The sequence below is a fragment of the Streptomyces sp. NPDC002643 genome (assembly GCF_053592555.1).
Genome location: NZ_JBSFVY010000004.1, coordinates 400771 through 458441 on the forward strand (window position 1 = coordinate 400771; position 57671 = coordinate 458441).

Genomic DNA, 57671 nt, shown 5'->3' on the forward strand with positions numbered 1-57671 from the left:
CGGCTGAGTACTTCCAGCGGCTCCACGTCGAGGTCGGGGCGCTCCCGACGCCACGCTGCGACCAGCCGATCGACCTCGTCCTCCATACGATCAGTGTAGTGGTTGTGTCGATGTGAAGTCTCTTGATATCGAGGGTATTGGGTGCGAATCTCTTGACGTCGAGATAAGTGCCGAGGAGGGTGGATGACATGACGACTCCGCATGGCTCTCCCGCCTCCCCTGTCTGGGACGCCGCCCAGTACCTCCGGCACGCCGGCCACCGCGCCCGCCCCTTCGCCGACCTCCTCGCCCGCGTCCCCGAACTCCTCTCGCCCGCACCCCGCATCGCCGACCTCGGCTGCGGCCCCGGCAACGTCACCCGCCTCCTCGCCGACCGCTGGCCCACCGCCCACATCACCGGCTACGACAACTCGCCCGAGATGCTCGCCAAGGCCCACGCGGAGCATGAGGGGCCGACGGGCGGGGGCGGCCGTCTCGTTTTCGCGCACGCCGACGTGGGGGCATGGGAGCCTGCGGAGACCGGGGAGGGTGAAGGGGGCGACGGAGGCGGGGCGGCGTACGACCTGATCGTCAGCAACGCCACCCTCCAGTGGGTGCCCGGACATGTGGAACGGTTCCCGGTGTGGGTGAACGGGCTGGTCGGCGGCGGCGTCCTGGCCTTTCAGGTGCCGGGGAACTTCGACTCGCCCAGCCATCTCCTCATGCGCGAACTCGCCGAGTCACGGAGGTGGAGGGACCGGCTCGGCGGTGTCCTCCGGCACGACGACGCCGTACGCACACCGGTCGACTACCTCGGCGCGCTCGCCGACCTCGGCTGCGAGGTCGACGCCTGGGAGACGACGTACGCGCATCTCCTCCAGGGCGAGGACCCGGTACTCGACTGGGTGAAGGGGACGGGGCTGCGCCCGATCCTCACCGAGTTGGGCGCGGACGCCGAGCCGTTCGTCGCCGAGTACCGCGAGGCGCTGCGCACGGCCTATCCGGCAACCGCCCATGGCACCCCGTTCCCGTTCCGCCGCATCTTCGTCGTCGCGCGCAAGCCGTAGTCGCCGTCGCGGCCACGGTGGGAGCCGCAGCCGCAGCCGCAGCCTGAGTCTGGCGCAGAGCCTGCCTCCCCCATGATGATGTTGTGCAGATTATCGACCGTCGATAGATCAGCGCCTACCTTTGGCGTCGTGTGCCCCGTACGCTTGTCCGCTGTGGAGGACGAGAGCCTGGACATCGGTGTCGTGGAGTCGCCGCAGTTGCGGCCGCAGTCGCTCGTGCTGGCGTTCTTCGGGAACCATGTGCTGGACCGCGGCGAGGGCGATCTCGGGGTCTACTCGGGGAGCATCATCGATGTGCTCGGCAGGGTCGGCACCGGTGAGCAGGCCGTACGGTCCACGCTGACCCGGATGGTGAACCGGGGGCTGCTGCGGCGGCAGCGCGAGGGGCGCAGGATGTTCTTCGGGCTCACCCCGCACGCCGGGGACATCCTGCGCGACGGCGGACAGCGGATCTGGCGCGACGGCGCCGTCAACGAGAACTGGGACGGCACCTGGACCCTCCTCGGCTTCTCCCTCCCCGAGTCCTGGCAGCGGCAACGCCATGATCTGCGCTCCCGGCTCACCTGGTCCGGCTTCGGCGCGCTCTACAGCGGGCTCTGGATAGCGCCGGGGCGGGTCGACGTACGGGAGATCGTCTCGGAGCTGGGTCTCGACGCGCATGTGAAGGTGTTCCACGCGCGGGCCGACGAGTTCACGGACATCGGGCTGATGATCCGCGAGAGCTGGGACCTCGACGCCCTCGCCGCCCGGTACACCGCCTTCGACCAGCGGTGGAACGCCGCCGGCCTCGACTCCGCCGACCCGATGGCCACCCGGCTGCGACTGGTCGCCGAGTGGCTGCGCGTCATCCGCACCGACCCCCGGCTGCCGGTACGGCATCTGCCCGAGCGGTGGCCCGCGCGCCGGGCCCAGGAGACGTTCCGTCGAATCGCCGAGGGGACCGCCGGTCCGGCGGGACGGATGGCGGCGGAGGTGTTGGAGACCACACCGCTGCGTTCCGCGCCGACCGCGCCCACTGTATTGACTACTCCCGCCTAGCAGGCAAATCCCTTGATGAAAAAGGGAGTTGGCTTAAACGGAGTGTAATACTCCGATTCTGGTGCCCTCTTCTACCCCCAACTCCGGTCTTCTAACGCACACGTGGCTGATATTGTTCTTTGGCTCTCCTTTGAGCGAGCTATATCCTCGGTTCACTTTTTGTTTGACTTCGACCAGCGGTACGGGGAAATCGGGGAGTTTGCCTGCGACCAGGGGGAATTCCGGCCGACCCGTCCGTGGGTCCGCTGGCGTTGTCGCCCCCTGCCCAGGGCCGGGCCCCAGGGGGAAACACACGTGAAAATAGTCTTTCTGATCAACAACGCCTACGGCATAGGCGGCACCATCCGCGCGACGACGAGCCTGTCGGCCGCGTTCGCCGACCGGCACGACGTCGAGGTGGTCAGCGTCCACCGGGTCCGCGACGAACCGGCGTTGCCGTTCGACCCGCGCGTGGCACTCACCTCGCTCATCGACATGCGCAAGGACCACCCCGGCTACGAGGGCGACAACGAACTCACCAAGCTGCCGCCGACGATGTTCCGGGACACCGGAGCCGTCAACTCCAAGACCCTGCCGTACACGGCCCTCCAGGACGAACGCATCGGCGACTTCCTCGCCCGCACCGACGCCGACGTGGTCATCGCCACCCGCCCCGACCTCAACGGCTATCTCGCCCGCGACGGCCGCGGCCGCTATCTCCGCGTCGGTCAGGAACACCTCAGCCTCGACCAGCACAAGGACCTGCTGCGCGAGCACCAGAACAAGGCCGTCGCCGGACTCGACGCCTTCGTCACCGTCTCCGAGGCCGATGCCGCCCAGTACCGGGCCGCCCTCCCCGACGTCAGCACCACCATTGTCTGCATACCCAACGGCGTCCACGACCCCGCCGTCGAGAAGTCCACCCTCGACTCCAAGGTCATCGTCGCCGCCGGCCGGCTCATCCCGATCAAGCGGTACGACCGACTCCTCGACGCCTTCGCCAAGATCGCCGCCGAACACCCCGACTGGACCCTCAGGCTCTACGGGCGCGGCCCCGAGAAGGCGAATCTGCGGGAGCACATCGACCGGCTCGGGCTGCACGACCGCGCGTTCCTCATGGGAGCGGTCTCACGGATCGAGACGGAGTGGGCCAAGGGCGCCGTCGCGGCCGTCTCCTCCGACATGGAGTCCTTCGGCATGACCATCGTCGAGGCCATGCACTGCGGTGTCCCGGTCGTCGCCACCGACTGCCCGCACGGCCCCGGAGAGATCATCGCCGACGGTGAGGACGGGCTGCTCGTACCGCTCGACGGGGACGGAACGGTCGACGCCTACGCCGACGCGCTCAACCGGCTCGTCTCCGACAGCGAGCTGCGGGCGCGGCTCGGCGCGGGCGCCCTGAAGAAGGCCGAGACCTACGCCCCCGACGCCATCGCCCGCCGCTACGAGGCCCTCTTCGAGCAACTCTCCGGGGCCCGGCGCTCCCGCGGCCGCCGCTGGGATCTCTCGGCCCTTCTCGCCAGGTTCGGCCGCAAGCGCCCCGAGGCCGCGCCGGCCGCCGGCGCCGGGGAGAGCGTCCCCGCCCCCACGGCCCACGCTCGCGCGACCGCCGACGGTGGCGTGACCGTCCTCCTCGACCCGGCCGAACTGCCCGCCGGGCCCCTCGACTTCATCGCCCGTATGCGCCGCGACCCCGCCAAGCGCGAGGTCCGCGTACGGGTACTGCCGAGCGGCGACGCCCCCGGCGGCATGGCCCACGCCACCCTCCACCGCGCCGACCACACCCTCGCCGAGGGCCGCTGGGACTGCTATGTCGCGCCGCGCGGCACCAACAAGCGGGTCCGGCTGACCGCGCGGCTCGTGGAACAGGCCGCGCTTGTCGGGCGTGCGCCCGATGCCGACCGGCGGGGTGTCGCCGCGTGGATTCCGTACCCCACCAACGACGGCTTCCTCGCGCTACGCACCTGGCTGCGACCGGCGCACGCCGAGGCCCACACCATCGAGACGGGCGCCGGGACGGTGACGGTCACCGCGCGGCTGTATGGGGACGTGCGGCTGGGGGAGGCCGCTGTGGTGCGGGTGGTGTCGCGGGAGGATACGGCGTACGACTTCTCCGTGGCCGCCTGGGGGGTGGGGGAGCGGGGGTTCCGGTTCACCGTTCCCTACAAGGAGGTCATGGACCGGCGGAGCGGCGAGCACGATCTGTGGGATCTGCGGTTGGTGCCGGCGCCGGGGGCGGAGGACCTGCCGGTCGGGCGGATCGGGGGCGATGTGGTCGAGCGGAAGAGGACGGATCATGTGCCCGCGCAGGTGTTTGAGCACTTTGAGCGGGGGCGGACTCGGGTGAAGCCGTATTTCACTGTGGGCAATGAGCTGGCGCTCAGCGCTCGGGATGAGGGTGAGGTTGGCTGAAGGGCCCACTCGCCGTAGGGGGGTGGGTGCGTGGGCGGCCGCGGGTCCGTCGTGGCCGTTCGCGCAGTTCCCCGCGCCCCTGAAGATTCGGGCCTCCGGCCCTCAAAACCGGCCTGCGGGCCGATGAAAAGCCGGGCGCAGCCCGTGCTTTTCAGGGGCGCGGGGCTGTGTCAATATGCGGCTCCGCCGCGTGGGCGCGAACAACCCCCACCCACCCGCACCCGCCAAACCACCCGCACCCCCGAGCCATTAGGCACCCCCAAGGCCGAGCGGCTAGCTCTTCCGGTGGCCGATAAGCCTCGGCTTCTGTTCCATCCCGTCCAACCCATGCCACGCCAGGTTCACCAGATGCGCCGCCACCTCCGCCTTCTTCGGGCGGCGGACGTCCAGCCACCACTGGCCGGTGAGGGCGACCATGCCGACCAGGGCCTGGGCGTACAGCGGCGCCAGCTTGGGGTCGAAGCCCCGGCTCTTGAATTCGCGGCCCAGGATGTCCTCCACCTGGGTGGCGATGTCGGAGATCAGCGACGCGAAGGAACCCGTCGACTGCGGGATCGGGGAGTCCCGGACCAGGATGCGGAAACCGTCCGTGTACTCCTCGATGTAGTCGAGGAGGGCGAACGCCGCCTGTTCGCACAGCTCACGCGGGTGGCCGGCGGTCAGGGAACTGGTCACCATGTCCAGCAGCCGCCGCATCTCGCGGTCCACCACCACCGCGTACAGGCCCTCCTTGCCGCCGAAGTGCTCGTAGACGACGGGCTTGGAGACACCGGCCTTGGCCGCGATCTCCTCCACGCTCGTCGCCTCGAACCCCTTCGCCGCGAAGAGCGTGCGACCGATCTCCAGCAGCTGTGCCCGCCGCTCCGCGCCCGTCATCCGGGTGCGCCGCGTACGCCGCTGCTTCTCGTTGCTCGGGGTGCTGCTGGAGTCGGTCGCCACGCCGTCAATCATGCCGCCTCGGCCGATGCCTTCCGGTGCCGGGAGCCGTCCTCACCCGTGTTGCGCCTGGAATCGATACGCGAGCGTGACGGCCAGCGCACGTCGTACGCCCAGCCCAGCTGTTCGAACCAGCGGATCAGACGGGCCGAGGAGTCCAGCTGGCCGCGCTCCACGCCGTGCCGCGCCGACGTCGGGTCGGCGTGGTGGAGGTTGTGCCAGGACTCGCCGCAGGACAGGACCGCCAGCCACCACACGTTCCCCGAGCGGTCGCGGGACTTGAAGGGGCGCTTGCCGACGGCGTGACAGATCGAGTTGATCGACCAGGTGACATGGTGCAACAGCGCCACCCGTACGAGGGAACCCCAGAAGAAGGCCGTGAACGCGCCCCACCACGACATCGTCACCAGACCGCCGATCAGCGGAGGCAGCGCGAGGGAGAGCACCGTCCACAGGACGAACTGGCGGGAGATCCGCCGCAGCGTCCCGTCCTTGATCAGATCCGGCGCGTACTTGTCCTGCGGCGTCTGCTCCTCGTCGAACATCCAGCCGATGTGCGCCCACCACAGGCCCTTCATCAGCGCCGGGAGGGACTCGCCGAACCGCCACGGGGAGTGCGGATCGCCCTCGGCGTCGGAGAACTTGTGGTGCTTGCGATGGTCGGCCACCCAGCGGACCAGCGGTCCCTCCACGGCCATCGAACCCGCGATCGCCAGCGCGATCTTCAACGGGCGCTTGGCCTTGAACGAGCCATGGGTGAAGTGACGATGGAAACCGATCGTGATGCCGTGGCAGCCCAGGTAGTAGAAGAACACCAGCAGGCCCAGATCCAGCCAGCTCACCCCCCAGCCCCAGGCCAGCGGGACCGCGGCGAGCAGCGCCAGGAACGGGACGACGATGAACAGCAACAGCGCGATCTGCTCGATCGAACGCTTCTTCTCGCCGCCCAGCGTCGCCGAGCCGGTGGAGGAGTCGGTGTCGTCACCCGGAGAACCCGGGGCATCTGGCGCCTTCTGGGCGTCGTCGATCACATCGGAACTTGTGCTCATGGGGCGTCCCCTGTGGGGTCGAGGGTGCGGAGAAGGGAGTGGGGGGAGGTTCCGGTCGGTACCAGGACGAGCCGGGTACCCGTACCAGGATGAGCCGGGTACCTGTCGGCAGTCCCTACGGTTCCGTAACCTACGGCATCGTAAGTATGGCAGCGCGGTGGCGGGCGGCAAGAGCGCACGACCTGCGCGCCCGGATGGACATACCGCACATGTGTCGCAACCACACGCCCGCCTCCACGTCCGGCCCGCCGCACCCGCTCGGCGGCCCCTGGCGAAGCGACCTGGCACTGGGTGCCGCCGAAACCGCACCTAGCGGGCTGGGCGTGCCACGGGCCACCTATCCTTGGAGGCGGTCGGACAGCGCGGTCCGCTCCCACCCGTTCCCCCACCCGGGTCCCCTCCAGCTGAGCTTCCACACTGCAAGGAGCCGCACCTGTGAGCAGTGCCGACGACCAGACCACCACGGTCAGCAGCGAGCTGCGCGCCGACATCCGGCGCCTCGGCGACCTGCTGGGCGAAGCCCTCGTACGACAGGAGGGCCCCGAACTCCTGGCCCTGGTCGAGCGCGTCCGCCGCCTGACCCGCGAGGACGGAGAGGCCGCCGCCGAACTGCTGCGCGGCACCGAACTGGAGACCGCCGCCAAGCTCGTACGCGCCTTCTCCACCTACTTCCACCTGGCCAACGTCACCGAGCAGGTCCACCGGGGCCGCGAGCTGCGCGCCCGCCGCGCCGCCGAGGGCGGACTCCTCGCCCGTACCGCCGACCGCCTCAAGGACGCCGACCCCGAACACCTGCGCGAGACGGTCAGGAACCTCAACGTACGGCCCGTCTTCACCGCGCACCCCACCGAGGCCGCGCGCCGGTCGGTCCTCAACAAGCTCCGGCGCATCGCCGCGCTCCTGGAGACCCCGGTCATCGAGTCCGACCGCCGCCGCTACGACATCCGCCTCGCCGAGAACATCGACCTGGTGTGGCAGACGGACGAGCTGCGCGTCGTACGGCCGGAGCCCGCCGACGAGGCCCGCAACGCCATCTACTACCTGGACGAGCTGCACGCGAACGCCGTCGGTGACGTCCTGGAGGACCTGACCGCCGAGCTGGAGCGGGTCGGCGTGACCCTCCCGGACGACACCCGCCCCCTCACCTTCGGCACCTGGATCGGCGGCGACCGCGACGGCAACCCCAATGTCACCCCCCAGGTGACCTGGGACGTCCTCATCCTCCAGCACGAGCACGGCATCAACGACGCCCTCGAACTCATCGACGAGCTGCGCGGCTTCCTCTCCAACTCCATCCGCTACACGGGTGCGACGGAAGAGCTGCTGTCCTCGCTCCAGGCCGACATCGACGCCCTCCCCGAGATCAGCCCCCGCTACAAGCGCCTCAACGCCGAAGAGCCCTACCGCCTCAAGGCCACCTGCGTCCGGCAGAAGCTGGAGAACACCAAGCAGCGCCTCGCCAAGGGCACCCCGCACGAGCCCGGACGGGACTACCTGGGTACCGCCGAGCTGCTTCGCGACCTCACGCTGATCCAGACCTCCCTGCGCGAACACCGCGGCGGCCTCTTCGCCGAGGGCCGGATGAACCGTACGATCCGCACCCTCGCCGCCTTCGGCCTCCAGCTCGCCACCATGGACGTCCGCGAACACGCCGACGCCCACCACCACACCCTCGGTCAGCTCTTCGACCGCCTCGGCGAGGAGTCCTGGCGTTACGAGGACATGCCCCGCGAGTACCGCCACAAGCTCCTCGCGAAGGAGCTGAGGTCCCGCCGCCCGCTCGGCCCCACTCCCGCCCCGCTGGACGCAGCCGGGGCCAAGACCCTCGGCGTGTTCGAGACCGTCAAGAGGGCGCTGGCCGTCTTCGGACCCGAGGTCATCGAGTCGTACATCATCTCGATGTGCCAGGGCGCCGACGACGTCTTCGCCGCCACCGTCCTCGCCCGCGAGGCCGGCCTCATCGACCTCCACGCCGGCTGGGCCAAGATCGGCATCGTGCCCCTGCTGGAGACCACCGACGAGCTGAAGGCCGCCGACACGATCCTGGAGGACATGCTCGCCGACCCGTCGTACCGCCGACTGGTCGCGCTGCGCGGAGACGTCCAGGAGGTCATGCTCGGCTACTCCGACTCGTCCAAGTTCGGCGGCATCACCACCAGCCAGTGGGAGATCCACCGCGCGCAGCGGCGCCTGCGTGACGTGGCGCACCGGTACGGAGTGCGGCTGAGGCTGTTCCACGGCCGGGGCGGCACCGTCGGCCGGGGCGGCGGCCCCTCCCACGACGCCATCCTCGCCCAGCCCTGGGGCACCCTGGAGGGCGAGATCAAGGTCACCGAGCAGGGTGAGGTCATCTCCGACAAGTACCTCGTCCCGTCGCTGGCCCGCGAGAACCTGGAGCTGACGGTGGCGGCGACGTTGCAGGCCTCCGCCCTGCACACCGCGCCCCGCCAGTCCGTCGAGGCCCTCGCCCGCTGGGACGCCGCCATGGATGTCGTCAGCGACGCCGCCGAGGCCGCCTACCGCCGTCTCGTCGAGGACCCCGACCTCCCCGCGTACTTCTTCGCCTCCACCCCCGTCGACCAGCTCGCCGACCTGCACCTGGGATCGCGGCCCTCGCGCCGCCCCGACTCCGGCGCCGGACTCGACGGCCTGCGCGCCATCCCCTGGGTCTTCGGCTGGACCCAGTCACGCCAGATCGTGCCCGGCTGGTACGGCGTCGGCTCCGGCCTCAAGGCACTGCGCGAAGCCGGCCTCGACACCGTCCTGGACGAGATGCACGAGCAGTGGCACTTCTTCCGCAACTTCCTCTCCAACGTCGAGATGACGCTGGCCAAGACGGACCTCAGGATCGCCGGCCACTACGTCGACACCCTCGTCCCCGACCACCTCAAGCACGTGTTCGACGCCATCAAGGCCGAACACGAGCTGACCGTCCGTGAGGTACTCCGCATCACCGGAGAGGACAAGCTGCTCGACGCCAACCCCGTCCTCCAGCAGACCTTCTCCATCCGCGATGCCTACCTCGACCCCATCAGCTACCTCCAGGTAGCCCTGCTCAAGCGCCAGCGCGACGCGGCAGCCGCCGGGGAGGACGCCGACCCGCTGCTGTCCCGGGCGCTCCTGCTGACGGTGAACGGCGTGGCGGCCGGCCTCCGCAACACCGGCTGACCCCCCTTCCACACAGCGGTGCCCCCACGGTCGTACGACCATGGGGGCACCGTTCGTCTGTGGTGGGCCGTCCGCGGTGGGCCCTGGACGTCCTCGACGCGGGCCGGGGCTCAGAGGGCCACCCAGGCCGCCGTGACGAGGGCGAGCCCGGCACCGCCCAGCACCCATGCCGAGCGGGTCATCCGCAGACCGCCCGCCACGACCACCGAGGCCAGCAGCAGGGCACCGCCGAGCGGCACCCAGGCGTACAACATGCCCGCCGGCCCGGTCCGTACGACCTCACTGCTCCCCGGCTTCACGACCACCGTGTACGTCTTGCCCGTCTCCACCGCCACGGACTTCTCGATGGTGACCTTCTCCCGAGCGGTGGACCCCGTCGACACCGGCTCGTACGGCCCCGAGCAGACCTCGTCGTCGCACCGCGAGACGGTCATCGTCCCCTGCTCGCGCCCCTTGCTGAGCATCACATGCTGGGCCGAGGGCCACGAACCCCACACCCCGGCGATCAGAATCAGCAGCGCGACCAGCCCCATCGACCCCAGCCGCCCGTACCGCAGCGCGGTCGACGCGCCGCCGCCGTCCGAGCGCGGACGGCGCCGCGAACGAGAAGCGGTGGCTTTGGTGTCAGGCATGGCGGGGATCATTGGCCATGGCACACCGGTCGGTCAACCCTCAGGAGTTGTACGTCCCCTGAGCACGCTCCAACCCCTCGATGACCAGGCATTCCACGGCATCCGCTGCCCGATCCACGAAGTAGTCCAGCTCCTTGCGCTCGGCCGAGGAGAAGTCCTTGAGGACGAAGTCCGCGACCGGCATACGACCAGGTGGGCGCCCGATTCCGAAGCGCACACGGTGGTAGTCGGGGCCCATCGCCTTGGTCATCGACTTCAGCCCGTTGTGACCGTTGTCACCACCACCGAGCTTCAGTCGCAGCGTCCCGTAATCGATGTCCAGCTCGTCATGGATGGCCACGATTTGGGCGACGGGGACCTTGTAGAAGTCCCGCAGGGCGTTCACCGGCCCACCCGACAGATTCATGAACGACATCGGCTTGGCGAGAATCACCCGCCGGCTCAGCGGCCCCGGAGGCCCGATCCGCCCCTCCACCACCTGAGCCTGAGCCTTCCCCGCCCGCTTGAACCTCCCCCCGATCCGCTCGGCCAACAGATCCACCACCATGAACCCGACGTTGTGCCGGTTCGCCGCATACTCCGGCCCGGGATTACCGAGTCCGGCGATGAGCCAAGGGTCATTGGCAGGGGTGGTCACGTCCATGTCTCCTTACGCGGCAGCCGCCGTTCCCAGGAGGGAACGGCGGCTGACAGTCTCGCCTACAGCTGAGGCTCAGGCCTCCGCGGCCTCTTCGCCCTCGCCGGCCTCCTCGGACGGCTCCTCCGCCTGCGCGGCCAGAACCTGGAGAACCACCGCGTCCTCCTCGACCGCCAGGGTGACACCCTTGGGCAGCGTGATGTCCTTCGCGAGCACGGACGCACCCGCCTCCAGACCCTCGACGGAGACCGTCACGGCCTCGGGGATGTGCGTGGCCTCGGCCTCGACCGGCAGCGCGTTCAGCACGTGCTCCAGCAGGTTCCCACCCGCCGCCAGCTCACCCTCGGTGTGCACCGGGATCTCGACCGTGACCTTCTCGCCACGCTTGACCAGCAGCAGGTCGACGTGCTCCAGGAAGCCCTTGATCGCGTCACGCTGCACGGCCTTCGGGATCGCCAGCTCGCTCTTCTTGCCGTCGATGTCCAGCGCGATCAGAACGTTCGGCGTACGCAGCGCCATCTGCAGGTCGTGACCCGGCAGCGACAGGTGCAGCGGGTCCGAACCGTGCCCGTACAGCACGACCGGAACCTGGTTGTTACGACGGATACGGCGCGCGGCACCCTTGCCGAACTCGGTGCGCGTCTCGGCGGCGAGCTTCACCTCGGACATGACGATCACTCCTCGTAGAGGTAGATACGGACGGGTCACCCGGCCACGAACGGCCTGCTACGAAGAGCGCGTCGATAACGGACCGCCACACCTGCCACACAACAGGTACGGCCTCCCTCGCCGAGCAACTTCGGAAGTCTACTCGGCGAGGGAGGCCACACCCAAAACGATCTCCACAGGGCCACAGAGGAACCCCAGGCGGTTCTACTGCTCGTCGAACAGGCTCGTCACCGAACCGTCCTGGAACACCTCGCGCACCGCGTTCGCGATCGTCGGCGCGATCGACAGCACCTTGATCTTGTCCAGGTCCTGCCCCAGCTCGTTCGGCGTCGGCAGTGTGTTCGTGAACACGAACTCACTCACCCGCGAGTTCTTCAGCCGATCCGCCGCCGGACCGGACAGCACACCGTGTGTCGCCGTCACGATCACGTCCTCCGCGCCGTGCGCGAACAACGCGTCCGCGGCGGCGCAGATCGTGCCACCCGTGTCGATCATGTCGTCGACCAGGACACAGATCCGGCCCTCGACCTCACCCACGACCTCGTGGACGGTCACCTGGTTCGCCACGTCCTTGTCACGCCGCTTGTGCACGATGGCCAGCGGCGCCCCGAGACGGTCGCACCAACGGTCCGCCACCCGCACCCGGCCCGCGTCCGGAGAGACCACCGTCAGCTTCGCCCGGTCCACCTTCTCGCCCACGTAGTCCGCCAGCAGCGGCAACGCGAACAGGTGATCCACCGGACCGTCGAAGAAGCCCTGGATCTGGTCCGTGTGCAGATCCACCGCCAGAATCCGGTCCGCACCCGCCGTCTTCATCAGATCAGCGACCAGACGCGCAGAAATCGGTTCACGTCCGCGGTGCTTCTTGTCCTGCCGCGCGTAACCGTAGAACGGCACGATCACGGTGATGGAACGGGCCGACGCGCGCTTCAGCGCATCGATCATGATCAACTGCTCCATGATCCACTGATTGATCGGAGCCGTGTGGCTCTGGATCACAAAGCAGTCCGCACCACGGGCCGACTCCTCGTAGCGCACATAGATCTCGCCATTGGCGAAGTCGAAGGCCCTCGTCGGGACGACCCCGACACCCAGCTGCTGGGCGACCTCCTCGGCAAGCTCGGGGTGGGCGCGGCCGGAGAAGAACATCAATTTCTTCTCGCCGGTCGTGTTGATCCCGGTCACAGCACTGTCTCCTCAGAGGTTTCTCAGCCGGGCGGACAACAGCCGCTCAGCTGGGGTGCGGGTGTGCACTTATCACGGTACGACGTCCTTGGCGCACCTGTTTCCGGTCAGCTTTCGCTCTCGCCTTGCCGAGAGGCCGCCTCGGCCGCCTTCGCCGACGCGCTCCCCGGACGCTTACGGGCCACCCAGCCCTCGATATTCCGCTGCTGACCACGGGCCACGGCCAGCGAACCGGGCGGCACATCCTTCGTGATCACCGACCCGGCGGCCGTGTACGCGCCGTCCCCGACCGTGACAGGCGCCACAAACATGTTGTCCGAGCCGGTCTTGCAGTGCGACCCGACGGTGGTGTGGTGCTTGTTCTCCCCGTCGTAGTTCACAAAGACACTCGCCGCGCCGATGTTCGAGTACTCCCCGATCGTCGCGTCACCCACATAGGAGAGATGCGGGACCTTGGTCCCCTCACCGATGTTCGCGTTCTTGGTCTCGACATACGTCCCGATCTTCGACTTCAGCCCCAGCCGTGTACCGGGACGCAGATACGCGTACGGCCCGACGTTCGCCTGCGCCCCGATCTCCGCACCGTCGGCCACCGTGTTGTCGACCCGGGCCCCGGCCCCGACGCTCGTGTCCTTCAGCCGACTGTTCGGCCCGACCTCCGCGCCCTCGCCGAGATGCGTGGACCCGAGGAGCTGCGTACCCGGCTGGACGACGGCGTCCTGCTCGAAGGTGACGGTCACGTCGACCCAGGTGGTGGCGGGATCGACGACTGTGACGCCCGCCAGCATGGCCTCGGTCAGCAGCCGGTCGTTGAGAATCCGCCGTGCCTCCGCGAGCTGTACGCGGTTGTTGATCCCGGCGATCTCATGGTGGTCACCCGCGACCGACGCCCCGACCCGATGCCCGGCCTCGCGCAGAATCCCGAGCACGTCGGTCAGGTACTCCTCGCCCTGGCTGTTGTCCGTCCTGACCTTCCCCAGCGCGTCCGCGAGCAGCCGGCCGTCGAACGCGAACACCCCCGAGTTGATCTCGCGGATCGCCCGCTGCGACTCGGAGGCGTCCTTGTGCTCCACGATCGCCGTCACCGCGCCGGAGGCCCCGTCCCGCACGATCCGGCCGTAACCGGTGGCGTCCGGGACCTCGGCCGTCAGCACGGTCACCGCGTTGCCGTCGGTGGAGTGGGTGGCGGCCAGGGCCCGGAGAGCGGCGCCGGTCAGCAGCGGGGTGTCGCCGCACACGACCACGACGGTGCCGTCGACGACGCCGCCCAGCGCCTCCAGGCCCATCCGTACGGCGTGCCCCGTGCCGTTCTGCTCCGCCTGGACGGCCGTACGGACGCCGGGGTCGATCTCGGCGAGGTGCTCGGCGACCTTCTCGCGGGCGTGTCCCACGACGACGACCAGGTTCTCCGGGTCCAACTCCCGCGAGGCGGCGAGGACGTGGCCCACGAGGGAGCGGCCACAGATGCTGTGCAGGACCTTCGGTGTGGCCGACTTCATACGGGTGCCCTCACCCGCTGCGAGTACGACGACGGCTGCCGGGCGGGTTGCGCTCACGGGGATGCCCTTCGGCTGTGGATGGCTGGGGTGTGGACATCCGCAGGATACCGGGGCGTCGTGAGGGGGAAATGTGAGCGGGCCCTGACCCGTCTGTCTTGGTCAGGACCCGAACCGATGTCGTGTGTGCTGTGGGCTCCCGGAGAAGGATTCGAACCCTCATTCAACGGACCAAAACCGTTTGTCCTGCCCTTAGACGATCCGGGATGGCTTGCGCGCCATGTCCGATTCTGGTGATCGGCTTCGCGCGCGGACTCCACTATGCCGTACCAGGACCCCTCGATGCGACGGTACAAGTCGGCACCCCCCTGGGACTTTGATCACCAGGCGGCCTCGACAGGACTCGCCCACCGCCTGCTCGGCCGCTTCGTCCGGCACGGGAAACTCGCCGGAAAAGCGGGGGCGCTCGAACGTAGGCTTGGGCTATGACCACGACGGGGGAAGACCGCACCCAGGCCGGGACGGAGGGCCGGGCGGGCCCCTGGTGGTGGGAGCGGTGGCGGGGGGCTCTGCTCGACGGGGGGCTGGCGTCTGTGTCGGCGGTCGAGTGTGCGATTCAGGGGGAGATCTTCGCGGGGAGCGCCGGGTTGCCGGTGGGGGTGGGGGTCGTTTTCGGGGCCGCCGCCGGGTCCGTGTTGCTGGTGCGGCGGATGTGGCCCGTTGCCGTGGTGTTGGTGTTCGTCGCTGTCGCGCCCGCTCAGATGGGGTATCTGATGGGGCTCGTCGGGCTGTACACGTTGGCGGCCTCGGAGGCGCCGCGGCGGATCATCGGGGCGCTGTCGGGGATGGCGTTCTGCGGGGTCTTCATCGTGTGGTTCGTGCAGACGACGCAGGGTGGGGTGAGTGGTGAGGCGGGGGTCGGCGGGGAGTGGTTCGCGCCGTTCGTGTCGTTGGCGGTGGCGATAGGGCTGACGGCGCCGCCGGTGTTGCTGGGGCTGTATGTGGGGGCGCGGCGGCGGTTGATGGAGTCGTTGCGGGAGCGGGCGGATTCGTTGGAGCGGGAGCTTCAGTTGCTCGCGGAGCGGGCGGAGGAGCGGGCGGAGTGGGCTCGGGGGGAGGAGCGGACCCGTATCGCGCGGGAGATGCATGACGTGGTCGCGCACCGGGTGAGTCTGATGGTGGTGCACGCGGCAGCTCTGCAGGCGGTGGCGCGGAAGGACCCCGAGAAGGCTGTGCGGAATGCCGCGTTGGTGGGGGACATGGGGCGGCAGGCGTTGACGGAGTTGCGGGAGATGTTGGGGGTGCTGCGGTCGGGGGAGGCGTTGTCGTCGGTTTCGCGGGAGCCGGTGGCCGTGCCGTTGGCGGCCGTGGGGGAGGCGGCCGCGGCGGCGGCTTCGCGGGCCGAGGTGGAGGTGGAGTCGGGGGAGGGGCCTCGGCTGGCGGAGTTGGAGGAGTTGGTGGGGCAGTCGGCGGCCGCGGGGATGGTGGTGGAGCTGTCGGTGGAGGGGGATGTGCGGGTGTATGCGGCGGCGGTGGAGCAGACGGCGTATCGGGTGGTGCAGGAGGCGTTGACGAATGTGCACAAACACGCGGCGGGGGCGAAGACGCATGTGAGGTTGGCGCATCGGGAGGCGGAGATCGCGATGCAGGTGGAGAACGGGCCGCCGCCGGTGCCGGGGGCGGCGGGGGCGGCGCGGTTGCCGAGCGGGGGGAACGGGTTGCTCGGCATGAAGGAGCGGGTGGCTGGGCTGGGGGGAGTTTTCGTGTCGGGGCCGACCGAGGCGGGGGGATTTCGGGTGTCGGCGGTGATTCCGGCGGCGTAGGGGGCCTGCGGTGTAGGGGGCGTGCGGCGTGGGGCCGCCCCAGCGGCACGATTGCCCGCGGCTACGACGGCATGATTGCCCGCAGTTCGTAGCCGCCGGAGCGCATCAAAGGGGCGCGGGGCTGCGCGAACGGCCACGTCGGACCGGTAGTCGCCCACGGCCCTCGGCTCTACGGCGAGTAGGCGCCCTCGGCTCTCGGCAGGCGCCCTCGGCTCGCGGTCAGGCGCTCTCAGCCCGCGGTCAGGCGTACCGGGTCGATGCCGGTCAGGAGGGTGGTGAGGGCCGCGTCGATGGTGGGGCCGAGGTACCAGTCGCCGGTGTGGTCCAGGGCGTAGGCGCGGCCGCCCGTGTCGATGGCCAGGAGGGCCTGCGTGGCGGTCTCGTGGCCCAGCGGAGCGACCTCGGTGTCGAGGGCGCGGCCGAGGTCGCCGAGGGTGCGGGCCATGTGGAGGCCGTGGAGGGGGTCGAGGTGGAGGCCGACGGGGGCGAGTTGGCGGCCGGGACCCTGCGCGGTGAGGCGGAGGCCGCCGAACTCGGCCCATGCCTCGACGGCGGCCGGGAACACGGCGTGGCGGTGGCCGGCGGGTGAGACATGTTCGCGGAGGGTGTCGGCCCAGATCTCGGCCTGCTTTATGTCCCAGCGTCCGGGCTGCCAGCCGGCGGCGCGCAGGGCGGCGTCGACGGGTACGGAGAAGCGCGTCGTCGAGGTGCGGTCGGTGTGCATCTTCCCTTTGTTCGTCGGGGGTTCATGGTGGGTGCGGCGGTGTACCTGGTGATCCGTACCAGGTGATTCTGTGGGCCTGGGGTGGGTTCGGTGATTTCCGGGGTGGGCTTTGGGAGACGGCGGTAAGGGGCGTTCGGTTGCCCGGAGTGGCTTTTGGGTGCCCCGTTCGGCCGTCCGGTGCCCTGCCGGGAGGGACCCGGGGGCGGTCGTACGTACGGGCCGCCTCCCCGGAGGAGCCTGGCCGCCGGTAGCGCCTAAGACACGGCCTAGCCGTCCAACGCCGGGTTCACGATGCGGACGCCGAAGTGGGCGCTGAGGGCGGTGCAGGAGCGGCAGGGGGCGGCGAAATCGCCGTGGAGGGGGTCGCCGTCCTCGCGGATGTGGCGGGTGGTGAGTTTGGCCTGCTTGAGGACCTTGCGGGCCTCGCCGTTGGTCATGGGCTTGCGTGAGGCTCTTCTGCTGCGGGCGGCGTCGGCGGTGGTGATGTGCCGGGAGATGAGGATGGCCTCGGCGCAGCGTCCGGTGAAGCGGTCGCGGCGGTCGGTGGCGAGGGAGTCGAGGAACTCCTGTACGAGGGGGTGGAGCGGGGGCGGCTGGTCGCCGCGCGCGGCGGTGCCGGTGAGGGTCTCGCCGCGTACGGAGAGGGCGGCGGCGACGGTCGGCAGGATGCCGTCGCGGCGGTGCAGGAGGGTGGGGGCGTGCGGCTGTTCCGCGTTGCTCCAGCCGATGCGGGGGTCTCCCGCCGGTCCCGCGTGCGTGGCGCTCATGGTTCTCATCCCCTCCGGTTACATCCCCCGTCAGGGGACACAGAGTGCCAAACGGCGTGCCTGGTGGGGAAGCTGGGGCGGCTCGACACGCCCGCTCTTCGGCGTTGCGTGAGGGTCGTGTGACGGCTGGTCACGGAACCGGAGGCCCGGTGACCGCTGTCGGCGTACCGCATAGGCTGTCGACACCAGAGCAGGGAACAGACAGAACGCCGCAGGGGGCTACCGCCATGACGACAGGTCGGCTCGGGCAGCGAGCCGTGCCGCCGAACGCGGCCTACGCCGGGCAGGTCGTGCAGTTTCCGGACCCGGTCCGGGCCGCGCGTCATCCGGGGGGTGTCCGTGTGGACGCGCACGGCTATCCGGACTTCTCGGCCTACGCGCGCGCGGCCGCCGAGATCGCCGATCCTCCGGAGGGGTTCGGCGTGGATGAGCTGCGGTTGACGGACTACGTGTCGGCGAACGCGGCCCTGGCGGCTTCCGGTCATGAGCTGTGGGGCACGATTCCGCCGGTGGCGACGCCGCACGGGTGGACGTGGCATCACGTGGTGGGCAGTCGGCGGCTGGAGTTGGTGCCGGTCGAGGTGAAGGCGTTGCTGCGGCATCACGGTGGTGTGGCGACGGCGCACGTGGATCAGCACAAGCGGGGTACGCGGCCGTTGCAGGAGACGCGGCCGGCGCATTTCGGGTTGCCGAAGTCGTCGGCGGTGGCGGTGACGGAGTCGCAGGTGCTCGGGGTCGAGGAGGAACTCGGGTACCGGCTGCCCGGTGCGTACCGGTCGTTCCTGAAGGCGGCCGGTGGGTGCGCTCCGGTGGGGGCGGCGCTGGACGCGGAGTTGGGGCTGCTGGTGGACCAGCCGTTCTTCACGGTCCGCGACGAGGCCGCCGTCAATGACCTGGTGTATGTCAACAAGTGTCTGCGGGACCATCTCACCAAGGACTACCTGGGGGTGGCGTTCGCGCAGGGCGGGCTGCTCGCGGTGAAGGTGAAGGGGGACCGGATCGGGTCGGTCTGGTTCTGCGCGTACGACGACGCCCGTGATGTCGATCCGTCGTGGCCGCCGGCCGAGCGGGTGGAGCGGTTGTTGGTCCCCGCCGGTGAGGACTTCGACGCGTTTCTGTCCCGGCTGGCGGGCAATCCGCCGGAGTTGGAGACGGTGGCCAACCTGATGGTGGACGGTGGCTTCGCACGCGCCGTACCGGTCGCCGGGGGCGCGGGGGCCGCAGGGTCGGCTTCGGTGTTCGCGGCGGGGGAGTGAGTTTTCGATGGTGACGTTCGCTCAGGCGCAGGAGCGCGCCGAGGAGTGGATCAACGGCGACGTTCCCGGCTATCAGCACCGTGAGGTGCGGGTGCGGGAGTTCGACCTCGGGTTCGTGGTGTGGGCGGAGGACCGGGCGGACGGTCCGCGCTCCGACGGTGGCGCCCAGCGGCTGGTGATCGCCCGCGACAGCGGGGAGGCCACGCTGTGGCCGTCGCTGCCGGTGGGCGAGGTGATCCGCCGTTACGAGGAGGAGTACGGCCGTACGGAAGCGGCGGCGGCGCCCGCGCCCGCCGCTCCGGCCCGGGTGGATCTGAACCAGACGTCGTTCCTGCTGACTCCGCCGGAGTGGCTGCAGGACGCGGCGGACCGGATGGGGATTCCGGACCGGCGCTCGGGCACGGGCACGGGTGCGGGTTCCGGTGCGTCGGACGGTGCCGGGTCGCGTCCGGCGGCGGCCGGCCCGGGCTCTTCGGGGGGCGTCGGGCCGCCGGGCGGCGGTGGCTCGCCGGCGACGCTGCCGGGGCCCGCCGACGCCACGCCGTGGCCGGCGGCCGCGTCGGTGGAGGACGAGGTGCGGGACGCGGTGCCGCCGAGGGACGCCGAGCCCCGGGACGCGGTGCCGGACGGGGCGACTCCGTGGGCCGGGACGGACACCAACGCCGATGTCGAGGACGACCGTTCGGTACCGCTGCCGGAGACCGTGTTCGCGCCTCAACTGCCCGATCTGAGCGGCGGCGGCGACACCCCGCCGCCGTCCGCGCCGCCGGAGGCCAAGACCGCACTGATCTCCGGGGGCAGCCAGCTCCCGCGTACGACGGTGGCCCCGGCGATCGGCGGCCCCGACACATCGCTGCCGGGCGAGCCTTCGCAGACGCAACAGCCTCCGGCGCCTCCGCAGGCCGGTCCGGGCACGCCTTTGCCGGGTGCGTCCTCGTACGGCTTTCCGCAGGGTCCGGGCGGGCCGCAGGGCCCGGGGACTCCGCCGCCGGGTGTGCCCTCGTCGTACGGGTATCCGCAGGCCGGGGCCGGGCAGGGGGCCGGTACGCCGCCGCCCGGGCGTCCGTTGCCGCCGCACGCCGGTGACATCGCGGACGCCGCGACCAGCAAGGCGGCGCCGCCTCCGCGTCGGGGCGGCAGGGGCGCGGGGCCGGGTACGCCGCCTCCTCCGGCTCCGCCGGGCACGCCCGGGACACCGGGTGCGCGTCCGGGGAGTACGCCTCCGCCGCCGTCGGCGCCCGGGACTCCGGGTGCTTCGGCGGGCGCCTATGTGCCGACGCAACTGGTCTCGGCCCTCGGCCCGGACGGGCCCGAGGGCGGGCCGCAGCCGCCTCCGCCGGGGGGAACGCCTGCCGGTGGTGTGCATCATGCGGCGACGATGCTGGCCGGGCCCGCGATTGGCGGTCCGGGCACCCCGCAGCCGCCGGGGCCTCCCGGGGCTCCCGGACAGCCGGGTCAGCCAGGCCAGCCGGGTCAGCCCGGTGCTCCGGGGACGCCTCCGGGGCCTCCCGGGGCGCCGAATCCGCCGGGGGGTACGCCCGCGGGTGGTGTGCATCATGCGGCGACGATGCTGGCCGGGCCCGCGGTGGGCGGTCCGGGTGCGCCGCAGCCGCCTGGGATGCCCGGAGCGCCGGGACAGCCGCCCGGTGCCCCCGGGTCCGTGAACCACGCCGAGACGATGCTGGCCGGGCCCGCTGTCGGTGGGCCCGGTGCTCCGCAGCCGCCCGGGCCGCCCGGGATGCCGCCGGGGGCTCCGCAGGGGATGCCGGGTCAGCCCGGTATGCCTGGTGGGCCGGGGATGCCCGGTGGGCCGGGGGCGCCGATGGGGGCTCCGCCGGCGTACGGGTATCCGCAGCCGCCCGCCGGTCAGCCGACCGTGGGCCCCGGCTACCAGGCCGTACTGCGCTACCGCGCGCCCGACGGCTCCGAGCAGCAGGTGATCCGGCGGTCCGCGCCGGGCACCCCGCACCCGGAGTGGCAGATCTTCCATGAGCTGCGCGGGATGAACATCCCCCCCGAGGCGGTGCTCGAACTGCACACGGAGCTTGAGTCGTGCGAGCTGCCGGGTGCGTACTGCGCGCGGATGATCCGCGAGCAGTGGCCGAACGCGCGCATCACCTCGATCGCCCCGTACGGCAAGGACCACGCCAGCCGGCAGCAGGGCATGGCCCAACTGCTCGCGCACCAGGGCGAGTTGCACCAGGTGGCGGACGGTCCGGCGCGGCCGGGGCCGGTGCGGGCGCCGTTGGCGCCGGTGCCGCCGGCGCAGCCGATCCCGCCGGAGGCGATCGGGCAGGAGCTGGCCGGGGTGTTCGGGCCGGGGGTGTTCCGGTTCGACCAGCAGGCGGTGTCACGGCAGGGTGTGCCCCCGATTGTGGCGCACACCCTGGTGGTGGCGGGGCTGCCGGTGGACCTGGGCCCGTTCTTCTGGGCGCAGGCCCAGCCGGGCCGTCCGGTGCCGACGCTGGCGGAGCTGGCGGCCGAGCGCGGGGTGCAGCCGGCGGCGGACGCGGGCTCGTACCTCGTCATGGGCAGCGACTTCGGCAAGGCGCTGTGTGTGCAGTACGGCACGGCGAACATCGTCGCCGTGCCCGTGGAGGCGGGGCCGGGCGGGGCGCCCGTACCGCCGCAGTTCGTGAACACCGGGCTGCCGGAGTTCGCGCGCTGTCTCGCTCTGCTCGGGCGGATGTGGCGGCTTCGCTTCGGTCTGAACCAGGAGCAGGCGGGCCGCTGGACCGTCGACTTCCAGGCGCAGCTCGCCGCCCTCGACCCGGCGGCGCTCGCCTCGCCGGAGAGCTGGTGGTCGGTGCTGCTGGAGGAGATGTGGGACGGGCTGCTGTGATCGTCGGGGTGGTGCGGGGCCGCTGATCGTCCGGCGGTCGCCGCCCTCGACAGCGGCTTGCCCGCCGCCGCGGTGCCGTAGACCCGATCGCTGAGGGGTCCGGCTCGGTCGTACGACCGAGCCGGACCCCTTCGTGTTTCTCGGGGGCAGGTCCGTGACCTCTGCGCGGAGTGTCGGGTTATGAGCAATTCAGTCCGATACATCAAGATGTGCGCGAAATCATCATTTCGTGTGCGTTCGGCGGAGAGGGGTCAGGATGAGCGGCGCACCGGTGGCGTCCCACGACTTCGAGGTCGTACGGCGTGGCTACCGACCCGACCAGGTCGAGTCCTGTGCGGCGGCCCTCTCGCGGGAGCGTGACGCGGCGTGGGAGCGGGCCGCCCGGCTGACCGTGCTGGCCCGGGACATGGGCGAGGAACTGGCGCGGCTGCGGGAGGCCGTCGACGCGCTGGCCCCCCAGACGTACGAGGCGCTCGGCGGGCGGGCCCAGCAGTTGTTCGAGCTGGGTGTCGAGGAGGCCCTGGCGGTGGTCGAGGACGGGCGTCGGGAGGCCCGGCGGGTCATCGACGAGGCGGAGGAGTTCGGGCGGCGCACGCTCGGGGCCGCGCAGGCGTACGCCGGTGAAGTGCGCGGGGAGGCCGAGGAGCGGGCGCGGCAGCGGTCGCTGGCGGCGCGGGCGCGGGCCGACGATCTGCGGGCGAGTGCGCGGCGGGCCGTGCAGGAGGGGCACGGGGAGGCGGTGGCGGCGCTGCGGGAGGTGCGGGCGCGGGCCGAGGGGATGCTCACCGAGCTGGACAAGGAGTTCGCCGAGCGGGTCGCGGACATCGAGCGGGAGGTCGCCGAGCGGGAGGCGGTGTTCGACGAGGGGTACGCGGTGCGGGTGGCTGCCGCCGAGGCCGCGCTCGTCGAGGCGGAGCGGGGGGTTGCCGAGGCGGAGCGGGCCGCGGCCGAGCTGCGGGGGGAGGCGGAGGCCCGGGCCGCGGAGGTGTTGGCCGAGGGGCGGCTTCGGGAGGAGAGGGTGCTGCGGGAGACCGAGAGGGTGGTGCGGGGGCATGAGGAGAGGTGGGCGGAGGTGCGTGCGCAGATGGACTACGTCCGGGACAGCTTGTCGGCGCTGACCGATTGAGTTCACCCGCCCGCCCACCCGTTCTCGGGGGTTCAGAGGTGCGGCGCGAGTCCGCAGTTCTTCGGGCGCGGGTGAGCGGGGGCTGGTCCCGCCCCCACACAGGACGAGGCCGGTTCACGGCAGCGCTGACGTCTCCTCGACGGCGGCGATGACGTCCGCCGGGCCGTGGCCCCACCGGGTGACCGGTGGGGCCACGGTCATTTCCCCGGTACCGCTCAGTCCTTGAGCACCGGGAAGGTGCGCGGTGCCACCAGCAGCAGTACCAGGAACGCCACCACCGCCGCGGCCGCCGCCCCCAGGTACACCGCGTGCACCGCGTCCGCGACCGCGCGTTTCAGGTGGTCCGGGGCCTGGCCCGCGTCCAGGGAGTGGGTCACCGCGTCCAGGTCGCCGGCGCCGCCCAGCCGGGACGCGAGCACCCCGTTCGCGACCGCGCCGAAGACCGCCGCGCCCAGGGTCTGCCCGGTCTGGCGGCAGAAGAGGATGGAGGCGGTGGCGGTGCCGCGCTCCTCCCACTCCACCGTCGACTGGACCCCGATGATCAGGGGCAGCTGGAAGAGGCCCAGGGCGGCGCCCAGCAGCAGCATGAGCAGGGTCGGCTGCCACGCCTCGCCCGGGTACGGGAGGAACGGGAAGGCGAAGAGAAGGGCCGCCGCCGCCCCCATGCCCAGGATCGCCGTGTCCCGGAAGCCGATCCTGCGGTAGACGTGCTGGCTGAACGCCGCCGACACCGGCCAGCTCAACGTCCAGATCGACACCACGAAACCGGCGGCCACGGGCGCCAGGCCCAGCACCGACTGGGCGTACGTCGCCAGGAAGACCGTCGGGGCCACCATCAACAGGCCCAGCGCGCCCAGCGCCAGGTTCACGGCGGCGATGGTGCGGCGGCGCCACACCCAGCCGGGGATGATCGGCTCGGCGGCCCGGCGCTCGATCAGCACCAGGACCACGATCAGGGCGAGGCCCATGCCCAGCAGGGTCAGCGAGGGCCAGGAGAGCCAGGCCCAGGCCACCCCGCCCTGCACCAGAGCGGTGAGCAGCGCACCGCCGCAGGCGAAGATCGTCAGGGCGCCGGCCCAGTCGGTGCGCGGTCGGCCCGTCGACTCCCGGCGTGGTTCGTGCAGATGGCGGACCAGCAGCCAGAGGGCCACCGCGCCGAGCGGAAGGTTGATCAGGAAGATCCAGCGCCAGTCCGCGTAGGCGGCCAGCACCCCGCCCACCCCGGGGCCCGCCACCGCCGACACCGCCCACACCGTGGACAGCTTCGACTGGATCTTGGGGCGCTCCTCTAAGGGGTACAGATCGGCCGCCAGGGTCTGGACCGTGCCCTGGAGCGCCCCGCCGCCCAGCCCCTGCACGATCCGGAACGCGATCAGCGAGGCCATGTTCCAGGCCAGCGCGCACAGCAGCGAGCCCAGCAGGAACACCGCCGTGCCCGCGATCAGCACCGGTTTGCGGCCGTAGGTGTCGGAGAGCTTGCCGTAGACGGGCAGGGTGACCGTCACGGCCAGCAGATAGCCCGAGAACAGCCAGGAGAAGACGGAGAAGCCGCCGAGGTCGGCGACGATCTGCGGAACCGCGGTCGAGACGATCGTGGAGTCCAGCGCGGCCAGGCCCATGGCCAGCATCAGGGCGGCGGTGACGGCGGTGCGTCTGTTGCCGGTTCCGGTGCGCTGTGCTGTCGTGTCACGTATCGCGGGTCGTGCGTCGCCCACCGGATTCCTTCCCCCTGCATCTATCCACGGAACTACAGCTTCCCACTTGGCCCTCCCGTCGACCGGCCACCACCCCTCAACGACGCGCTTTCGCGCGGCCCCTGCTGAATCGCAACGGCAGAGTGCAGGCTCAGTGCGTCGAAGGGCGGACCCCGACCCTGAGACCAGCTCCGCCCTGCGGGCGAGATCCCCTAGGGGTACCTCCGCCGTACGGCTCGGGGAGGGGTCGTACCGGCGGAGGACGAGACGGGACCGGCCCGCTCCTTAACCTGGCTTTACGCCGCTGGGGGGCGGTGCACCGGAGCGGTGGGGGTGGGGTTTTCCCCAGCGGAAGACGGGGTCGCGCACCAGCGCGGTGGACCCCCTCCGCGGACCAGACTCATCGACGTAGCCACCGCACGACGTTGCCACCGCACGACATCGACGTACCAACCACTTTCCTCGGAACCAGCGAACAACAGACCCATCTGTTGACCGACTTAGGAGACATACCGTGACATCGGCTGTGACCATCACCAGGCACGGGGGTACTGGAGGGACTACGGCCGTTGCCGCGCGGGCGCGGCAGGTCGTGAAGGCGTACGGGTCCGGGGAGACCCGTGTCGTCGCCCTCGACCATGTGGACGTGGACATAGCGCGGGGACAGTTCACCGCGATCATGGGCCCCTCGGGGTCGGGCAAGTCCACCCTCATGCACTGCCTCGCCGGACTCGACACCGTGACGAGCGGTCAGATCTTCCTCGACGACACCGAGATCACCGGGCTGAAGGACAAGAAGCTCACCCGACTGCGCCGGGACCGGATCGGGTTCATCTTCCAGGCGTTCAATCTGCTGCCCACGCTGAACGCGATCGAGAACATCACGCTGCCCATGGACATCGCCGGGCGGAAGCCGGACAAGGAGTGGCTGGGGCGCGTGGTGGACACCGTGGGGCTCTCGGACCGGCTCAGGCACCGGCCCACCCAGCTCTCGGGCGGTCAGCAGCAGCGCGTGGCCGTGGCGCGCGCCCTCGCCGCACGCCCCGAGATCATCTTCGGCGACGAGCCCACCGGAAACCTCGACTCGCGTGCCGGCGCCGAGGTGCTGGGCTTCCTGCGCAGGTCGGTCGACGAGCTGGGCCAGACCATCGTGATGGTCACCCACGACCCGGTGGCCGCCTCCTACGCGGACCGGGTGCTGTATCTGGCGGACGGGCGGATCGTCGACGAGATGTACAAGCCGACCGCCGACACCGTCCTGGACCGGATGAAGGACTTCGACGCCCGGGGGCGTACGTCATGACCGTCATGAAGACCTCCATGCGCAACTTCTTCGCGCACAAGGGGCGGATGGCCCTCTCGGCCGTCGCCGTGATGCTGTCGGTGGCGTTCGTGTGCGGCACGCTCGTGTTCACCGACACGATGGGCACGACGTTCGACAAGTTGTTCGCCGCCACGGCCTCCGATGTCACGGTCAGCGCCAAGGGTGCCTCGGACACCGGTGAGACCCAGTCCGACAACGGCAAGCCGCCGGTCCTGCCCGCCTCGGTCGTGGACGAGGCGGGGAGCGCGGACGGTGTGAGGTCCGCCGAGGGGACCGTGTTCTCCACCTCGGTGACGGTCGTCGACGCCGACAAGGACGACCTCGGGCCCACCAGCGGCGGCCCGACCATCGTCGGCAACTGGAACGCCAATGACGCCCGCACGATGAAGATCACCTCCGGCGCCGCCCCGCGCGGACCGGACCAGATCATGGTCGACGCGGACACCGCCGACAAACACGATCTGAAGGTCGGCGACGAGCTGGGCGTGATCAGCGCGGTCGGCACGCACGAGGCGACGATCTCGGGCATCACCGAGTTCCAGGTCACCAACCCGGGCGCCGCGATCTTCTACCTCGACACCGCCACCGCCCAGAAGACCCTCGTCGGCGAGACCGGCGTCTACACCAACGTCAACATCACCGCCGAGCCCGGCTTCACGGACGCGCAGGTGAAGAAGAACGTCGCCGCCGAACTGGGCGGTGCCTACAAGGTGCAGACCGCCAAGGAGGTCGCGGACGCGGGCGCCAAGGACGTCGGCGAGTTCATGAGCGTGATGAAGTACGCCATGCTCGGCTTCGCCGGGATCGCCTTCCTCGTCGGCATCTTCCTGATCATCAACACCTTCTCCATGCTGGTCGCCCAGCGGACCCGTGAGATCGGTCTGATGCGGGCGATCGGCTCCAGCCGGGGCCAGATCAACCGGTCGGTGCTGGTCGAGGCGCTGCTCCTCGGCGTCTTCGGCTCGATCCTCGGCGTCGGCGCGGGCGTCGGCCTCGCCATCGGCCTGATGAAGCTGATGGGCGCCACCGGCATGAACCTGTCCACCGATGATCTGACCATCGCCTGGACCACCCCGGCGATCGGCCTGTTCCTCGGCATCGTCGTCACCGTCCTCGCCGCGTACGTCCCGGCCCGCCGCGCCGGCAAGGTCTCCCCGATGGCCGCCCTGCGCGACGCCGGCGCCCCGCTGGACGTCAAGGCCGGTGTCGTACGCGCCGCGATCGGTCTCCTCCTGACCGGCGGCGGCGGTTACTGCCTCTACCTCGCCTCCGCCGCCGACAAGGCGAGCGAGGGCTCGATGTGGCTGGGCGGCGGGGTCGTCCTGTCCCTCATCGGCTTCGTCGTCATCGGCCCGCTGCTCGCCGGCGGTGTGGTCCGGGTCCTCGGCGCGCTGGTTCTGCGGATCTTCGGCCCGGTCGGACGGATGGCGGAGCGCAACGCGCTGCGCAACCCGCGCCGTACGGGTGCCACGGGCGCCGCCCTGATGATCGGCCTCGCCCTGGTCGCCTGCCTGTCCGTCGTCGGCTCCTCCATGGTCGCCTCGGCCACCCAGCAGCTCGACAAGACCGTTGGCACGGACTTCATCATCCAGTCCGACAAGGGCGAGCTGATCACCCCGCAGGCCGTCGAGGCCGCGCGGTCCGCCCCGGGCGTCAAGAACATCACCGAGTACAAGTGGACCCGGGCCGACTTCACCACCCCCGACGGCAAGACCTCCAAGGACACGGCCATCACCGCCGCCGACCCGAGCTACGCCACCGACCTCGCCACCGAGACCGTTCAGGGCAAGCTCGCCGACGCCTACAAGCCCGACTCGATGTCCGTCCACGAGAAGTTCGCCGAGGACCACGACATCCGGCTCGGTTCCAAGGTCGCGGTCGCCTTCCCGGACGGCCGGACGGCCGACCTGACCGTCCGCGCCATCACCAGCAGCGACGTCGTCATCGACGCCGGGGCCATGTGCACGTCCATCGACACGATGGCCACGTACGTCCCGGCCGACAAGATGCCCCTCGACCAGATCGTCTTCGCCTCGGCGAAGGATGGTCAGGAGGCGGCGGCGTACACGTCCCTCAAGGACGCGCTGCACGACTATCCGCAGTACAAGGTCCGCGACCAGACCGACTACAAGGAGGCGCTGAAGGGCCAGATCGACCAGCTCCTCAACATGATCTACGGCCTGCTGGCCCTCGCGATCATCGTCGCGGTCCTGGGTGTCGTGAACACACTCGCCCTCTCGGTGGTCGAACGGACCCGTGAGATAGGCCTGATGCGGGCGATCGGCCTCTCCCGCCGCCAACTGCGCCGCATGATCCGCCTGGAGTCGGTCGTCATCGCCCTCTTCGGCGCGCTCCTCGGCCTGGGCCTCGGGATGGGCTGGGGCGCCACCGCCCAGCAACTCCTCGCCCTGGAGGGCCTGAACGTCCTCGACATCCCCTGGCCGACGATCACCGGGGTGTTCCTCGGCTCGGCCTTCGTGGGCCTGTTCGCCGCGCTGGTCCCGGCGTTCCGGGCGGGCCGGATGAATGTGCTGAACGCGATCGCCACCGAATAGCCAACGGAATGGCCATGGGCCGACGGGGGATCGGGGGAGCCCGGCGACGGGGGTGCCGGGGGTACCAGGGGAGAGCCCGGCATCGGGAGGCGTCCGCCTTCCGGTGCCGGCTCCGCCCGTGCCCATGTCCTTGGGTCAGCTGGAGGTACGTTTCAGCAGGACGTACCCCTGGATGACGCCGGCGAGTTGGTACCGGGCGTCGGGGTGCAGTTGACGGGCGTACAGCGGGACGTCCCTCACCCACTTCGAGTTGTTGTTGAAGACGATGTAGTCGGGTTCGAGGGGTTTGGCGCGGCCGATCCAGAAGACCCGGCAGCGGGAGGTGAGCCGACTGATCGGGCCCACGTTCGACTCGACGGTGGCACCGTCCGGGATGGTGTCGAGCAGCTTCTCGACGGCGACGACCCGGTCCGGTACGGAAAAGGCGTCGGCCTCGGTGAGGGCGGAGAGCGGCAGCGAGGTGGTCAGCGCCAGCGAGGCCGCGAGCGCGGCGCCGGGCAGATGGAAGGCGTACGACCGCAGCCAGGGCCGGGGGCTGGACCGCGCCGCCGGGAGCGCGTCCACGAGCGCGAGGAACACGATCGGCATCAGTACGGCGCTGTAGTGCCAGTCCGTGCCCCAGAAGTGCGGGTCGGAGGAGAGGAACCGCCAGCCGATCGTCGGGAGGGCGACGAGGAGGAGCGGCGAGCGCAGGGCGAGGAGCCCGGTGGTCGGCACGAGCAGCCACAGCAGGGTCCGGATCTTGACGTCCGCGCTGGTGAACGGGCCGGTCTCGCCGACCTTGGACCAGTAGTCGTAGCCGCCGGCGGTGTTGAACGCCGGGATGATCATCGTGAAGATCATCAGTGCGGCGACCGCGCCGAAGGAGGCGACGCCGAGGGCGTACGGCACGACGCGGGTCGCACCGCGCCGCCGGGCGCGCAGCGCGACGACGACGGCGATGGCGGCGATCGTGGCCCCTTGGTCCTCCTTGACGAGGATCAGCGGCAGGGCCCACAGCAGCGCCGCCCGCCAGCGCTGGGCGAGCAGCGCCTCCAGGGAGAACGCGATGAGGGGGACGGCGAAACAGATCTCGTGGAAGTCGAAGTCCACGGCCTGCTGCAGCCCCCAGGACAACCCGTACGCGATACCGATCGCCAGCCCCCGGGCCCGCCCCAGCGCCCTGGTGGCGGCCCGGGTCACGGGCACGGCGGACAGCGCGAACAGCGCGGCCTGCGCGACGAGCAGGGTGACGGGGGAGGGGAAGAGCCGGTAGAAGGGCGCGAGCAGGGCCGTGACCGGGCTGAAGTGATCACCGAGGACGTTGAATCCGGGCCCCTTGAGATCGACGATCGGCGCCTGCAGATGCGCGTAGGCCCGAACGGCCTGCTCGAAGATCCCGAGGTCCCAGGAGCGGGTGCCCATGTGCCGGAACCGCCCGACCGAGTCCGCCGCGTAGACGAGGAAGAGGGCGAGGGCGAGGAGGTGGGGGGTGTGGTGGGGGGTGAGGAGATGGGGGATGCGGCGGACGTGGCGGAGATGGGGGAGATGGGGGGTGAGGCGGGGTGCCTGGGGTGTGGTGGGGGAGGGGGCGGCCGTCGGGGTTGGCGGGGCTGCGGGTGGGGAGGGCTGTGCGGGTGCGGGCGTGGCCGTAGGTGGGGGGAGGGGCTTGGCTGGTGGGAGGGCCTTCGGGGCTGGGGCTGGCGTGGTTCGGGAGGGGGGCAGGGGCGCGGCTGGCGGCGTGCGGGGTGCCGTGGCCTGCTCGGGTATCGCGGCGGTCGGTGATTCCGGGGGTGTGCCGGAGGCTGCGCTCGGGGGTGTCAAGGGCGGGCTCGCGTTCGGGCGTCTCGGTCCACTCGGGCGTCTTGGCGGTCTCGAATGTCTCGAAGGTCTCGGGTCACGGTCTGCAAGGTTGAGGCCAGAGATGACCTGACCGCCGACACTACCGCGACCACCGCGCACACCGGCGTTGTGCGTCCCGGGTAGGAGGGGGGTGGCCCAGCGTTATCCACAGCCCCCCCGCACCACCCCAGTCGTCGTCGTACCCTGGACACCCCCGGCCCGTTCCACGAGGTCGGGCATTCGTGTTGCCCCGCCCCACCCCCTGCTCAGCCACCCCTGCCTCGCCCTCGACCACCCTCCTTGCCACCCCTTTGCCCGGACGGGAACCGCCCCTCATGAGCCTGCACGGTCTGCTAGACGCCGTAGTCAAGGACGCCCCCCTCGCGGAAGCGATCAGGGCGGCGGCCGACGGCCATCGCACCCACGTCGACCTGGTCGGCCCCCCGGCGGCCCGCCCGTTCGCGGTGGCCGCGCTGGCGAGGGACGCCGCCCGCCCCGTACTGGCCGTGACGGCGACGGGCCGCGAGGCCGAGGACCTGGCGGCGGCCCTGCGCAGCCTGCTCCCCCCGGAGGGCGTCGCGGAGTACCCGGCCTGGGAGACGCTCCCGCACGAGCGGCTGAGCCCGCGCAGCGACACCGTCGGCCGCCGTCTCGCCGTACTGCGCCGCCTGACCCACCCGAGCCCCGACGACCCGGAGACGGGCCCGGTCCAGGTGGTCGTCGCACCCATCCGCTCGGTCCTCCAACCCCAGGTCAAGGGCCTGGGCGACCTGGAGCCGGTGGCCCTGCGCACGGGCGACACCGCCGACCTGAACCGCACGGTCGAAGCACTCGCGGCAGCCGCCTACGCGCGCGTGGAGCTCGTCGAGAAGCGCGGCGAGTTCGCCGTACGCGGCGGCATCCTGGACGTCTTCCCGCCGACCGAGGAGCACCCCCTACGGGTGGAGTTCTGGGGCGACGACGTGGAGGAGATCCGCTACTTCAAGGTCGCCGACCAGCGTTCGCTGGAGGTCGCCGAGCATGGTCTGTGGGCCCCGCCCTGCCGTGAACTGCTGCTGACGGACGACGTGCGCTCACGCGCGCGTGCGCTTGCCGAGCGCCACCCCGAACTGGGCGAACTCCTCGGCAAGATCGCCGAGGGCATCGCCGTGGAGGGCATGGAATCCCTCGCTCCGGTCCTCGTCGACGACATGGAGCTGCTGATCGACGTCCTGCCGAAGGGCGCGATGGCGGTGGTGTGCGACCCGGAGCGGGTGCGCACGCGCGCGGCGGACCTGGTGGCCACCTCGCAGGAGTTCCTGCAGGCGTCCTGGGCGGCGACGGCGGGCGGTGGCGAGGCGCCCATCGACGTCGGCGCGGCCTCGCTGTGGTCGATCGCGGACGTCCGCAGCCGCGCGCGCGAGCTGGACATGATGTGGTGGTCGGTGTCCCCGTTCGCGGCGGACGAGACCTTCACCCATGCCTCCGACGTGACGGGCACCGACACCCTCAAGCTGGGCATGCACGCCCCCGAGTCGTACCGGGGCGACACCGCGAAGGCGCTCGCCGACACCAAGGGCTGGCTGGCGGACGGCTGGCGCACGGTGTTCGTGACCGAGGGCCACGGCCCGGCCGCCCGCACGGTCGAGGTGCTGGGCGGCGAGGGCGTCGCGGCCCGTCTGGTGGCCGACCTGGGCGAGATCGCCCCGTCGGTCGTGCATGTGGCCTGCGGTTCGATCGACTACGGCTTCGTCGACCCGGCCCTGAGGCTGGCGGTGCTGACGGAGACCGATCTCTCCGGCCAGAAGGCGGCGGGCAAGGACGGCGCCCGGATGCCGGCCCGCCGCCGCAAGACCATCGACCCGCTCACCCTCGAAGCGGGCGACTACATCGTCCATGAGCAGCACGGCGTCGGCCGCTACATCGAGATGGTCCAGCGGACCGTACAGGGCGCGACCCGCGAGTACCTGGTCGTGGAGTACGCGCCCGCCAAGCGCGGCCAGCCCGGCGACCGCCTCTACATCCCGACCGACCAGCTCGAACAGATCACCAAGTACGTCGGCGGCGAGGCCCCGACCCTGCACCGTCTGGGCGGCGCGGACTGGACGAAGACGAAGGCGCGGGCGAAGAAGGCGGTCAAGGAGATCGCCGCCGATCTGATCAAGCTGTACAGCGCGCGGATGGCGGCGCCCGGTCACGCGTTCGGGTCGGACACCCCCTGGCAGCGCGAGCTGGAGGACGCCTTCCCGTACGCGGAGACGCCCGACCAGCTGACCACGATCGCCGAGGTCAAGGAGGACATGGAGAAGACGGTCCCGATGGACCGTCTGATCTGCGGCGACGTCGGCTACGGCAAGACGGAGATCGCGGTCCGGGCGGCGTTCAAGGCCGTCCAGGACGGCAAGCAGGTCGCCGTCCTCGTCCCCACGACACTGCTGGTGCAGCAGCACTTCGGCACGTTCAGCGAGCGGTACTCGCAGTTCCCGGTGAGCGTGAAGGCGCTGTCCCGCTTCCAGACGGACACCGAGGCGAAGAACACCCTGGAGGGCCTGCGCGACGGCGCGGTCGACATCGTCATCGGCACACACCGCCTGTTCTCCTCCGAGACCAAGTTCAAGGACCTGGGCCTGGTCATCGTCGACGAGGAACAGCGCTTCGGTGTCGAACACAAGGAGCAACTGAAGAAGCTACGGGCCAACGTCGACGTCCTGACGATGTCCGCGACACCGATCCCGAGAACGCTGGAGATGGCGGTCACGGGCATCAGGGAGATGTCGACGATCACGACACCCCCCGAGGAACGCCACCCGGTCCTGACCTTCGTCGGCCCGTACGAGGAGAAGCAGATCGGCGCCGCCATCCGCCGCGAACTGCTGCGCGAGGGCCAGGTCTTCTACATCCACAACCGGGTGGAGTCGATCGACCGGGCGGCGGCCCGACTGCGTGAGATCGTCCCCGAGGCGCGGATCGCGACGGCCCACGGCCAGATGTCCGAACAGGTCCTCGAACAGGTGGTCGTCGACTTCTGGGAGAAGAAGTTCGACGTCCTCGTCTCGACGACGATCGTCGAGTCCGGAATCGACATCTCGAACGCGAACACACTGATCGTGGAGCGGGGCGACAACTTCGGCCTCTCGCAGCTGCACCAGCTGCGCGGCCGGGTCGGCCGTGGCCGGGAGCGCGGCTACGCGTACTTCCTCTACCCGCCCGAGAAGCCGCTGACGGAGACCGCCCACGAACGCCTCGCCACCATCGCCCAGCACACCGAGATGGGCGCGGGCATGTACGTGGCGATGAAGGACCTGGAGATCCGCGGCGCCGGCAATCTGCTCGGCGGCGAACAGTCCGGCCATATCGCGGGCGTCGGCTTCGACCTGTACGTACGGATGGTCGGCGAGGCGGTCGCGGACTACCGCCGCCAGCTGGAGACGGGGGAGATCCAGGAGGAGCCGCCGCTGGAGGTGAAGATCGAACTTCCGGTGGACGCGCATGTCCCCCACGACTACGCGCCCGGCGAGCGCCTCCGTCTCCAGGCCTACCGCGCCATCGCCTCCGTCAACACCGAGGAGGACATCACCGCCGTACGCGAGGAACTCGTCGACCGCTATGGCAAGTTGCCCGAGCCGGTGGAGAACCTGCTGCTGGTGGCCGGGCTCCGGATGCTCGCGCGGGCGTGCGGAGTCGGCGAGATCGTGTTGCAGGGCAACAACATCCGCTTCGCGCCGGTGGAGCTGAGGGAGTCGCAGGAGCTGCGCCTCAAGCGCCTCTATCCCGGATCGGTCATCAAGCCGGCGGTCCACCAGGTGCTGGTACCGAGGCCGAAGACGGCGAAGGTGGGCGGAAAGCCGCTGGTCGGGCGGGATCTGCTGGGCTGGACGGGGGAGTTCCTGGCGACGATTCTGGGGTCGTAGGGGTCGTAGGGGTCGTAGGGGTCGAAGGGGCCGGAGGAGTCGAGGCCCGGCGGGAGGGGGCAGGGGCCCGGTGAAAAGCGGGGCGTAGCCCCATGCTTTTCAGGGGCGCGGGGAACTGCGCGACCAGCCACAAACGACCCGCACCCACCAAACCCCCCTCCCCCTCTGTCCGCCTGCCTGCCGGCACCGGCCATCGGCCGCTCCCACCCGTCCGGTCATGCCCCCGGGAACAGCAACTCCGTGGCCCTGCGGAAAACCTCCTCGGGGTCCTGGTCGGCCACGACCTCGTCCAGGTTGTGGCTGAGCAGCAGTGTGGCGAAGCCGTGGGAGAAGGACCAGGCGGCGATTCCGGCGAGCCGGGGGTCGGCGACGGCGCTCTCCGGGCGCGCGGCGGCGACGGCGGCACGCAACCGCTCGCCCGACAGCGCCCGCGCGGTGGTCAGTTCGAGATCGCCCTCACGCAGCAGCTCCGGCCGGAACATCACCTGGAAATGCGCCGGGTGCTCCCGCGCGAAACGTACGTAGCGCACGCCGGCGTCCCGTAGATCGCCGGCCTCCGCGAGCGCCGCCGCCAACAGCCCGTGCCCCTCCGCCGCGATCGCGGTGAGCAGACCCGTGCGGTCCTTGAAGTGGTGGGCCGGCGCCGCGTGCGAGACCCCCGCACGGCGGGCGAGATCCCGCAGGCTCAGCGCGGACGGCCCGTCGGCCGCGATGACCTCCAGCGCGGCGGAGAGGATCGCGCGGCGGAGATCACCGTGGTGGTACGGGCGGTCGGGCTGCTGGGACGGCTGGCCGGCGCTCTCGGCCTTGGTGCTGCGGGGCATGGTCGACAGCGTACGCCGAATCTTGCCATTGACAAGTTGGACTTGGTCGGGCAATCTTGTCGGTGGCAAGTTATGGCTCGGTCGAGAAGGCCGGAAGCGGCAAGGAGCAAGGGGGATGCGTCATGTCCGAGACTGAGCGCGCGGAGCGCATGGCGGCCATGGATCTGGGCGAGGTGCGCCGCATGTGGCACCTGCTGGAGCCGTTGCATGCCGTCCTCTATTACGCGCCGGAGGCATTCGAGGAGGCGGCGGCGCTCGGATACGAGGTGGAGGAGCGCTGGCCCAGCTACTTCCCCTACCGGGCGGCACCACTGGGCCCGGCCGGGGGTGAGCGGATCGCCTCCGCCTTCTACAGCTTCAGCCCACGGATGGTCGCCGAACACATCGACCCCGCCTGGAAGACGGCGAGCCCGGAAGCCGTGCTGGCGGCCAGACACCGGGCGATCGACCGGGCGTACAGAGCGCTGTTCGCCGACCTCGTGCACAGCCCGGAGCTCACCGAGGCCGCGACCCTCGCCCGCCGCGCGGCGGAGTCCGCGAACACGGCCGGCCGCCCGCTGGCCGCCGCCAACGCCGAGCTGCCCTGGCCGGACGCGCCCCATCTCCAGCTCTGGCACGCGGCGACGATCCTCCGCGAGCACCGGGGCGACGGCCATCTCGCCGCCCTGATGATCGCCGGGCTCGACCCCGCCGAGTCCCTGGTCTCCTTCGCGGCGATAGGCGCGGCCTCGGTGGAGCGCTTCGAGAGCCGGGGCTGGACCCAGCGGGAATGGAGGGCCGCCCACGACCGCCTCACGGCACGCGGTCTGATCGACGAGGACGGTACGGCGACGGAGGCGGGCCGAAACCTGCGCCACCAGGTCGAGCGGCACACCGACCAACTGGCCGCCGCCCCCTGGCAGTTCCTCGGCCCGGACGACGCCGCCCGACTCGCCGACCTGCTGGGCGAGTTCTGGGTCACCGTCATCGGCTCGGGCCTGCTGCCGTCGGAGACGACGCTGGGCATAGGCAAGGTGTGAGACAGGCAGGGTGTGAGACAGACGGGGTGCGAGCCCCGGTAGCCGCTCGCACTCGTGCCCTCGGCACCATGGGCCCCGGTGGACGGGGCGAGAGCGACGACGGTACGCGCCGGGCGTGCACCCACTCTCGACAGAGGTGCTCGCAGCGCTCCCGCCCCGGACCGCTACGGTGTTGAGCAGGGCGGACGACTCGGCCGAGGCCGGGTAGGAAGCCGGGTGAGAAGACGGCCGGCAGGGAGGGGAGTCGTGTGAGGCGTCTGAGGGGTGTGGTCGGCGCTGCCGCCACCGCTCTGATCCTGGTCGCGGTCGGCGGCTGCGATCTGGACACGGAGGGGTCGGCGGGTCCGGAGAACACGGGCGGGGGAGGCGCCGCCCTGGCGGCCGCAGAGGCGCTGCCGGTCAAGGGGAGGGCACCCAAGACCGGTTACGACCGCGACAAGTTCGGCAGCCCCTGGGCCGACACCGACTCCAACAGCTGCGACACCCGCGACGACATACTCCAACGCGACCTGGAGGACGTGAAGTTCAAGGACGGCGACTGCAAGGTGGCCTCGGGTGTACTCGACCCGGACCCGTACACCGGTGGGGAGGTGGAGTTCGCGCGGGGGCGCAGTCAGGTCGACATAGACCACATCGTGGCGCTCTCCGACGCCTGGCAGAAGGGCGCCCAGCAGTGGGACGCCAGCAAGCGCATAGCTCTGGCCAATGACCCGCTGAACCTCCTCGCGGTCGACGCGAGCACCAACCGCGGCAAGGGCGACGGCGACACGGCCACCTGGCTCCCGCCGAACAAGGACTACCGCTGCACCTATGTGGCCGCCCAGGTCGCCGTGAAGAAGAAGTACGGCCTCTGGGTCACCTCGGCCGAACAGTCCGCCATGAAGCAGGTTCTCTCCACCTGCCCCGACCAGAACCTCCCCACAGGGGGGAACCCGACGAAGGCACCGGCACGCTTCCACGCGGACTGACCTGCCGAGGGCGGCGGGGCGCGGGCGGGCCGCAGGCATTGCCGGCCGTCGGGCACACCACTCCGCATCCGGCGGCCCCCTTGCTTCCGGAGGCCCTTTTCACTTCCGGCGGCCCTCTCGCTTCCGGCCGCCGCCTCCGGCCACCGGGCGTCCCCTCCGGCTGAGGGCGGCCCGGAGGCGTGGGTGGGCCGGAGAAGTGATGGCTCCCCGGGTGTGCTTCTCCGCCTGAGGGGCGGGTGCGCCTGAGAAGTCGGCGGTCACCGGGCGCCCCCCTCCGGCGTCCGGTGACCCCCTCCAGCCCAGGGCGCCATCGCCCTCGCTGCAGCCCCGCGGCGGGCGCCTCCCGCCCCGCTGCCGCCCCCCGATGCCCGGTCACCCCCAGGCGCCCCCCTCCGGCGCCCGGGGCGCACCCGGCGTCCGGGTCGATCAGCTCCACTCCTCGTCCAGGTCGATCACCTTGCCCTTGGGGGCCTCGGCCGGGACCGGCTTGTTGTAGTCGGTGAACGTGATGTCCCCCGGCTCCTTGGCGGTCTTGCTGACGACCCGCAGCAGATAGGGCTCACCCTCGGTGGCCACGTACAGGGTGTAGCGGTCCTTGCCGTCACGCTCGTCGAGAACGATCGCGGGGGTGCCGTCGACCGTGGTCGTCTTGCCGCGCGTGGCATCGGAGTTGACGTCGTCGAAGTCGGCGAGCACGGTGTCGAGGTCGCAGAACCCGGCGATGTCCTCGGAGTCCTCGGCGGTCGCGGAGGTCTTGGTCCACTTGCCGGCCAGCATCTCCACGACCATGTCGGTCTCCTCCTCGGAGGAGCCCTTCGACTGGGCGCGCAGAAACGCCTCGTCGTACTTCATGTAGAGCGTGTCGCCGACCTTGACCAGTTCGGCCTTGCCTTCGCCGCCCATGCTCATGGTGCCGGCGCAGTCACCCTTCTTGTTGAGGGCCATGTCGAGCTGGACGGCGCCGCCGGCGGAGTCGTCCTGGATCTCGCCCTTCATGCGGAGCGATTCCGCGCCGGAGGTGGCCTTCACGGACTTGTCGGCGATCTCGCCGCCGGTCATTCCGGCGAACGGACCCTCCTCCTTGGGCTCGCTGCCCGGAAGGCAGCCGGTGAGCGAGACGGTGGCCGCGGCGGCGATGCAGAGAGCGGCGAGTGCGGTGCGACGCATGGGAATCCCCCCTGGGACTACGGGACTACGCGAGATGAGCGGAGATGAATGAGTCGAGATGAGTGAGCGGAGATGGATGGGCTGGTGTGGACGTACGGCGCGTGGGTGTGCGGACGCGCGGTGTCAGTAGATGCGGGTGTCGAGTGGTTCGCCCGTCGCGGCGTAGACCGTGACGCGGCCCCGCTCGTCGTGCTTCCAGTCGACGAAGGCGGCGGCGATCAGCCGGGCGGAGCCCGTGTCGCCGTCGGGCGGGCCACCGGTGAGATCGGTGTGAACCTCGGTGGAATCGGTGTCGCCCACCGGTGGGGCGAGCCTGTGAACCTCGGTGACATGGACGACGGCGGCTCGCTCGGCGACGCTGCCGTGACTGTTCACAAAGGCTTTGAAACGGTCGGCCGCGCCGGTGCCGTATTCGGCGGTGTCACCGCCGACGGCGTTCGCCGAGACCACGCCGAGGACGAGGAGACCGATCGCCGCGTTCGCCGCGAGCTGGGCTTTCAGCCCCATGGTCGTGCTCCCCCCTTCATCGGTGACCTGGTGTGCGAGCGCACGTCGTTCACGGTGTGCGACCGCATGTCGATAGGTGACCGCCCGCGTTCGGGCGGCCCGCCGTTCGATGGGTCAATCACAGCAGAGCGTGTGAACCGAGTCAACCGTGTTCACGGAATCGAGTGTGTACACGATGTGTATGGGTAGATCTCGCGTGCGTCGGTATGCTCGGCGTCACACAGTGGATATGAGGGGAGCGGGTGCGTGCAGGGCAACGGGACAGAGGTCACCGCCGCGGAGATCGCGCGGCTCGCGGGAGTCGGCCGCGCGGCGGTCAGCAACTGGCGCCGTCGGCACGCGGACTTCCCCAAGCCGGTCGGCGGCACCGAGACCAGCCCGTCCTTCGCGCTCACCGAGGTCGAGAAGTGGCTGCGCGAACAGGGCAAGCTCGCCGAGGTACCCCTCAAGGAGCGGGTCTGGCAGCAGGTCACCAACCACCCCGACGGCCCCGTCACCGCCCTGGTCCACGCCGGCTCGGCCCTGCTCCTCCTGCACGACCGCCCCCTGGGCTGGCTGGAGTTGAGCGCCCACACGGACGACCGACAACTGGCCGACCTCCTGCCCGACCCGCTCCGCCAGGTCCTCACCCCCCGCCTCGGCACGGCCCCCGCACCCGCCGTGGCGCCCCCGACACCCGCCGAACTCCTCCCCTCCGTCCCGCTGTTGCGCGGCGCCACCGAACTCGCGGCCGAACTGGGCGCCCGGCAGACCTTCGAGTTCCTGCTCGCCCGGCATCTCGACGCCAACCCGCGCCAGTACACGCTCACCCCGGCCGAACTCGCCGAACTCATGGCCGAACTCGCCGGCCCCGCGCGCACGGTGTTCGACCCGGCCTGCGGCACCGGCGCCCTCCTGCGCGCCGCCGCCACCCGCCCCGACCAGGAGCTGTACGGCCAGGACAGCGCCCCCGAACTGGCCGCCCTCACCGCCCTCCGTCTCGCCCTGCGCACCAAGGCCACCGTCCTGACCGCCCCCGGCGACAGCCTCCGCGCGGACGCGTTCCAACAGCTCAGGGCCGAGGCCGTGCTGTGCCATCCGCCGTTCAACGAGCGCAACTGGGGCCATGACGAACTCGCCTACGACCCACGCTGGGAGTACGGCTTCCCGGCCCGCACGGAGTCCGAACTCGCCTGGGTGCAGCACACGCTGGCCCGCCTGACGGACGGCGGCACCGCCGTGCTGCTGATGCCGCCGGCCGCCGCGAGCCGCCGCTCGGGCCGCCGTATCCGCGCCGATCTGCTGCGCCGCGGCGCCCTGCGCGCCGTGATCGCACTACCGGTCGGCGCGGCACCCCCGTACAACATCCCGCTCCATCTGTGGGTGCTGCGCCGACCCGGCAAGGTGCCGGTGCGGCCCGAGTTGCTGTTGGTCGACACCGGGCGGCTCGGGGCCGAGGGGCGGGGCGGGGTCGACTGGGCGGCGGTGCGCGCCGCGGTGCTGGACGCCTGGCGGCCGTTCGACAAGGCGGGGGAGGCCGAGGAACGGCCGGGGCTGAGCCGTTCGCTGCCGGTGATCGATCTGCTCGACGACGACGTGGACCTGGCCCCCGCCCGCCATCTGCCGCCCCCGGCCGCGGGCGGCGGCGCCGAGGAGCTGACCGCCGTACGCGAACGCCTCGGCGAGACCCTCCGGCTGACCGCCGACCTCGCGCCCCCGGTCGCCGAGGAGGCGCGGCCCGCGCGCTGGCCGCTCACCACGGTCGGCGAACTCGCGCGCGGCGGGGCCCTGTTGCTGCGCACCGGCGGAAGCGGCCCCCACGCGCGCGTGCTCACCGACCACGACGTCCTGGCCGGTACGGCGCCTTCCGGCAACCTGACGGCGACCGGCGAGGAGCCCGTCCTCGTGGAGACGGGTGACATCGTCGTTCCCGTACTCGGCGGCGGAGGCGTCGCACGCGTGATCGACGAGGCCACCGCGGGCGCCGCCCTCGGCCGCAACCTCACGCTGCTGCGGCCCGATCCGGCCGCGCTGGACGCGTGGTTCGTCGCCGGGTTCCTGCGCGGCACCGCCAACAACCGCCAGGCCAGCAGCTACGCCTCCACCGCCACCCGCCTCGACGTACGCCGCCTCCAACTGCCCCGGCTCCCCCTGGACCAACAGCGCCGCTACGGCGAACGGTTCCGCGCCCTGGCCGCCTTCGAGGACGCCCTCCGCCAGGCCGGCCGCCTCGGCGAACACCTGGTACGGGGTATGTACGACGGTCTGACGGACGGCACGGTCGCCCCCGACTGAACCGGACTGACCCCGAACAGGCGCCCCTCGCACGGCTTCCGGACGGAACCGCTCCGCCTCGGACGGCGTGACCAGCACCAAAGCCGCAACGGTTGTCCACAACCCTGGACCGCATGTCGTGGTCGACCTATACCCTCAGAACGACATCGCACATCCACTCTCACCAGGCCATCAGGAGCAGCCATGCAAGGCCACGGCTACGCGCCGACCCCGCCCCCGGGCCCCGATCAGGGCGGACAGGTCACCCTGCGGGTGATCTTCGTGGTGGTCGCGGTCATGAGCTGCGGCATCCTCGCCTGGGCCTGTCTGCTGCGACTCGCCTCGGTGACCCGCAAACCGCTCGACTGGTGCCTGTTCGCCCTGGGGATCGTCCACATCATCGCGACGCTGTACATCATCGGCACCGACCCGGGCAAGGACGAGTTCACCACCTGGCGCGGCGACGTCGGCATGTCGATGCTGTTCGGGGGCCTGGCGGCGATCATCGCGTACTACCTCTACGCGGACATCCGCCACTTCAGCCGGAACCGCATGGTCCCTGGGGGACCGTACGCCCAGACCACGGTGTACTCGCCCCAGCAGACCGGTTACGGCTTCCCGCCGGTCCAGGTCCCCCAGCCCTACACCCCCGGCCCGCCCGTCCAGCAGACCCCGGTTCAGCAGACCCCGATCCCGCGCCCCCCGGTCCAGCCGCAGCCGATGCACCCTCAGCCGCCCCCGCGGCCCCAGCCCGCGCCGGAGCCGCAGCGGCCCGCACCCCACCGAATAGACCAGGTGCGCGCCGAACTCGACGAACTCAGTGACTATCTCCGCAAGCACGAAGGAGACAGGTGACCCAGGGCACCGGACGCCTGATCACCGGCCGCTACGAACTGTCCACGCTCATCGGACAGGGCGGCATGGGCCAGGTGTGGACGGCGTACGACCAGCGTCTCGACCGGCGGGTCGCGGTGAAGCTGCTGCGCCCGGACAAGGTCGCGGGGCAGGAGGCGGACGAACTGCGCCGCCGCTTCGTGCGCGAGTGCCGGGTCACCGCCCAGGTCGACCACCCCGGCCTGGTCACGGTCCATGACGCGGGCAGCGAGGGCGAGGAACTCTTCCTCGTCATGCAGTACGTCGACGGCGCCGACCTCTCCGACCATCTCGCCGAGCACGACCCGTACCCCTGGCAGTGGACGGTGGCGGTCGCCGCCCAGCTGTGCGCGGTGCTCTCCGCCGTGCACGCGGTGCCGATCATCCACCGCGACCTCAAGCCGAGGAACGTCATGGTCAAGCAGGACGGCACGGTCACCGTCCTCGATCTCGGCGTCGCCTCCGTGATGGACACCGACACCACCCGCCTCACCCACACCGGCTCACCCATCGGCAGCCCCGCCTATATGGCCCCCGAGCAGGCCATGGGCGGCGCGGTCGGCCCGTACACCGACCTGTACGCCCTCGGTGTGCTGATGCACGAACTGCTCAGCGGGAACGTTCCGTTCACCGGCTCGACCGCCCTCGGCGTCCTCCACCGCCATCTCTACGAGCCGCCGGTCCCCGTCCGCCGGCTGCGCCCAGAGGTGCCCGAGGCCCTGGAGACCCTGGTCCTCCGCCTCCTGTCCAAGGACCCCCAGCACCGGCCGTCCTCCGCCCAGGAGACCTACGAACAACTCCTGCCGCTGCTCCCCCCGCGCGGAATGCCCACCGGCTCCCCACTCGACCCCACACGCCCCTTCCTGCGCCCGCACGCCCCCTGGCCGGATCGCGCCCGCATCCCCGCGCCGCAGCCCCAGGCGGCGGCACCCGTCGCGGACAAACCGGATGTGGCGGGCGCCGTCGACGAGGTCAAGAGGCTGCTCGGCGAGGGCCGGATCACCCAGGCCGTCGACATCCTCGGCGCGATCCTCCCGGCCGCCGCCGCCCAGCACGGCGAGCACTCACCCGTCGTCCGCACCCTCCGCAAGCAGTACGCGGCCACCCTCATGGACGACGGCCAGTACCGCCGCGCCCTGCCCGAGCTGCGCCGACTCGCCGACCAGCGGGCCGCCGAGGCCGGCCAGGCCGACCCGCAGTCCCTGCGCTTCCGCTACGAGTCCGCCCAGTGCCTCGAACAACTCGGCGAACCGGCGGCGGCCCTCGCCGAATACCGCTCCCTACTGCCGTACTACGAGAACCAGTACGTGGGCGGCGACCCCGACCTCGCCCTCGACATCCGCCGCCGCATAGGCCACCTCCTCCTCGCCCTCGGCGACCGGGGCGCCGCCCACGAAACCCTGGGCCGCCTCCTGCTCGACGTGGAACGGCTGCGAGGCCCCGGCCATCCGCTGGCGACCGAGGTACGGCGGACACTGCAGTGGCTGGGCCAGGTACGCGGCTGAGCCGTCAACCGGATCGCGCGCGCGTGGCGTGTCGGCGTGTCGGCGCGGAGCAGCGCGAGAGCAGGTGTGCGGGCGCGGGGAGCGCGGCGATGGCCGAAGTCCTGGTGAATCGTTGGTCGAATGGGTTGGCCACAGCAGGCCCACTGCCTACCATCGATCACCGCAAGACTTTGTGCTCCGTCGCACAAGCTCCCCGGGAGGCTCCCTTGCACCGCCGTCGTCGCACCGCGCTCGTCCTCTCCGCCGCGATCGCCGCCGCGGCCCCGCTCCTGACCGCCTGCGGAAACGACGCGCACCCCGGCGCGGCGGCCGTCGTCGGCGGTGAGCGGATCACGGTCTCCCAACTGGAGAACCGGGTGAACGACGTGCGCGTCGCCCAGCGAGCCGCCAGCACGGACGACGCCCAGTACCAGCAGGTCATCGCCCAGACCCCCAGTCTCACCCGCAACACCCTGAACGGACTGGTCCTGGAGAAGGTCCTCGACCAGGCCCTGGAGGACGCCGGGGTCACGGTCACCCGCAAGGAAGTCCAGCAGTACCGCTCCGACCTGGAGAAGAACGCCGGCGGCGCCGAGGCCCTGGAGCAGGCCTACCTCCAGCAGTACGCCGTCGCCCCCGACCACCTCGAAGAGAGCCTCCGCAGCGACGTCGAGGTCCAGAAGCTCGCCACCGCCCTCGGCGCCGATCTCAACACCCCGGCCGGGAGCGACGCCTTCTGGAAGGCCCTGAACGACGCCTCCGACAAACTCGACGTGGACCTCAACCCCCGCTACGGCAGCTGGGGCGTCGGCCAGGACGGCCGCGTGGGCCTGACCAACGCCGAGACCCCATGGGTACGGGACGTCTCAGCGACGGGGGACCAGCCGGCGTAGTCGGAAACCGACCACCGGCGGCCACCTGCCACCGACGAGGGCCACGGGACACCGGTCACGGGCCACGCGGGCCACCGGCCACCGGCGACCGCCGACCTGTGGACAACGGGCCTGTGGATAACTTCGGGGGCCGTCCGCGGTGTGGGTTACGTTCGTGTCGTGAACGCAAACCGCCCCGACGGCACCCCCGACACCGCGGACCGGGCCCCGCTGCCCGCCTCCGGTCGCGTGGTCCTGCTCACCACCAGCCACCGAGTCGCCCCCGGCCTGCTCTCCTGGCCCGCCTGGCAGGCACTCCAGGCGGCCGACCGGGTCCTGTGCGCCGACGAGGCACACCCCCAGCTGCCCTACCTCCGCGAGGCCGGCATAACGGTCGAGCAGGCGGCCCCGACGGCACAGGAGCTGGTCGACGCCTGCGCCGGTGCCCGCACGGTCGTGGTCGTGGCGACCGCCGAGGGCGAACCCCACCTGACCGACGGCCTGGCCCGCCTCGCCGGCTCCGGCCGGGTCCGGATGCCGTCCCTGGAGCTCCTGCCCGCCTCCTACGACCTCCCCGGCGCCCGCCTCCTCGACCTGGTCCAGGTCATGGACCGCATCCGCGCCGAGTGCCCCTGGTCCTCCCAGCAGACCCACAAGGGCCTGACCAAGTACGGCATCGAAGAGGCGTACGAACTGGTCGAGGCGATTGAGGAGGGCGACCGGGACGAGCTGAGGGAGGAGCTGGGCGACGTCCTGCTCCAGGTCGTCTTCCACTCCCGCATCGCCGAGGAGGACCCCGACACCCCGTTCTCCATCGACGACGTGGCCGCCACCATCGTCACCAAGCTGATCCACCGCCACCCCCATGTCTTCGGCGACGAGACCGCCACGACCCCGGAGGAGGTCAAGGCGCACTGGCTCCGAACGAAGGCCATAGAGAAGCAGCGCGAGTCGGTGACCGACGGCATACCCCTCGGCCAGCCCGGCCTGGCCCTCGCGTCCAAGCTGGCATCCCGCGTCCGCACGGCGGCCCTGGACGTCCCGCTCCCCACGGGCGAGGGCCCCGGCTACGAGCTGCTGGCGATGGCCGTACGCGCCGAAGCGGCCGGAGTGGACCCCGAGGCGGCACTCCGGGCGGCGGCCCGCGCCTACCGGGACGCCGTGCGGTCGGCCGAGGGGCTGAACGCTTAGTACCGTTGTCCTTACGGCTGGTTGCGACGCATGGGGGCTGATGTGGGGCGGGAGTCGGACGACGAGACCGGGCGCGAGCGCCCGGTGGAGGCCCGCGGCGAGCGATCGATCGCCGCCGGGCGGGACATCGGCCAGGCCGTCACCGGCGACCACGCCACCGTCAACAACATCAACGGCGGCACCTTCGGCGCACCGGTCATCCAGGCCCGCGACATCAGCGGTCTTTACACGGGCCCCCAGTACACCGGCGACCACAACGACTTCCGTGGTGCCGAGTTCCACGACAAGGTCGTCGCGAAGGAGGAGCACAACCACACGGAGCACAACTACTACGGCAACGTCCCCGCCCCCGCGCAGTGGAAGCCGGTGACCGAGGTCGAGCCCTGGGAGTTCGGGGTGGGCGAGACCCGGCACATACCCGGGCAGCCCGATGTCCCGCGGTATGTGCCTCGTGACTGCGACGAGGAGTTGCGGACCGCGCTCGGGCGCCCCGGCCTGGTGCTGATCCTGGGGGAGCCGTACGCGGGCAAGTCGTACACGGCGTGGCAGGGGGTGCGGTCGCTGGAGGGACATGTGTTCTACGCACCCGGCGGTGCCGAGGATCTGCGCCATGTACCCGCCGCGTTGCGGGGTGGGCGCGGCAAGTACGTGGTGTGGCTGGACGAGTTCGACCACCTCGGCGAAGGCGTCCTGGAACCAGGGTTGTTGAACAAGCTCACCGGCCTCGGAGTGGTCGTCGTCGGCACCATGCACCCCGACGAGTACTACCGGCGTCGGGCCCGCACCGCCCCCAGCGACCGCGTTGTGGCCAAGGCCCGCACGGTGCTGCTGCCGAGCGAGTGGAGCGAGGACGAACTCGCACGCCTGTGGGACAGCGGCGACCCACGGGCCTACCCGGCGTACGAGTGGAGCGGCAAGGAGGGCCCCGCCTCGTACTTCGCGGTCGGGCACCAGTTGTTCGACGAGTGGCAGCGGGAGGGGACGCGCGCCCGGCATCCGCGTGGACAGTTGTTGGTGCGGACGGCGGTGGACTTGGCGCGGTGCGGGGTCATGACGGCCGTACCGATCGAACTGCTCAGGAGCGTGCACGAGAAGTACGGAGCCGTCGAGGGAGGAGAGTCGTTCGAGGAGGCGCGAGCGTGGGCGACGGAACGGATGTTCCGTGTCCCGGGGCTCCTCGTGGCGGGCGAGGAAGCCGACACCTGGCGGGCGCACGGCGCGCTGGTCGCGGAGGCGGTGGGGTCGGGGACCCTGGAGCCGGTGCCGGACGAAGTGTGGTGGGCGTTGCTCTGCGAGGTGGAGGACGCCGCGCAACGGGAAGTGCTCCGCGATGCCGCCTATCTCACGCTCTGGTCGCGTATCGAGGCAGGGGACAGCGAAGTGGCCCATGGCCTCGGTGTCCTCATGGGAGGTGACAAGGGCGAGGCGCTGTTGCGCCGCGCGGCCGACGCGGGGCACGTGATGGCCTCGGTGGATCTGGCGTGGCGCTTGTTGGACCGGGAGGACGAGCAGGCCGCCCTGCCGTATCTGGAGAGGGCCGCGAGTGACGGCAACACCTGGGCAGCGCTCCAACTCGGTCGACTCCACCGGAAGCGCGCCGAGCACTGGCTGAGGCAGGCCGCCGAGGCAGGGGACGGGGAGGCGGCCCAGGCACTGGGCGAGATGCTGCTCGCCTCCGGGGGAGGCGAGACGCTTCGCTGGTACACCAAGGCGGTCAAGGCCGGTCACAAGGAGGTGGCCACCAGCCTGGGCAGGGCGCTCTCCTACAGGGGCAACAAGGGTGACGCGGAGTACTGGCTCCGTCGTGGTGCCGAGTTGGAAGAGCCCGATGGCGTGCACTCGCTCGCCGTCTTCCTGCACCGCCTGGGCGGCCACGACGTGGAGGTGGAACAGCTCTACCGCAGAGCGGAGGAGTTGGGTCACCCTGCGGCCTCCCGGAACCTCGGAAACCTCCTCCTCCACACGGGAGCGGTGGAGGAGGGCGAAGAACTGCTGCGCCAGGAGGCCGTGCGAGGGAGCGGCGACGCCGCGTACTGGCTCTCGAAGCACCTGCGCAACCGCGGAAACGCCGAGGAAGCCGACCGGTGGCTGCACAAAGCCGCCGAACTGGACCACTACTACGCGATGAGACGCCTGAGCCCGCTGCCCGTCCCCTCCACCGACCAGCCCACCGGCCAGCCCACCGGCCAGCCCGATACCGTCACCGAGTGACCAACCAGCCCCACCCCACCCCTGCCGGCGCCCCCGAACTCTTCACCTGGGAGTTCGCCACCAACCCGTACCCGGCGTACGCCTGGCTCAGGGAGCATGCCCCGGTGCATCGCACCACGCTCCCCAGTGGCGTGGAGGCATGGCTGGTCACCCGCTACGGAGACGCCAAGCAGGCCCTCGCCGACGCCCGCCTCTCCAAGAACCCGGCGCATCACGACGAGCCCGCGCACGCCAAGGGGAAGACGGGCATCCCCGGTGAACGCAAGGCCGAGTTGATGACGCATCTGCTCAATATCGATCCGCCGGATCACACGAGGCTCCGTCGGCTGGTCTCCAAGGCCTTCACCCCTCGCCGAGTCGCCGAATTCGCCCCCAGGGTCCAGGAGTTGACCGACCACCTCATCGACCGGTTCGCGGCCAAGGGCGAGGCGGATCTCATCCATGAGTTCGCCTTCCCCCTCCCCATCTACGCGATCTGCGACCTGCTCGGCGTCCCCCGCGAGGACCAGGACGACTTCCGGGACTGGGCGGGCATGATGATCCGGCACGGCGGGGGCCCGCGCGGCGGGGTCGCCCGGTCGGTCAAGAAGATGCGCGGCTACCTCGCCGACCTCATCCACCGCAAACGCGAGGCCCTCCCCACCGACCCCACCCCCGGCGAAGACCTCATCTCCGGCCTCATCCGGGCCTCCGACCACGGCGAGCACCTCACCGAGAACGAGGCCGCCGCCATGGCCTTCATCCTCCTCTTCGCCGGCTTCGAGACGACCGTCAACCTCATCGGCAACGGCACCTACGCCCTCCTCACCCACCCCGACCAGCGCGCCCGCCTCCAGAACTCCCTCTCAGCGGGCGAGACCGGCCTCCTCGAAACCGGTGTCGAGGAACTCCTCCGCTACGACGGCCCCGTCGAACTCGCCACCTGGCGCTTCGCGACCGAGCCCCTCACCATCGGCGGCCAGGACATCGCCCCCGGCGACCCCGTCCTCGTCGTCCTCGCCGCAGCCGACCGCGACCCGGCCCGGTTCACCCACCCCGACACCCTCGACCTCTCCCGCCGTGACAACCAGCACCTCGGTTACGGCCACGGCATTCACTACTGCCTCGGCGCCCCCCTCGCCCGTCTCGAAGGCCAGACCGCGCTCGCGACCCTGCTCACCCGTCTCCCGGATCTCCGACTCGCGGTGGATTCAGCCGATTTGAGATGGCGCGGGGGGCTCATCATGCGAGGCTTGCGCACACTTCCCGTGGAGTTCACGCCGGTTCGGGCGGCCGATAGCAGTACCCCGCACGGCACCGAAACATGACACACCCTCAAGTCTGTGATCTTCACGTGATCTGTACTGCATTGACTTGTGACAAGTGATCGACTGCCGATACGTTCACGCATCAGTGCGAAGGCCCACCACATCCCTCGCACGGGCCACCGCTGTCGCGTGAAAGGCAACCGCATGCTCTCCGGGAACGGTCGTCACCGTCGCCCCCGTCAGGCCCCTGCTCTTCTCGTCGCGGCCGGAGTGACCGGCTCCGCCATCGCCATCCCGCTCCTCGGCGCCACCGGCGCGAGCGCGGCCAGCGGAACCACCTGGGACCAGGTCGCGGAGTGCGAGAGCGGCGGCGCCTGGAGCGCGGACACCGGCAACGGACGCTACGGCGGTCTTCAGATCTCCCAGGCGAACTGGGAGAGCTACGGCGGCCTCGACTACGCCACCAGCCCCGACCAGGCGAGCCGTTCGCAGCAAATCGCAGTCGCCGAGAAAATCCTCGCTGACCAGGGCGTCGGTGTCTGGTCCACCTGCGGTCTGCTCCACAACCTCGATGGCGACGACGGTTCCGCCGACGTCGACACCGGCGTCGCGGATGACGGCTTGTCGAACTCGGATGATTTCTCCGGTTCCTCCGGTTCGACTGATTCCACCGGTTCGTCCAGCTCATCTGGTTCATCCGGTTCATCTGATTCGAGCGAGTCTCCGAAGTCGGCCGAATCGCCTGAGTCATCCGAGTCGTCCGAGTCGTCCGAGTCATCCGGAGTATCCGATTCGCCGAAGAAGGCCGACGAGGACTCCGTCAAGGGTGACACCGGCTCGAATGACTCCGATGGTTCCGACGGCTCCGCCGGCGACGATTCACGGGGGTCCGACAGCTCATCCACAGGAGGCGCAACGGGTGACGAGTCGGGCAACTCGAGGCAGAACGACAGCGCTTCGTCCGGTGAGGGCGGTGACGCCGGTGCCGGTCGCCATCGGGGCGCGAGCGCCGACGAGGGCGCGGCCGGTGACTCCGGTGCCGATTCCTCCGTCGACTCCTCGTCCTCCGGCCGTCACGCCGCCCGTGCCGCCGACGCGGCCCGGGGCGCCGCGCGTGATGTCGCCCGCGATGCCGTCGACGCCGCCTTCGCCTCGTACACCGTCCGCGCCGGGGACACTTTGACGTCGATCGCCGACTCCCTTGACCTCCCTGGCGGGTGGCGTGAGCTGTACTCCGAGAACGAGGGCACGGTTGGAACCGACCCGGACCACATCGTTCCCGGTCAGACCCTTGAAGTCGCTGTCGAAACGGGCGAAAGGTAGCGGCAGTTCGGGTCATGGTTCGCCCCTGAATGCCCGTTTTGATCTCGGTGGGAGATGAATCACAGATCCCCCATTCCGCTTTGGGATTCGCCGATTCACGTGTTTACGGTCGTGACTGCTCGCCCACAGCGGGCCCTTGCGGTCGTCACGCCGAATCCTGCCGACGGCCGCGTGGAACAGTCGTCGCGTCAAGCGCCGTTGGCAGGAGCGGGGGACCCAAGGTAAGTGCCGGGTCCGGCGGTTGAGGCCCTTCGGGGTCTCGGTCGCGGGAACCGGCTCGGGGTGAAGCCGTGCGATGTGAGCCGAAAGGCGAGCATGCGCGGCCGGGCAACTCAACCGGCCCGAACCCGACAGCTCACCTCGCAGGCGTCGGTGAGGGGATCACTCCATGCTGTTTTCCAGCAAGGGCAAGCACCGCCGCCCGAGCAAGGCCGCCCGCGCCATCGCCGTCGTCGGCGTCACCGGTGCCGCCGCCGTCGCCGCCCCGCTGATCGCGGCCGGCAGCGCCTCCGCCGCCACCGCCTCCGAGTGGGACGCCGTCGCCCAGTGCGAGTCCGGCGGCAACTGGTCCATCAACACCGGCAACGGCTACTACGGCGGTCTGCAGTTCTCCGCCTCCACCTGGGCCGCGTACGGCGGTACGCAGTACGCCTCCACCGCCGACCAGGCCACCAAGGCCCAGCAGATCGAGATAGCCGAGAAGGTCCTCGCAGGCCAGGGCAAGGGCGCCTGGCCGGTCTGCGGCACGGGCCTGTCCAGCGCCGCGTACGACGGCGGCTCGGCCTCCTCCGACAGCGGTTCCTCGAACACGGACTCCGGTTCGAGCAGCTCGTCCTCGAACAGCGGCTCGACCTCCGGCTCCACCTCGGAGAGCGCCCAGGAGACCCGCGCCTCCCGCTCCTCCGAGCGCGCCACCGTCGAGACCCCGACCGGCAAGAAGGTCAAGAAGGGCGACGGCGAGTACAAGGTCGTCAAGGGTGACACCCTCAGCGGCATCGCCGAGAAGAAGAACGTCGAGGGCGGCTGGGAGAAGCTCTTCGAGCTGAACAAGGACATCATCGACGACGCCGACTTCATCTACCCCGGCCAGCAGCTCCACCTGAGCTGACGACGGCCCGGCGCGAGCCGGTGCCCCGCCGGTCCGGCCCAGGCCGGGCCGGTGGCCGGACGGTTCGGCTGAGTCCAGAAAAATTGGCCGCTCCTCAGCTGAACCACAGCCCGCGCACATCCGTGTCCTCCATAGTGAAGACCTCGTGCGGGCCACCCCCGTCCCCCACGGGCTCCCCGCCTCGGTGCGCATTCCCCCGTACGCACCGGGGCGGGGCTTTTTTCTTCCCCCGCCCCTCTCCACCCCTCTTCCGCTCTCCACCCCTGCGCCGCTCCTCCTTCTCTTCATCTGCCGGCCCACTCCCGTACACCCCCCTTTGTTCCGCTCTGGAACAATGGGACCCGTCTCTCTGTCCACGAGACGGTCGGTCGGCTGCCGACGGCCCCGGGGCGGTTAGGCTCTAGTCGCATGGCCCACGCGGCCTCGCACCAACGCGTCACATCCAAGAAGGAGATGCTCGTGCCGTCCATCGACGTCGTCGTAGCCCGGGAAATCCTGGACTCCCGAGGCAACCCCACGGTCGAGGTCGAGGTCGGCCTCGACGACGGCAGCACGGGTCGTGCCGCCGTTCCGTCCGGCGCCTCCACCGGTGCCTTCGAGGCCATCGAGCTGCGTGACGGCGACCCGGGCCGCTACCTCGGCAAGGGTGTCGAGAAGGCCGTCCTCGCGGTCATCGAGCAGATCGGCCCGGAGCTCGTCGGCTACGACGCCACCGAGCAGCGCCTGATCGACCAGGCGATGTTCGACCTGGACGCCACCGACAACAAGGGCTCCCTCGGCGCCAACGCCATCCTCGGCGTCTCCCTCGCCGTCGCCCACGCCGCCTCCGAGGCCAGCGACCTCCCGCTCTTCCGCTACCTGGGCGGCCCCAACGCGCACCTGCTCCCGGTGCCGATGATGAACATCCTGAACGGCGGCTCGCACGCCGACACCAACGTGGACATCCAGGAGTTCATGATCGCCCCGATCGGCGCGGAGTCCTTCTCCGAGGCCCTGCGCTGGGGCGCCGAGGTCTACCACACCCTCAAGAAGGTCCTGAAGCGCAAGGGCCTCAACACCGGTCTCGGCGACGAGGGCGGCTTCGCCCCGAACCTCGACTCCAACCGCGCCGCCCTCGACCTCATCCTTGAGGCCGTCAACGAGGCCGGCTACACCCCCGGCGAGCAGATCGCCCTGGCACTCGACGTCGCCGCCTCCGAGTTCTACAAGGACGGCGTCTACGTCTTCGAGGGCAAGGAGCGCACCGCCGCCGAGATGACGGACTACTACGCCGAGCTCGTCGACGCGTACCCGCTCGTCTCCATCGAGGACCCGCTGTTCGAGGACGACTGGGACGGCTGGAAGACCATCACCGAGCGCCTCGGCGACAAGGTCCAGCTCGTCGGCGACGACCTCTTCGTCACCAACCCCGAGCGCCTCGCCCGTGGCATCGAGGAGGGCGCGGCCAACGCGCTGCTCGTCAAGGTCAACCAGATCGGCTCGCTCACCGAGACCCTGGACGCCGTCGAGCTGGCCCAGCGCAACGGCTTCAAGTGCATGATGTCCCACCGCTCCGGCGAGACCGAGGACGTCACCATCGCCGACCTCGCCGTCGCCGTGAACTGCGGCCAGATCAAGACCGGCGCCCCGGCCCGCTCGGACCGCGTCGCCAAGTACAACCAGCTGCTCCGCATCGAGGAGATCCTCGACGACGCCGCCGTGTACGCGGGCCGCTCGGCCTTCCCCCGGTTTCGCTCTGCGAACTATTAAGCACAGCAAGGGCTGAGCCCAAGCAGGACGGCAAGCAGGAAGCGTCGTACATACGTCCCCGTACCCGGTCCCGTACCGTGTGCGGGGACGTACGCGCGTACACGCAGCAGCAGGGCAGCAGAAGAAGGGGACGCGGGACATGGCCGTGAAGGACCGGGACCGGGACCGCTTCTCCACCGCGACCCGTATCAAGCTGCTCGGTGAGCAGACGGCCGCGCGGGTCTACCGCTCCCAGACCAAGCGCCAGGCCCGTCGCTCCCGGCTCACCGGCCGGGCCGCGCTGCTCGCCCTCGTCCTCTGCTCGATGATCGTGGCCCTCGCGTATCCCATAAGGCAGTACGTCTCCCAGCGCGCCGAGATCGCCGACATGCAGCGGCAGCGGCAGGAGGCGCGCGAGCGTGTGGAGGAGTTGCGCGACCTCAAGGCGCGCTGGAAGGACGACTCGTACGCCGAGCAGCGCATCCGGGAGCGGCTGCACTATGTGATGCCCGGCGAGACGGGTTACACGATGATCGACCCGGACGCGGCCAAGCAGTCCCGTACGACCCAGGGGGCGGCCGACCTCCCCTGGTACACCAATGTCTGGGACGGTGTCGACAAGGCCGACGCCGCCGCCCCGGTCGCCCCGGCCGACCAGCAGTGAATCGAACAGCTCCAGTAGCTCCAGAGGACTTACGTACAGGTATGCAAACGCCCCCTCCTTCCACTCCCCGCACCGAGCCCACCGACGCCGATGTCGAGGCCTTCCAGCAGCAGTTGGGCCGTCCGCCGCGCGGTCTGCGCGCGATCGCGCACCGCTGCCCGTGCGGACAGCCGGACGTGGTCGAGACGGCGCCCCGGCTCCCCGACGGCACGCCCTTCCCCACGACGTACTACCTGACGTGTCCGCGCGCCGCCTCGGCGATCGGCACGCTGGAGGCGAACGGCGTGATGAAGGAGATGACCGAGCGGCTGGCGAAGGACGAGGAGCTGGCCGCCGCCTACCGGGCCGCCCACGAGGACTACATCCGCCGCCGCGACGAGATCGAGGAGCTGAAGGGCTTCCCGAGCGCGGGCGGTATGCCGGACCGTGTGAAGTGCCTGCATGTACTCGTGGCCCACTCGTTGGCGGCCGGCCCCGGCGTCAACCCGCTCGGCGACGAGGCGATCGAGATGCTCCCGGAGTGGTGGGCCAAGGGCCCGTGTGTGGTTCCGGCGGAAGCGGAGGCCGACCAGTGACCCGTGTCGCCGCCATCGACTGCGGTACGAACTCCATCCGTCTCCTCGTCGCCGACGCGGACCCTCGGACGGGCGAACTCGTCGATCTGGACCGGCGGATGACCATCGTCCGCCTCGGCCAGGGCGTCGACCGTACGGGCCGGCTGGCGCCGGAGGCACTGGAGCGGACCTTCGCCGCCTGCCGTGAGTACGCCGCGATCATCAAGGAGCACGGCGCCGAACGCCTCCGCTTCGTCGCGACCTCCGCCTCCCGCGACGCCGAGAACCGGGACGACTTCGTACGCGGTGTCCTGGACATCCTCGGTGTCGAGCCCGAGGTGATCTCCGGCGACCAGGAGGCCGAGTTCTCCTTCACCGGCGCCACGAGGGAGCTGTTGGGGCGTGACGACCTGGCCAAGCCGTTCCTGGTCGTCGACATCGGCGGCGGCTCCACCGAGTTCGTGGTCGGTGACGGCCAAGTGCGGGGCGCCCGTTCCGTGGACATCGGCTGTGTCCGGATGACCGAGCGGCACCTCGTCCGCGACGGTGCCGTCATCGATCCGCCGGGCCCCGACGAGGTCGCCGCGATCCGGGCCGACATCGAGGCCGCCCTCGACCTCGCGGAGCAGACCGTGCCGCTGCGGGAGGCCCACACCCTGGTGGGACTGGCCGGTTCGGTCACGACGATCTCCGCGATCGCCCAGGACCTGCCCGAGTACGACTCGGAGGCCATCCACCACTCCCGGGTCTCCCACGACCGCGTCCGCGAGATCACCGAGTGGCTGCTGCGGTCCACCCACGCCGAGCGGGCCGCCGTGCCGTCGATGCACCCGGGCCGGGTGGATGTGATCGCCGCCGGCGCCCTCGTCCTGCTCGCGATCATGGAGCGGATCGGCGCGGCGGAGGTCGTGGTGAGCGAACACGACATTCTGGATGGAATCGCCTGGTCCATCGCCTAGGGCCTGTCGTTTGGATCAGGCCGACTTCGGGCCACGGTGCCTTGACGCCGCAGATGTGCGTGCCACGCCCTGCGGCCCAGGCATGATCCAAACGACAGGCCCTATAGCCCGCCGGGTCCTCCCCGTGGCGGCGAGGCGCTTGTGAGCAAGTGTTAACTACTGGCCGGTAGCCTCTCCTGAGCAGTTCGGATAACGTCTGAGCGCGTCCGAGGGGCGGTTCGGCACCCCTCGTCGATGCGCCGCCGAGAAACTTCGTGAAGTTCTTCACAAGAGAATCGGCCCTGTTGGGCGACGTTTTGAGGCTCCGCAGAGACTTCGGGGTCTCCGGCAGGTCAACCGGGCGTTGCCGAGGGGGTTTCGCCGGGGTCCCGTCAGGGTGAAACCCAGGGGTGGTTCCGGGGGGTCGAGGGCCCGGAACGGCAGTTCACGCGCCATTGACAACGGTCCGCCCCACACGCTGGTTCCCCTGTTCGGCCATGATCTGGGTCACGGGGGTCGCGCAGTGTAGCAGAGGGCCTGCCGAAGCTTGTGAAGGGGCGCACGAGCACCCCCCTGATGGCGGGTACATACTCGATGGCATGAGCACCACGGAGCGTCCCAGGATCCTCGTAGTAGGCGGTGGGTACGTAGGCCTGTACGCAGCTCGGCGCATCCTCAAGAAGATGCGCTACGGCGAGGCGACCGTCACGGTCGTCGACCCCCGGTCGTACATGACCTACCAGCCCTTCCTCCCCGAAGCCGCCGCCGGCAGCATCTCCCCGCGTCACGTCGTCGTCCCGCTGCGACGCGTGCTCCCCAAGGCGGAGGTCCTCACCGGCCGGGTCACCACCATCGACCAGGACCGCAAGGTCGCCACCGTCGCGCCGCTGGTCGGCGAGGCGTACGAGCTGCCCTTCGACTACCTGGTGATCGCGCTCGGTGCGGTCTCCCGCACCTTCCCGATCCCCGGCCTCGCCGAGCAGGGCATCGGTATGAAGGGCATCGAGGAGGCCATCGGCCTGCGCAACCACGTGCTGGAGCAGCTCGACAAGGCCGACTCCACGACCGATGAGGAGGTCCGCCGCAAGGCGCTGACCTTCGTCTTCATCGGCGGTGGCTTCGCCGGCGCCGAGACCATCGGCGAGGTCGAGGACATGGCCCGGGACGCGGCCAAGTACTACAAGAACGTCTCCCGCGAGGACATGCGCTTCGTCCTCGTCGACGCCGCCGACAAGATCCTCCCCGAGGTCGGCCCCAAGCTCGGCCTGTACGGCAAGGAGCACCTGGAGGGCCGCGGGGTCGAGGTCTACCTCTCCACCTCCATGGAGTCCTGCGTCGACGGCCACGTCGTGCTGAAGAACGGCCTGGAGGTCGACTCCAACACGATCGTGTGGACCGCCGGCGTCAAGCCGAACCCGGTGCTGGCCCGCTACGGCCTCCCGCTCGGCCCCCGTGGTCACGTCGACACCGCCCCGACCCTCCAGGTCCAGGGCACCGACTACATCTGGGCCGCCGGTGACAACGCCCAGGTGCCCGATGTCGCCGCCCGCAAGGCCGGTGTCGAGAACGCCTGGTGCCCGCCGAACGCCCAGCACGCGCTGCGTCAGGCCCGCGTCCTCGGCGACAACGTGGTCTCCGGCATGCGGGGCTTCCCACAGAAGGAGTACGCGCACTCCAACAAGGGCGCGGTGGCCGGTCTCGGCCTCCACAAGGGCGTCGCGATGATCGTCATGGGCAAGATGAAGATCAAGCTGCGCGGCCGCCTGGCGTGGTACATGCACCGCGGCTACCACGGTCTGGCCATGCCGACCTGGAACCGCAAGGTCCGCGTCTTCGCCGACTGGACCCTCGCGATGTTCCTCAAGCGCGAGGTCGTCTCCCTCGGCGCGATGGAGCACCCGCGCGAGGAGTTCTACGAGGCCGCGAAGCCGGCTCCCGCGCCGGCCGCCGCCGCCAAGCCGGAGGCCGAGAAGGCCAAGGCCTCCTGACCTCAGGTCCCCGACCAGCCCGAAGGGCCCCCGCCATCCGTGGTGCGGGGGCCCTTCGGGGTTTTCGGGGGCGCCTAGGAACTCGGGGGTGCGTGGGGTGTGGCGGCTGCGGGTGAGTGGGGGCTTGTCGCGCAGTTCCCCGCGCCCCTTCAAGGAGGCCTGCGGCCCCTTGAAAAGTCGGGGCGCAGCCCCGCTTTTCAGGGGCGCGGGGAACTGCGCGAGCGACCACACACCACCCGCACCCGCCCGACAAGCCCGTCCCCCGAGTCATTGGGCGGGGTCGAAGGGGCGCAGCCCCTGGGGATGGGACGGGTAGGGGCGGCGGGGGCGACATCGATCTGTAACGCATACGGGGGACTGCGTCAGGGCCTCGCAGATGTTTACGTGGTGACTGGACATTCCGGGATCGTTCGTCACGGAGGTGTGCACCATGCAGGACGCCGCGCCGCGGCTGAAGGCTCTGCTCGAACAGGCACTGGAAACCCCCCTCCCCGTCCGCCTGCGGGCCTGGGACGGCTCCGAGGCCGGCCCCCCCTCGGCCCCCACCCTCGTCGTGCGCAACCGCAGGGCCCTGCGCCGCCTCCTGTGGAAGCCGGGCGAACTGGGCCTGGCCCGGGCCTGGGTCGCCGGAGACCTGGCCGTCGACGGCGACCTGTACGCCGTACTGGACCTGATGGCCGAAC

Annotated in this window: 43 protein-coding genes, 1 tRNA gene and 1 riboswitch (2 of these 45 only partly in view); of the genes, 28 read left to right on the top strand and 16 right to left on the bottom strand. The window is 70.7% G+C overall.

Annotated elements, in window-relative coordinates; translation table 11 throughout:
- Window positions 1–86, bottom strand: the beginning of a protein-coding gene (locus ACWD4G_RS08735) for a MarR family winged helix-turn-helix transcriptional regulator (RefSeq protein ID WP_451291573.1). 412 nt of this gene lie to the left of the window's left edge; the window shows 86 of its 498 coding nt (coding positions 1–86); it begins with the start codon at window positions 84–86; its stop codon lies off the left edge, out of view.
- Window positions 87–188: 102 nt separating this feature from the next.
- On the opposite strand from ACWD4G_RS08735, the gene ACWD4G_RS08740 reads away from it, so the two are divergent.
- From ACWD4G_RS08740 to ACWD4G_RS08750, 3 genes are all read left to right on the top strand, one after another.
- On the top strand, window positions 189–1046 hold the full coding sequence (locus ACWD4G_RS08740) for a trans-aconitate 2-methyltransferase (protein ID WP_451291575.1): 858 nt from the start codon (window positions 189–191) through the stop codon (window positions 1044–1046).
- 153 nt (window positions 1047–1199) lie between these two features.
- A complete protein-coding gene (locus tag ACWD4G_RS08745; RefSeq protein WP_451291577.1) occupies window positions 1200–2084 on the top strand; it encodes a PaaX family transcriptional regulator in 885 nt (294 codons plus the stop codon).
- A 294-nt stretch (window positions 2085–2378) separates the two neighbouring features.
- Entirely contained in the window at window positions 2379–4475 is a 2097-nt protein-coding gene (locus ACWD4G_RS08750; RefSeq protein WP_451291579.1) for a glycosyltransferase family 4 protein, read from the top strand.
- Window positions 4476–4748: 273 nt separating this feature from the next.
- Here ACWD4G_RS08750 and ACWD4G_RS08755 read toward each other — a convergent pair whose 3' ends face one another.
- Window positions 4749–5426, bottom strand: coding sequence for a TetR family transcriptional regulator (locus ACWD4G_RS08755; RefSeq protein ID WP_451291581.1), 678 nt, complete (start codon window positions 5424–5426; stop codon window positions 4749–4751).
- Window positions 5423–6460, bottom strand: a complete 1038-nt coding sequence (locus ACWD4G_RS08760) for an acyl-CoA desaturase (RefSeq protein WP_451291583.1) — start codon at window positions 6458–6460, stop codon at window positions 5423–5425. The genes ACWD4G_RS08755 and ACWD4G_RS08760 overlap by 4 nt, the downstream gene beginning before the upstream one ends.
- A gap of 435 nt (window positions 6461–6895) precedes the next feature.
- On the opposite strand from ACWD4G_RS08760, the gene ppc reads away from it, so the two are divergent.
- Window positions 6896–9628 (top strand): phosphoenolpyruvate carboxylase, encoded by a 2733-nt coding sequence (gene ppc / locus ACWD4G_RS08765; protein ID WP_451291585.1) that lies wholly within the window; start codon window positions 6896–6898, stop codon window positions 9626–9628.
- Window positions 9629–9738: 110 nt separating this feature from the next.
- Here ppc and ACWD4G_RS08770 read toward each other — a convergent pair whose 3' ends face one another.
- The 6 genes from ACWD4G_RS08770 to ACWD4G_RS08795 form a co-directional block, all read right to left on the bottom strand.
- Window positions 9739–10272, bottom strand: coding sequence for a hypothetical protein (locus ACWD4G_RS08770; protein WP_451291587.1), 534 nt, complete (start codon window positions 10270–10272; stop codon window positions 9739–9741).
- A 28-nt stretch (window positions 10273–10300) separates the two neighbouring features.
- Window positions 10301–10903: an aminoacyl-tRNA hydrolase gene (gene pth, locus ACWD4G_RS08775; RefSeq protein ID WP_451291589.1), complete on the bottom strand. Its 603-nt coding sequence runs from the start codon at window positions 10901–10903 to the stop codon at window positions 10301–10303.
- A gap of 69 nt (window positions 10904–10972) precedes the next feature.
- A complete protein-coding gene (locus tag ACWD4G_RS08780; RefSeq protein ID WP_451291590.1) occupies window positions 10973–11566 on the bottom strand; it encodes a 50S ribosomal protein L25/general stress protein Ctc in 594 nt (197 codons plus the stop codon).
- A gap of 204 nt (window positions 11567–11770) precedes the next feature.
- Window positions 11771–12751, bottom strand: a complete 981-nt coding sequence (locus ACWD4G_RS08785; protein ID WP_451291592.1) for a ribose-phosphate diphosphokinase — start codon at window positions 12749–12751, stop codon at window positions 11771–11773.
- A gap of 107 nt (window positions 12752–12858) precedes the next feature.
- Window positions 12859–14307 carry a bifunctional UDP-N-acetylglucosamine diphosphorylase/glucosamine-1-phosphate N-acetyltransferase GlmU gene (glmU, locus tag ACWD4G_RS08790; protein ID WP_451291594.1) on the bottom strand — a complete coding sequence of 483 codons (1449 nt, stop codon included), beginning with the start codon at window positions 14305–14307 and terminating at the stop codon, window positions 12859–12861.
- A 136-nt stretch (window positions 14308–14443) separates the two neighbouring features.
- A tRNA-Gln gene (locus tag ACWD4G_RS08795) sits at window positions 14444–14514 on the bottom strand.
- Between the two features lie 218 nt (window positions 14515–14732).
- Here ACWD4G_RS08795 and ACWD4G_RS08800 point away from each other — a divergent pair.
- Window positions 14733–16070 carry a sensor histidine kinase gene (locus tag ACWD4G_RS08800; protein ID WP_451291595.1) on the top strand — a complete coding sequence of 446 codons (1338 nt, stop codon included), beginning with the start codon at window positions 14733–14735 and terminating at the stop codon, window positions 16068–16070.
- Between the two features lie 229 nt (window positions 16071–16299).
- Here ACWD4G_RS08800 and ACWD4G_RS08805 read toward each other — a convergent pair whose 3' ends face one another.
- Window positions 16300–16794 carry an SUKH-3 domain-containing protein gene (locus tag ACWD4G_RS08805; RefSeq protein WP_451291597.1) on the bottom strand — a complete coding sequence of 165 codons (495 nt, stop codon included), beginning with the start codon at window positions 16792–16794 and terminating at the stop codon, window positions 16300–16302.
- A 266-nt stretch (window positions 16795–17060) separates the two neighbouring features.
- Window positions 17061–17570: a YwqJ-related putative deaminase gene (locus ACWD4G_RS08810; protein WP_451291599.1), complete on the bottom strand. Its 510-nt coding sequence runs from the start codon at window positions 17568–17570 to the stop codon at window positions 17061–17063.
- Window positions 17571–17788: 218 nt separating this feature from the next.
- Between ACWD4G_RS08810 and ACWD4G_RS08815 the strand changes: the two genes are divergently transcribed.
- From ACWD4G_RS08815 to ACWD4G_RS08825, 3 genes are all read left to right on the top strand, one after another.
- The gene (locus tag ACWD4G_RS08815) at window positions 17789–18817 is read left to right on the top strand and encodes an SMI1/KNR4 family protein (RefSeq protein WP_451291601.1); all 1029 of its coding nucleotides are present in this window, start codon (window positions 17789–17791) and stop codon (window positions 18815–18817) included.
- A 7-nt stretch (window positions 18818–18824) separates the two neighbouring features.
- On the top strand, window positions 18825–21659 hold the full coding sequence (locus ACWD4G_RS08820; RefSeq protein WP_451291603.1) for an SUKH-4 family immunity protein: 2835 nt from the start codon (window positions 18825–18827) through the stop codon (window positions 21657–21659).
- 256 nt (window positions 21660–21915) lie between these two features.
- Window positions 21916–22785 (top strand): cellulose-binding protein, encoded by an 870-nt coding sequence (locus ACWD4G_RS08825; RefSeq protein WP_451291605.1) that lies wholly within the window; start codon window positions 21916–21918, stop codon window positions 22783–22785.
- A gap of 215 nt (window positions 22786–23000) precedes the next feature.
- On the opposite strand, the gene ACWD4G_RS08830 is transcribed toward ACWD4G_RS08825, so the two are convergent.
- Window positions 23001–24500 carry an MFS transporter gene (locus tag ACWD4G_RS08830; protein WP_451291607.1) on the bottom strand — a complete coding sequence of 500 codons (1500 nt, stop codon included), beginning with the start codon at window positions 24498–24500 and terminating at the stop codon, window positions 23001–23003.
- A gap of 493 nt (window positions 24501–24993) precedes the next feature.
- Here ACWD4G_RS08830 and ACWD4G_RS08835 point away from each other — a divergent pair, with 493 nt between their 5' ends.
- Together ACWD4G_RS08835 and ACWD4G_RS08840 are read left to right on the top strand one after the other, a co-directional pair.
- The gene (locus tag ACWD4G_RS08835) at window positions 24994–25782 is read left to right on the top strand and encodes an ABC transporter ATP-binding protein (protein ID WP_451291609.1); all 789 of its coding nucleotides are present in this window, start codon (window positions 24994–24996) and stop codon (window positions 25780–25782) included.
- Entirely contained in the window at window positions 25779–28358 is a 2580-nt protein-coding gene (locus tag ACWD4G_RS08840) for an ABC transporter permease (protein WP_451291611.1), read from the top strand. Before ACWD4G_RS08835 ends, ACWD4G_RS08840 begins: the two co-directional genes overlap by 4 nt.
- A 135-nt stretch (window positions 28359–28493) precedes the next feature.
- Here the strand turns inward: ACWD4G_RS08840 and ACWD4G_RS08845 are convergent, their stop codons facing one another.
- Window positions 28494–29762 (bottom strand): DUF2079 domain-containing protein, encoded by a 1269-nt coding sequence (locus ACWD4G_RS08845; RefSeq protein ID WP_451291707.1) that lies wholly within the window; start codon window positions 29760–29762, stop codon window positions 28494–28496.
- 752 nt (window positions 29763–30514) lie between these two features.
- Here ACWD4G_RS08845 and mfd point away from each other — a divergent pair.
- Entirely contained in the window at window positions 30515–34069 is a 3555-nt protein-coding gene (gene mfd / locus ACWD4G_RS08850; protein WP_451291613.1) for a transcription-repair coupling factor, read from the top strand.
- Between the two features lie 215 nt (window positions 34070–34284).
- Here mfd and ACWD4G_RS08855 read toward each other — a convergent pair whose 3' ends face one another.
- The gene (locus tag ACWD4G_RS08855; protein WP_451291615.1) at window positions 34285–34893 is read right to left on the bottom strand and encodes a TetR/AcrR family transcriptional regulator; all 609 of its coding nucleotides are present in this window, start codon (window positions 34891–34893) and stop codon (window positions 34285–34287) included.
- Between the two features lie 122 nt (window positions 34894–35015).
- Here ACWD4G_RS08855 and ACWD4G_RS08860 point away from each other — a divergent pair, with 122 nt between their 5' ends.
- Both ACWD4G_RS08860 and ACWD4G_RS08865 read left to right on the top strand, forming a co-directional pair.
- Window positions 35016–35912 (top strand): SCO6745 family protein, encoded by an 897-nt coding sequence (locus ACWD4G_RS08860; protein ID WP_451291616.1) that lies wholly within the window; start codon window positions 35016–35018, stop codon window positions 35910–35912.
- Between the two features lie 248 nt (window positions 35913–36160).
- On the top strand, window positions 36161–36880 hold the full coding sequence (locus tag ACWD4G_RS08865; RefSeq protein ID WP_451291618.1) for an HNH endonuclease family protein: 720 nt from the start codon (window positions 36161–36163) through the stop codon (window positions 36878–36880).
- A 426-nt stretch (window positions 36881–37306) separates the two neighbouring features.
- On the opposite strand, the gene ACWD4G_RS08870 is transcribed toward ACWD4G_RS08865, so the two are convergent.
- Together ACWD4G_RS08870 and ACWD4G_RS08875 are read right to left on the bottom strand one after the other, a co-directional pair.
- Window positions 37307–38047, bottom strand: coding sequence for a hypothetical protein (locus tag ACWD4G_RS08870; RefSeq protein WP_451291620.1), 741 nt, complete (start codon window positions 38045–38047; stop codon window positions 37307–37309).
- Between the two features lie 123 nt (window positions 38048–38170).
- On the bottom strand, window positions 38171–38554 hold the full coding sequence (locus tag ACWD4G_RS08875) for a hypothetical protein (protein WP_451291622.1): 384 nt from the start codon (window positions 38552–38554) through the stop codon (window positions 38171–38173).
- Between the two features lie 246 nt (window positions 38555–38800).
- Between ACWD4G_RS08875 and ACWD4G_RS08880 the strand changes: the two genes are divergently transcribed.
- From ACWD4G_RS08880 to ACWD4G_RS08950, 15 genes are all read left to right on the top strand, one after another.
- Window positions 38801–40828, top strand: coding sequence for an N-6 DNA methylase (locus ACWD4G_RS08880; RefSeq protein WP_451291623.1), 2028 nt, complete (start codon window positions 38801–38803; stop codon window positions 40826–40828).
- 183 nt (window positions 40829–41011) lie between these two features.
- Window positions 41012–41662, top strand: a complete 651-nt coding sequence (locus ACWD4G_RS08885) for a hypothetical protein (protein WP_451291625.1) — start codon at window positions 41012–41014, stop codon at window positions 41660–41662.
- A 38-nt stretch (window positions 41663–41700) separates the two neighbouring features.
- Window positions 41701–43185 (top strand): protein kinase domain-containing protein, encoded by a 1485-nt coding sequence (locus ACWD4G_RS08890; protein WP_451291709.1) that lies wholly within the window; start codon window positions 41701–41703, stop codon window positions 43183–43185.
- Between the two features lie 206 nt (window positions 43186–43391).
- Window positions 43392–44057, top strand: coding sequence for a SurA N-terminal domain-containing protein (locus ACWD4G_RS08895; RefSeq protein ID WP_451291626.1), 666 nt, complete (start codon window positions 43392–43394; stop codon window positions 44055–44057).
- A 159-nt stretch (window positions 44058–44216) separates the two neighbouring features.
- The gene (locus ACWD4G_RS08900) at window positions 44217–45227 is read left to right on the top strand and encodes a nucleoside triphosphate pyrophosphohydrolase (protein ID WP_451291627.1); all 1011 of its coding nucleotides are present in this window, start codon (window positions 44217–44219) and stop codon (window positions 45225–45227) included.
- Between the two features lie 30 nt (window positions 45228–45257).
- Window positions 45258–47438: a tetratricopeptide repeat protein gene (locus tag ACWD4G_RS08905; protein WP_451291629.1), complete on the top strand. Its 2181-nt coding sequence runs from the start codon at window positions 45258–45260 to the stop codon at window positions 47436–47438.
- Complete coding sequence (locus ACWD4G_RS08910) at window positions 47435–48745, top strand: cytochrome P450 family protein (RefSeq protein WP_451291630.1); 1311 nt, start codon at window positions 47435–47437, stop codon at window positions 48743–48745. The genes ACWD4G_RS08905 and ACWD4G_RS08910 overlap by 4 nt, the downstream gene beginning before the upstream one ends.
- Window positions 48746–48889: 144 nt before the next feature.
- Entirely contained in the window at window positions 48890–50008 is a 1119-nt protein-coding gene (locus ACWD4G_RS08915; protein ID WP_451291711.1) for a LysM peptidoglycan-binding domain-containing protein, read from the top strand.
- A gap of 235 nt (window positions 50009–50243) precedes the next feature.
- Window positions 50244–50392, top strand: a riboswitch (cyclic di-AMP (ydaO/yuaA leader).
- Between the two features lie 4 nt (window positions 50393–50396).
- A complete protein-coding gene (locus tag ACWD4G_RS08920) occupies window positions 50397–51116 on the top strand; it encodes a transglycosylase family protein (protein ID WP_451291632.1) in 720 nt (239 codons plus the stop codon).
- A 459-nt stretch (window positions 51117–51575) separates the two neighbouring features.
- A complete protein-coding gene (gene eno, locus ACWD4G_RS08925) occupies window positions 51576–52865 on the top strand; it encodes a phosphopyruvate hydratase (protein ID WP_451291713.1) in 1290 nt (429 codons plus the stop codon).
- A gap of 139 nt (window positions 52866–53004) precedes the next feature.
- Window positions 53005–53508 (top strand): FtsB family cell division protein, encoded by a 504-nt coding sequence (locus ACWD4G_RS08930; RefSeq protein ID WP_451291633.1) that lies wholly within the window; start codon window positions 53005–53007, stop codon window positions 53506–53508.
- A gap of 41 nt (window positions 53509–53549) precedes the next feature.
- Complete coding sequence (locus ACWD4G_RS08935) at window positions 53550–54083, top strand: DUF501 domain-containing protein (protein WP_451291635.1); 534 nt, start codon at window positions 53550–53552, stop codon at window positions 54081–54083.
- The gene (locus tag ACWD4G_RS08940; RefSeq protein ID WP_451291636.1) at window positions 54080–55021 is read left to right on the top strand and encodes a Ppx/GppA phosphatase family protein; all 942 of its coding nucleotides are present in this window, start codon (window positions 54080–54082) and stop codon (window positions 55019–55021) included. Before ACWD4G_RS08935 ends, ACWD4G_RS08940 begins: the two co-directional genes overlap by 4 nt.
- Window positions 55022–55599: 578 nt before the next feature.
- Window positions 55600–56988 carry an NAD(P)/FAD-dependent oxidoreductase gene (locus ACWD4G_RS08945; protein WP_451291638.1) on the top strand — a complete coding sequence of 463 codons (1389 nt, stop codon included), beginning with the start codon at window positions 55600–55602 and terminating at the stop codon, window positions 56986–56988.
- A gap of 430 nt (window positions 56989–57418) precedes the next feature.
- Window positions 57419–57671: the start of a class I SAM-dependent methyltransferase gene (locus tag ACWD4G_RS08950; protein ID WP_451291640.1), read on the top strand. 1061 nt of this gene lie beyond the right edge of the window; the window shows 253 of its 1314 coding nt (coding positions 1–253); it begins with the start codon at window positions 57419–57421; its stop codon lies off the right edge, out of view.

What these genes read in the sequence shown, in the direction of transcription:
- ACWD4G_RS08860 (WP_451291616.1), top strand. Translation starts at nt 35,016, where the DNA reads ATGTCCGAGACTGAGCGCGCGGAGCGCATGGCGGCCATGGATCTGGGC.
- ACWD4G_RS08825 (WP_451291605.1), top strand. Translation starts at nt 21,916, where the DNA reads ATGAGCGGCGCACCGGTGGCGTCCCACGACTTCGAGGTCGTACGGCGT.
- pth (WP_451291589.1), bottom strand. Translation starts at nt 10,903, where the DNA reads ATGGACGTGACCACCCCTGCCAATGACCCTTGGCTCATCGCCGGACTC.
- ACWD4G_RS08840 (WP_451291611.1), top strand. Translation starts at nt 25,779, where the DNA reads ATGACCGTCATGAAGACCTCCATGCGCAACTTCTTCGCGCACAAGGGG.
- ACWD4G_RS08945 (WP_451291638.1), top strand. Translation starts at nt 55,600, where the DNA reads ATGAGCACCACGGAGCGTCCCAGGATCCTCGTAGTAGGCGGTGGGTAC.
- ACWD4G_RS08810 (WP_451291599.1), bottom strand. Translation starts at nt 17,570, where the DNA reads ATGAGAACCATGAGCGCCACGCACGCGGGACCGGCGGGAGACCCCCGC.
- ACWD4G_RS08820 (WP_451291603.1), top strand. Translation starts at nt 18,825, where the DNA reads ATGGTGACGTTCGCTCAGGCGCAGGAGCGCGCCGAGGAGTGGATCAAC.
- ACWD4G_RS08885 (WP_451291625.1), top strand. Translation starts at nt 41,012, where the DNA reads ATGCAAGGCCACGGCTACGCGCCGACCCCGCCCCCGGGCCCCGATCAG.
- ACWD4G_RS08905 (WP_451291629.1), top strand. Translation starts at nt 45,258, where the DNA reads ATGGGGGCTGATGTGGGGCGGGAGTCGGACGACGAGACCGGGCGCGAG.
- ACWD4G_RS08780 (WP_451291590.1), bottom strand. Translation starts at nt 11,566, where the DNA reads ATGTCCGAGGTGAAGCTCGCCGCCGAGACGCGCACCGAGTTCGGCAAG.
- ACWD4G_RS08800 (WP_451291595.1), top strand. Translation starts at nt 14,733, where the DNA reads ATGACCACGACGGGGGAAGACCGCACCCAGGCCGGGACGGAGGGCCGG.
- ACWD4G_RS08930 (WP_451291633.1), top strand. Translation starts at nt 53,005, where the DNA reads ATGGCCGTGAAGGACCGGGACCGGGACCGCTTCTCCACCGCGACCCGT.
- ACWD4G_RS08855 (WP_451291615.1), bottom strand. Translation starts at nt 34,893, where the DNA reads ATGCCCCGCAGCACCAAGGCCGAGAGCGCCGGCCAGCCGTCCCAGCAG.
- mfd (WP_451291613.1), top strand. Translation starts at nt 30,515, where the DNA reads ATGAGCCTGCACGGTCTGCTAGACGCCGTAGTCAAGGACGCCCCCCTC.
- ACWD4G_RS08770 (WP_451291587.1), bottom strand. Translation starts at nt 10,272, where the DNA reads ATGATCCCCGCCATGCCTGACACCAAAGCCACCGCTTCTCGTTCGCGG.
- ACWD4G_RS08740 (WP_451291575.1), top strand. Translation starts at nt 189, where the DNA reads ATGACGACTCCGCATGGCTCTCCCGCCTCCCCTGTCTGGGACGCCGCC.
- ACWD4G_RS08760 (WP_451291583.1), bottom strand. Translation starts at nt 6,460, where the DNA reads ATGAGCACAAGTTCCGATGTGATCGACGACGCCCAGAAGGCGCCAGAT.
- ACWD4G_RS08815 (WP_451291601.1), top strand. Translation starts at nt 17,789, where the DNA reads ATGACGACAGGTCGGCTCGGGCAGCGAGCCGTGCCGCCGAACGCGGCC.
- ACWD4G_RS08870 (WP_451291620.1), bottom strand. Translation starts at nt 38,047, where the DNA reads ATGCGTCGCACCGCACTCGCCGCTCTCTGCATCGCCGCCGCGGCCACC.
- ACWD4G_RS08805 (WP_451291597.1), bottom strand. Translation starts at nt 16,794, where the DNA reads ATGCACACCGACCGCACCTCGACGACGCGCTTCTCCGTACCCGTCGAC.
- ACWD4G_RS08875 (WP_451291622.1), bottom strand. Translation starts at nt 38,554, where the DNA reads ATGGGGCTGAAAGCCCAGCTCGCGGCGAACGCGGCGATCGGTCTCCTC.
- ACWD4G_RS08845 (WP_451291707.1), bottom strand. Translation starts at nt 29,762, where the DNA reads ATGGGCACCCGCTCCTGGGACCTCGGGATCTTCGAGCAGGCCGTTCGG.
- ACWD4G_RS08915 (WP_451291711.1), top strand. Translation starts at nt 48,890, where the DNA reads ATGCTCTCCGGGAACGGTCGTCACCGTCGCCCCCGTCAGGCCCCTGCT.
- ACWD4G_RS08935 (WP_451291635.1), top strand. Translation starts at nt 53,550, where the DNA reads ATGCAAACGCCCCCTCCTTCCACTCCCCGCACCGAGCCCACCGACGCC.
- ACWD4G_RS08920 (WP_451291632.1), top strand. Translation starts at nt 50,397, where the DNA reads ATGCTGTTTTCCAGCAAGGGCAAGCACCGCCGCCCGAGCAAGGCCGCC.
- ACWD4G_RS08755 (WP_451291581.1), bottom strand. Translation starts at nt 5,426, where the DNA reads ATGATTGACGGCGTGGCGACCGACTCCAGCAGCACCCCGAGCAACGAG.